The organism is Janthinobacterium sp. SUN073, assembly GCF_030397665.1.
In the GTDB taxonomy this organism is placed as follows: Bacteria; Pseudomonadota; Gammaproteobacteria; order Burkholderiales; family Burkholderiaceae_D; genus Janthinobacterium.
Map to the genome: position 1 here is coordinate 111,067 of NZ_JAPUBT010000001.1, position 57,671 is coordinate 168,737.

A 57,671-nucleotide genomic window follows, 5' to 3' on the forward strand; every position below is an offset into this window, starting at 1 on the left:
TGCCCGCGCCGTCACGCCCTTCCCTGCTCCGTCCCCTCAGGCAAAGCCACCCTTGGCGGCGCGCGCCAGCGAACGCTGCACGATCAGCTTGTGGAAAGGCCGGATCAGCAGGATGTAGGCGCGTCCCACCCAGTTGTGGCAATGCACGACGCTGGCCACGGTCACGTGGCCATGCCGCCCCGTGTCGCGCTGGCGCAGCACCGAGATGCGGAAATCGAGGTGGCTGTCATCCTCGCCCACGATGATTTCGTCGTCGCTGACGGCAAAGATGCGGAAGATGCCGATGCGTTTGCCTGGCTTGGCTTCCATCTGCTTTGCCGTCCGGATGCCGAAGCGCGCCACGATGGCGTCGCGCAGCACCATCAGCTTGCGCGCCCAGCCCGGCTGGCTGCCCAGCAGCTGGCGCGCCAGGCTTTCCATGTCCATCTGGCGCGCCTGTGCAGTCGGCAAGTCGACGGCATACGCATCGGCCAGGTTGCTGCCCGGGTACAAGGGGGCGATGCTGGCGCCGGGTGGCAAGGCCACGGCGCGGACGGCGATGTTCATCTCTTGCATGTGCTCTCCATGTGTTCAGTGATAACATGGCCATCATACACGACAATGTGAACAGCGATAACATAGAATGACAACAACGAGCACCTATCATCACGGCAACTTGCGCGACACCCTGGTCGCCACCGCCATCGCGCAACTGGCGCAGCAGCACGACGCCGCCCTGTCGCTGCGCGAACTGGCGCGCACGGTGGGCGTATCGATCGCCGCCGTGTACCGCCACTTCCCCAGCAAGGAAGCCTTGCTGGCCGAGGTGGCGGCGGCCGGCTTCGCCAGCCTGATCGCCAAATGGGAGGCAGAACTGCCGCCACCGGACAGCCTGCCCGCCGAGCAGCGTTTTCAGCTGCTGGGCCAGCAATACATCGAATTCGCCCTGGCCGCGCCTGCCCACTACCGGCTGATGTTCGAGCACCAGGACGTGCGCCAGTTCCCCGCCCTGCAGCAAGCGGCGCAAGCGTGCTTCCAATATGTGCTGCAGACGGCCGGCGCGGCCGTGCGCGAAGCGGGCCTCGATGCGCGCTGGGACAAGGCCGCCGCCAGCGCCGGCTGGTCGCTGGGCCACGGCTACGTGATGCTGCTGCTGAGCGGGCGCCTGGCCATGGCGGACAGCGGCGACGAGCTGTCGCCAGCGATGGTGCCGCGCTTTTTTCAGTTGCCGGTGGAGGCGCTGCGGCAGGCTGCCTTGCCAGGCGGGGCAATCGCAATCAAGTCAAATTGACTCAGTGATCGGCAGGCGCCAGCTTCAGGAACGAATGATTCATGCACAATCTATCGATAGACGCGCTCTCGGTGACCGCCAGGCAATGCCTTGCCGTCACGTGTCTGCAACGCTTCTGCCAGCGCTTTGACATTCACCATCGCGCGCTGTCCGCGTTCGCCGTGCACGTGTGGAAGGTGGCGCAGCTCGGGCCTGGGGATTTTTCTGCCTGGGAACGGGGCTTTGCTTCCCTGCCTGTGACGGGCATGGGCGACCCCTGGCCGGACGACCTGCGCCTGGCACTTCCCGGGCACCTGCTCGGCGTGCTGCAGGAACTTGTTCAGCATGTGCTGGAAACGAGCGCCTGTACCTGGCATGGCGACGACCTGCCGGCCAGCCGGCGGCAACTGGAAGCCGTCTTTGCCATCTGCGTCCTGCACGACGTGGCCGTGCCGCAGCTTGCGCACTATGTGCAGCACGATGCGGCGCTGCGTGGCGGCTGGGGGCCAGTACTTACGGACGAGGAAGTCCGCGCATGGCAAGCCTTGATATAGCGCTCACGCCAGAAGGCCCTGGCGCACTTGCTCGAGCAGGCGCTCCTCTTCATCCGTATCGGCATCGATTTGCGTGACCACGGTCCAGAATCGCGCGCACGTCTTGATCTGCTCGAAAGCACGGCTCGCTTCCAGCCGCACCATGGTTTTCCTGAGACTGTGCAGATAGCCCTCTTCGATGGCGCAGAGCAATTCGTCATTGGCAGCGTCGATCAGCTCGCTCAGCGCGCCTTCGATCCTTGCATACCCCTCCTCCCACAGCTGGCCGATTTCCGGCACATCGGCTTCCATGCACTCGTTCGACCAGTCCGGAGGATAGTCAGCGCGCTGCCGGTTATCGGGAGCGGTGTCAAAGCTCAGCGAAAGGGAGGGGAACGATACGGCGTTGAAGGCAAAGGCTGTAAATGCCTGATCCTTGAAAGCGGACGCGCCCAGCAGCACCAGCGAGGCGCTGGCCAGCCTGAACCAGGTTGCTTCAACGTCATAGGCCGTTTCAAATGCGTGCCAATCCGGCGGCAAATCGGGAGTCTGGGGCATGGGGGCCTGTCGAAAAAGAATAGCGGTAAATGGTAAAAGCAATTATACGTGGCACTGCCCGTGCGGCAGACGGCAGCACGTGTGCCGTGCTCGCATGGGCGCCTGGGGACGGTTTATCTCTGTGGCAGACTGAAGGACTTGCTGTACTTGCTCATGATCTGTTTGATCTCGCCGCTAGCCGAGAGCTTATCGAGCGCCTGTCTCAGTGCCCGAGTCGTTTCCGGCTTTGCGGTTTTCTTGGAAACAAACAAAATGAAATCGTTGCTACCCAGGACGAGCGGAACACCTATGTCTTCCGGTTTCACGCCGGCCATGTACGCGCCGTAAAACAGGCCCAGACTGGATCCCACTCCCGCGTCCAAACGTCGCTTTGCCAACATTTTTGCCATGGTGACATAGTCATTGACGGGATACTTCTGGATCGCATTGTCGGTGTCAAATTGCTCCACATACTTGCTGGTGCGTACCACGCCGACGGTCTTGCCGCGCAATTCGCTCAGCTTGCTGTAGTGCTTGCCCGATGGGCCCACGAGGATGACAGGCATGGACACGACGACGCCTGCCGGCACGGCGCCGCGCGTCATTTGATCGTTGCCGAAGCGTATGGTCATGTCGGCGCTCCCGTTTTCAATATCGGCGGCGGTTCTGGGATAAGGGACAAGGGAATTGGTATAGCGCAGCCCGGCAACTTCCGCGATGCGATTGCCGATTTCGTACATCATGCCGGTGGGCTGGCCGTCATGCCCCATGAATCCCCATGGTGGGCCGAGAATGGTGGCAATCTTGAGCGATTCGCCGAGCGCCTGGCCAGGCAGCGCCAGCAAGATAGCGAGAATGGCAAACAGCCTGACAACTTTCATTTTCATCACTTTTTTAGCTGCGTGAAGTCCATGGATCCCGCGCATAGTGTATGCCCGATTGGCCTGGATACCTTACATGCCGATCAATTTTCCTTCATCTTTGTGCTGCTGGAAAGTCCGCGCCTGGTGCGCCGCCCTATCCGATTTCAGGAAGGGACCTATCCATCAAATGCCACGTCACCTCGTCGTCAGGCAAATCGAGCAGCCAGTCGCGGCGTGGTCGCGGGAACGGCGCGCCCTGGGTCAGCCAGGCCTGGCGCCAGTACTGGTTGACGATGGCCTGCAGCGGATGGTCGGCCGCTACCCACGGTTGCCAGACGCCGCTGACCGGACAGGCTTGTCCGCAAGCACAGCTCAACCATGGCTCGGGCCGCGCCACCTCACGCAGCAAGCCGTGCACCGCGCGCGGTTCCACTGCCCCATGGTTGTGCCGTATCGTCAGGCACTGCTCCCACGTCACCGCGCCGTAACGGCTCTTGCCAGCGGTATCGAGCACGCTGAAATGGCGGAACTCTTCGCCTTTGCGAAACAGCCGGGCCGGCTCCGTCAAACCTTGCCCAGCGGCGGGTTGCCAGTATGCGGAAAATGGCGCAGTCGGCGCATCGCTGTGCAAGCCGGTGGGACGCAGCGCATAGTCGGCTGCCAGGAAATACGGTTTTTGTAACAGCGAGGCGGCGCTTGCCTGCGGGATGGCTGGCGGCGGGCGGACACCCATGGCGGCGTCGAGCAAGCTCTTTCGTTGACCATCCCAGGGCGGCAGATCGGCCGGTGGCAATGGCAAGATTTTATCGAGGTTGGGGAAGCGGCGATTGGGGTTGAAGCCGAGGGCACGACTAAGTACGCCGTAACGTTCCGCTCGCGCCTTATCAATATACGGAACCAGCATATTTGCAAGATCAAACGGATCGCCGAATTCAATCGTGAGTTTGTTTGCGCATTTCTCGCAGCCCAGCCTTACTCCGGTATGTAATACTTGCAAAGCACGTTCTTTGGTTTCAGTTGTTCTTTCCCCATCAGACGTGCCGTCAGGCGTTCTTAATACAACATATAAATAAGATAAATCATATGCGGACGGGCCATATCCCTGCCCCAGCGCGCACTCCATCATCTTGATTGCCACTGGAATATTACCCCACATTTCGGCACCAGGATAGTCTTTTCCTGCGGTTAGTTTTTCTCCTAAAAAACCCAGCGCTTGGGGGTTGCCCATTTGCGCCGCCTTTTGCCAGAAGGCATAAGCGCGAGTGATGTCGCCGTCAACGCCGGTGCTATTCGCATAATACGTCCCCATTCGGTCATAAGCCGCAGGTATGCCCAGCCGCATCGCCTTTTCCACCAGTTGCACCGCTTCTTCCTCTCCATGCAAGGGATCGCGCCCTTCCACATACAAGCTGGCCAGATTGAGCATCGCCTTCCAGTGCAACCGCTCTGCCGCTTGACGCGTCAGATCGGCGATTTTTTTATAATCGCGGTCTTCCACGAAAATTTCAGGATCTTCCAAGACGCGTGCTTCGAGAAACCAGTCCTCCGCTTGCGCATCGATGGGCGGCACCTTGCTCGCCTCAGTTTCACAGATAAAATCCGCGACATGCGGATTGAAAAGTGGCAGGCTTTGGTTCCGTGGCAGGACTTTGTCGTTTGGCATTTTGCATGCAAACAGGCAGCACAGGACGATAAGCGATGCGTATTGATTCCTATACATTGTGTGCTCCATCGCTGCCGCGCCGCCCTATCCGATATCAGGAAGAGATACATCCATCAAATGCCACGTCACCTCGTCGTCAGGCAAATCGAGCAGCCAGTCGCGGCGTGGTCGCGGGAACGGCGCGCCTTGGGTCAGCCAGGCCTGGCGCCAGTACTGGTTGACGATGGCCTGCAGCGGATGGTCGGCCGCTACCCACGGTTGCCAGACGCCGCTGACCGGACAGGCTTGCCCGCAAGCACAGCTCAACCATGGCTCGGGCCGCGCCACCTCGCGCAGCAAGCCGTGCACCGCGCGCGGTTCCACTGCCCCATGGTTATGCCGTATCGTCAGGCACTGTTCCCACGTCACGGGGCCATAACGGCTCTTGCCAGCGGCATCGAGCACGCTGAAATGGCGGAACTCTTCGCCTTTGCGCAACAGCCGGGCCGGTTCCGTCACACCATGCCCACCGGCGGGTTGCCAGTATGCGGAAAATGGCGCGGTCGGCGCGTCGCTGTGCACGCCGGTGGGATGCAGCGCATAGTCGGCGGCCAGGAAATATGGCTCTTTTGAAAGCGAGGCGGCGCTTGGCTTCGGGATGGCTGGCGGTGGGCGCACGCCCATGGCGGCATGCAGCAAGGTATCCCTGTCGCCATTCCAGGGCGGCAGATCGGCGGGGGGCAGTGGCAATACCTTGTCCAGATTAGGAAAGCGCGCATTGGGATTGAATCCCAGTTCACGATTAAGTACGCCGTAACGTTCCGCTCTCGCTTTATCAATGTAAGGAGCCAACATGGTTGCAAGATTAAATGGATCTCCGAACTCAATCTCCAGTTTGTTTGCGCACTTTTCGCAGCCGAATGCTACTCCCTCATGTAGAACTTTAAGAGCAAGTGCTTTAGTTTCTGGCGTACGCGGCCCGCTAACTCTCCCTGAGGCCATTCTCGGGGAGGCATACATGTAAGATAAATTATATGCAACTGGTCCGTACCCTTGTGAAAATGCACATTCCATCATTTTTATTGCAACAGGAATATTAGCCCAATACCCTGCACCTTCATTTGCAGGACCCACATTTAGTTTATCTGACAAAAAATCCATCGCTTGAGGATTACCCATCTGTGCTGCCTTTTGCCAGAAGGCATAGGCACGCGTGATGTCGCCGTTGACACCCGTGCCATTCGCATAATACGTTCCCATCCGGTCATACGCCGCCGGTATCCCGAGTCGCATCGCCTTTTCAACCAGTTGCACCGCTTCTTCCTCGCCATGCAAGGGATCGCGCCCTTCCACATACAAGCTGGCCAGATTGAGCATCGCCTTCCAGTGCAATCGCTCTGCCGCTTGACGCGTCAGATCAACGATTTTTTTGTAATCGCGGTCTTCCACGAAAATTTCAGGGTCTTCCATGGCGCGCGCTTCGAGAAACCAGTCCTCCGCTTGCGCATCGATGGGTGGCACCTTGCTCGCCTCGGTTTCACAGATAAAATCCGCGACATGCGGATTGAAAAGTGGCAGGCTTTGGTTGCGTGGCAAGACTTCTTTCGTGTCGTTCGACATTTTGCAGGCGCCTAAAGAGAAACTCAGGATAACTGCCGTGATAAAAAATGACAGGGGAAGGGGGAAATTTTTATACTTCTTCATGCTCAACCCAAACGTAACGTTGAACTACGGTTATCTTCCAAGGGAAGCAAAAATCCGGTCATTTTCTTGTGGTCCGCACTTGCAGAATCAGATTTTTTCCTGCCGCGATTTTCTCCCATCAATTCAACCCATTTCCCGAACGCCGACACAATCTCCGCCTTCGTCCCCCCCCCCTCCATCGACCAATCCCCCGCTATGCATGCGCCACACCCGCTTGCGCAAATCACTGGCCACGCGGCGGTCGATGGTGGCGATATTGATTTCGCTGTCGACGGCCATGCTGCGCTGGTTCAGGTTGGCGCTGCCCAAGGTCATGAACACGTCGTCGACCAGCATCAATTTGGAATGGATGTAGATTTCACGGTAGCGCCAGCGGTCATTGTCAAACGCGCTGACATTGAGCATGGCCACCGATACCTTCAGCCCGAATTCGCTCTCGAGCGTCATCACGCCGGGTTTATTGATGCCGTTGGCGTGCCGCACCACATCGGGCAATTTGACTTCAACCTCGTTGGTGATGCCGAATCCGCCTCTGACACGCCGGGTTTTCGGTCGCTTGTTGTAGTCGTCGATCATGGTGTTTTGGCCCGTCATGCCAGCGTGCTGCCCCAGCGCCGCCAGCGTGTCGTGGGTGCGCGGCACCATCTGCGCCCGTTCGGGCACCGGGATGACGATGAACACGTGCATGATCGGCATATCACGCATGGTCTTGCCCGCTTTCAGGCTTCCGGCCTTCCAGGCGGCGACCACCTTCTTGCGCTCGGCCAGCAAGTGCCGGGCCCATTCTTCATACTGGAAATACTGGTTTTCCACATACAGGTAGCCGGCCGCCAGGCTGGCCTGGGTCACCGCGCGAAAATAGGTTTCCTTGATCGTCTTGTCTTGTTCCTCGGGCTGGGTCAGGACGATCTGCACGGTGGAGTCGTCCGGTTCGGCCTTGCGCAACAGCCGCGCCGGTGGGCTGCCACATGGCAACTCCCAGCTAACACAGTCGGTGGAAGCCGAACGCGTGCGGTCGTCGATAGCGCGGTCCCATGCCTTCACGAAATTGTTGTACAGCGCGATGAGCGCACGGCCGCCGTCGATGCGGCAGGCGTAATCCTGGTACGGTTTCAGCGTGGCGAACCCGCCGTCCGCGGCCATTCCCTGCAAACACTCGCGCCGCTCGTTGACGCCGCCCTGTTCGCGGCGCGTATCGTCGAGCAGATGGGCCGTCGTGTCCCAATAATCGGTCACCGAGTTCAGTCCCATCACGTAACCGACGGCCTTCGCCCCCTCTTCGTGGTCGAAATCGATCAGGACCGGCTTCTGGTGGTGCGTGCCCAGGTATTGCATGCCAGGTTTTTCGATTTCCCCCATCGTCAAGCCGTGCGGCTGGCTTATTTCCGACGCGATACTCTTGCTGATCGCGGTGCTGTCGCCGTGCCGCAAGCGAATCTCCAGGCGCCCCAACAAGCCATGGAGCGCGGCCGCATACCAGCTGTGGCAATATTCTTCACGCGCCAGCATCGGGATATCCTCGGGCCGGACGATATCGCCCCTGAAAGCACTGCTTAAAACAAGTTTTTTCCTGACTGCCTCCTGCAACATCGCCAGGCTGGCTTTTGCGCTGATGTTCTCAAAGCGCTGTCCACCGGTTTTCCATGGCGAGGTGCCGTGCGAATAACCCGGCATAGTACGCGCTATCGGCGAACCGATCCGGTCATACCAGATCAGCAGGCGCACCCTGAGGTGACGCCGCGAGGTGGCGTCGATCAGCAAGTCGCCAAACGTGTCGCCACGCGGCCAGGTGGCGCTGTTGCCGCGCACCAGTTCCATGCCCGGGTCGAAGCCCCAGCAGCACAGGTCGATCGAATGTTTAGCCCTGGCGATCTCGGCGGCGATGTCGGCGAACCCCTCCTGTCCGCAAATGAACAGCGTCAGCTTGTTGTTGTGCGTGATCGGGTGGCTGGCCTTGCCCTTCAGGTTGCGGTTTTCCAGCAGCCACTGGAGCGCACTCGTCGCAGTGCGTCCGACTTCGTCGATATGGGTAGTTTCGATGCGACCGCTCGATTCCGGCATGGCGCTCTCCCGTCAGTGTCGTGAATCATTGAACCCCGCGGCCATCGGCGGTGTCGTCAAACGCGCGCAAACCGCGGTTCGACAGCTTGTGTTCGCCGTCCGGCGCCGCGTTCGGGTCGAAGCGTGCGCTCGCTTGCAATGAAAACTCTTCGCCATTGCCAAGGACGACACGGTAGCGCGGCGTGCCGTCCTGGTGCGCGATCAGGATGCGGCCGAATTCGTCGGTCAGGCCTTGCTCGACTTCGGTCTCCCCGTTGTACAGCGTGTACGGCACATTGGCGTACAGGCCGCCATCCGCATGGGCCTGTATCGTATGCTGCAATTGCCCCGCTACCGGCGCGATGGGCGGTTCCAGCTCCGGTTGCGGCCGGTTCTTGGGCGCCAGCGGTTCCAGGTTTCCATGAAACAGCGTCGGCGACGCGGTAAAAAACTGTACCTTGTCGCTAATTTCAAGCATGCAATCGGCGCCATGCAGGCGCACGCCTTTGCGGCCGCGAATATTCACCCAGTCAGCCTGGCTGATCAATTCCAGAACCTTGTTGGCGACGATATCGACCGCATCGGTTTGCGCCGCAATCTGCACCGGGCCAGCTGCGGCGATCAGTTTCATGCCCGCCTTGTGGACGAACAGGCGCAGCGCTGCGCCGATGCTGGCGAACAGGCCGCCGCCGGCCGCCAGCGACAGGTCGCGCCCGGTCGTCAGCGCCGTGTGCTCGGCGCTGGCGATGTGCGTCGATTGCGCGCTCGTCGTTTCGATACCGGCCGGACTGGCCAGCACCAGATGTGGCTTCGATAGTTCGGGAAATGCGTTTTCGCCACTGCCGGCACCGCCCTTGATCGCGGCATGCTGGGCATTGAGCACATCGGCGGCGGCACCCTGCTGGGCGGCGCTTTCTTGCGCGCCGTAATGCTGCGCCAGGGCGGCAAACGCCTTGTGCCGCTCAGCAGCCTCGGCCAACCGGCGCAAGGTTTCATCCATGCTCTTGATATGCGAGGCGGCGCCAGGGCGCGCTTCGGTGGTCAGCAACATGCCGCGACCGGCGCGCGCCACGCCCCAGGCGTCTGACGCCAGTTCCCAGCCTTCGCCACGCGCATCCTTGCGCCCGCTGGCGTCTTCGATGCGGCTGATGCAGCCGAGCGACAATTGGCTGTGCTGATGATCGCTTTTCAGTTGCGCCTGGATGTGCTGGTGCGTGTCGTCGAGTACCAACTGGTTGCCGCGCACGCCGTAGCCGCCGCCAGGCATCAGCTCGGCGCTGCGCCAGCCGCCCAGTACGCGTTGCCCCGGCAAATTCCACGGCGGCGCATGCTTGCCGTTGTACACCGCACCTACGATGACGGGACGGTCGATATTGCCGTCGAGAAACTGGATCAGCACTTCCTGGCCGATGCGCGGCAACGCGATCTGGCCGAACGCCTGGCCCGCCCATGGCGTCATGACCCGGATCCATGGCGAACTGCCCGCGTCGAACTTGCCCAGCCGGTCCCAGTGAAATTGCACCTTCACCCGGCCCAGCGCGTCGGTATGGATGGTTTCGCCTGCCGGCCCGGTGACGATCGCCGTCTGCACGCCGGGCAAGGCACAAGGCGTGCTGTTGAACTGCCGCCCCGGATACCAGCGGATGCTCTTGCGGATGCAGCTGAAACGGTTTTCATAATGCGACTTCGCGCCCATCCCTGCCTGGTAATTGTTGCTGGCGATATGATCGACCGACAGGATCAGGTATTCGCGCGAGCCGATGTCCGGGCGCGCCGCTTCACCTCTGGCCGGCATGGCTTGCTTGCCGCTGAAGTGTCCGCCCAGCGTGAAACTGCGCCCGGCCTGGGCGCAGCGGTGATTGCCGCCAGCTTCGAAGTATTGCGCCTGGCAGTTATGCCCCTCCAGGCGGCGTTGCGCCAGCGCTTCGCCGTCGCCCATGTCGGCATAGCCATAGCCGGTGTTTTGATACAGTTCATGGGCAAACACGTCGCCCTGCTGGTGCAGCGCATAGCCGCTGGCGCGGCTGGCATACGGCTGCTTGTAGTTGAAGCTGGCCAGCGTGAGCGAGCCTGAAGCGATCTTCCGTATTGCCTGCCAATCGCGTATGCCGTCGCCCTCCTGCGAGCCCGCGCCGCTGCGAAACATCATCTCGTCGGCTACGCTGGCATCGCCGTCGCCAGGATCGATGCTGTCGCTCAGCCAGGTATTGTCGCCCAAACAGAGCGTATGACCGTCGGCGCGATGTTCATACCAGTAATGAATACCTTGGTCTTCCCAGCGCCGGTGCAGATGATTGTAATCGGTTTCATTATGCTGGTTGGCGCAGCTTAATATCGCTTTTTCCTCATGCAGCCGGTTTTGCCAGTCGCGCTGCAAATAATGATCGAAGGTCGTTTCGCTGATATCGATGACCGTGCGTTCGTGGAACGAGACGTTGTCCATGCGCAGCCTGGAAAACGCCAGCCAGGGTTGCAGCACCATCTGGTAGAACGCGAAACCGCCATCGCTGCGTAACAAGCGAAATTCGCCGACGTAACCATTAAAATGGCGCAAGCTGCCGTCATCGCGCACCATCGAAATCGTGACCATGCGTCCCATCATCGCTCTCAGGGGAACGTGGAGATTGTCGGACAGCAGTTCGACGTCGAAGCGGAAGTCGCGTGACATTTCCTCGTGTGCCCGCAAACTGTTGACCAGCAGCGCAGTATCGGGTGGGCCATCGTCGCGCGGAAATTCCATGCGCAGCAAGCGGCTGTCCTGGGTTCTCCAGCTCGCTCCGAAAAGGCGCGCCAGATCGGCTGCCAGCTCGCCATCATTCATGTTGCCCCCTTCAAACTTGTTCCCCAGGCCCATGCTAACCATGGTGAACGCTGGCATATTGATGGAACTCAAACTAGTTGCCCATACGTAAAAAAGCCGCATCGGCCTTACGGCGGATGCGGCTTGTTTAGCGTCGAAAATTACTTCTTGGCAGCTTTCGGATACTTGATCGTCATTTCCTGGAGCAAATTATCCGCGTGGTCCACTTCCTTCATCACCCACAGCATGTAGCGGATGTCGAGATGGATGGCGCGCGTGATGGCCGTGTCGAAGTACCAGTCCTTGGTGATCGACTCATACGTCGAATCGAAGTTCAGGCCGATCAGTTCGCCACGCTTGTTCATCACGGCCGAGCCGGAATTGCCGCCCGTGGTGTCGGCGCTGGTCAGGAAGTTGACTGGCACCGTGCCCAGCACGGGGTCGTGGAACTGGCCGTAGCGTTTTTGCTTGACGGCGTCGATCAAGCCTTGCGGCGCTTCGAACGGGGCCTTGCCCGTGACTTTCTCGACGATGCCTTCCACGGTCGTGAACGGTCCCTTGGTGATGCCATCGCGCGGCGAGTACGGCGATACCGTGCCGTAGGTAACGCGCAGGGTCGAGTTGGCGTCAGGATACACCGGCTTGCCTTGCGACTTTTTCCAGGCGATCACCGCTTGCATGTATTGCGGAATCACGCGCTCCAGGTTGCCGTCGATTTCCTTGCGGCGCTCTTCCAGCGCCAGTTCCACTGGCTGCAGCTTGACGGCCAGCTGCATGAAGGCGTCGTCGGAGCGGGCCACGGCGGCCTGGTCCTTTTCCAGCCAGGCCAGGCGCTTGGCCGTGTCAGCCAGTTGCGTCTGCTGGTACAGGGCCGGCACGGCCGCTGGCGCCGGCAGCAGCGCGTCCAGGCCTTGCGGATGGCTCTTCGCCGCCAGTTGCGCGTAACGCTTCAGGCCCGCCGCAAAACGCGCCTGGTCGACCTGGTTGACATACGACTGTTCCAGGCGCGCCAACCGGGCCTTGATGAAGGCCAGGTCGCGCTGCTGGAAGCCCGATTCGCGCTCGGCGTCCGCTTTCTGGCGCTCCAGCGACAAACGGTAGACGGTGCGCGCGCTTTTCAGCAAGTCGCTGTTGGTGGCCACGGACCAGGCGAACTCTTCTTCACTGAGGGCCATGTCGCTGGCGATCGCCGCGTCCAGTTCGGCCAGCAGGGTAGCCGACACATTCGGCTGCTTGGCGTACCAGGCGCGGAATTCGGCATCCTGCACGTCCTTGATGGCGGCGATGTCCTTGCGCGCAAAACCGTCGAGCAAGCCCTGGGTTTTCTTCAGCACGTTGTTGATGCTTTTCACCACGCTGGCATAGCGCACGGCGGAGGCGGCGTCACCCTGCGTCGCATCGGCCATCACGGCCAGGTCCGCTTGCAGTTCGGATACTTTCAGGGGGAAAGCCGTATCGCGCGCGAAGCGGATTTCCGCCGGCAGCTTGTAGCGGCTGGTGCGGCCGGGGTAGCCCGCCAGCAAAATGCCATCGCCGGCTTTCAAGCCTTCGGCCGAGACCACCAGGAAGTCCTTCGATTTATACGGCACGTTGTCGGGCGACGGGTCGGCCGGACGGCCATCCTTGCCCACGTAGGCGCGCAGGAACGAGTAGTCGCCCGTGTGGCGCGGCCATTCGTAGTTGTCGATGTCGCCGCCGAAGTTGCCGATCTTGTCCGATGGCGCGTACACCAGGCGCACGTCGCGTATCATCATCTGGCGGATGCGATAGTACTCGAGGCCGCGGTGGAAGGCGGGCACGGAGCAGCGGTACATCTTGTCCGTTTCGCATTCGGCGATCAAGTCCTTGACGCGCTTTTCCACCGCTTCGTGGCGCGCGCGACCCGTCATGTCGGCCGTCAAGCCTTTCAGCACGCGCTCGCTGACGTTCTCGACCTTGTCGGTCACATACACGAGGCTGTTCGGACCGCCCGGCAGCTCGCCAGCGCGCGTCTTGGCCAGGAAGCCGTTGGTAATGTAATTGTGTTCCGGCGTGGAATTGCGCTGCACGGCGCCATACGCGCAATGGTGGTTCGTCACCACCAGGCCCGCGTCGGAGACGAAAGCGGCCGAGCAGCCGCCCAGCGAGACGATGGCGCTCATCGGATGCTTGCTCAGGTCGGCCAGTTTTTCCGCAGGTATTTCGATGCCGACCCGTTTCAGGTCGGCTTTCAGCTGTGGCAGCTGGTGTGGTTGCCACTGCCCTTCGTCGGCGTGTGCGCCGGCGAACGCGCCCAACAAGGCGACTGGTAAAACGATTGTTTTGAACAAGATATGCCCCTCCATAAATAGCAGGCGAAAGTATAGCCTGTCACAGGGGCCTGAGTCGGCAAAAATTAACGCATTGCAATTTCTGTATCAGGCGGCCGGCCGCCCCGCTCCCGGCAAGGGAATCTGCAGGGACAAACGGCAACCGGCGCCCGAGGCCGGCATGCCCACCTCGAAGTGGCCGCCCAGCGCCGTCACGCGCTCGGCAATGCCGATCAGGCCAAAGCACTGCTTCTTGCGCTGCTGTTGCGGCGTGATGCCGATGCCGTTGTCGCTGATGACCACATACACGGCGCAGGCATCCGAACTGAGCTCGATCTCGACCTGGCTGGCCTGGGCATGGCGCATGACGTTGCTGAGCGCTTCCTGCACGATGCGGAACAGCACGATCTCGACCTGGCTGCCGATGGCGGCAAACAGGGCCTCGTCGCGTATCAGCAGGCGGCAAGCGACGCCGCTGCGCTTGCGGAAGTCGCCCACCTGCCATTCGATGGCAGCCTGCAAGCCCAGGTCCAGCGCCATCGGACGCAGCTCGTTCATGATGCCACGCACGCTCTTGATGGTGGTGTCGACATTGCTGAGCACGGCACCAACGCGGCGGTGCAGGCGCGGATGGGAACCTTCCGTGCGCGCGCTGAGCATGGAAATATCGATGCGCAGCGCCAGCAGGTTTTGCCCCAGTTCATCGTGGATATCGCGCGAAATGCGCTTGCGCTCGTCTTCCTTGGCCGTTTCCAGGTGCAGCGCCAACTGGCGCAGCTGCGCATGCGACTGGCGCAACGCGCTATCCATCAACTTGCGCTCGGTAATGTCCGTGTGCGCCACCACCACGCGCAGCGGCCCTTCGCCGAGGAAACGGCTGATCCTGGCCTGCGACCAGCGGGGGCCTGAGCGCGTGGCAAATTCATACTCGAGCGCAAACGTGTCGGCCGTGCCCGCAATCACGGCGCGGATGCCGGCGGACAGCTCGCGTCCGGCGCTGCGCTGCCAGCGCGGGTCCGTCTCGCAGAATTCCAGGTACTGCAGCGGCCGTGGCGTGTGCCCGACGAAGGCCAGGCACGCCTGGTTGGCATGCACGACGCTGCCCGCCTGGTCCAGCACCAGCACCCGGTCCGTCAGCGAATCGATGGTGGCGTGAAAGAAGCGCTCGGCATCGCGCAAGGCTTCCTGTGCCCGCTCGCGCTGCTGCACTTCCAGCTGCAGATGCTGGTTGGCGCGCAGCAACTCGGCCGTACGGTCGATGACGCGCTGGTCCAGTTCGCGGTGCAGTTCGCGCAAGTCCGCTTCGGCCAGCTTGCGCTCCGTGATATCGGAAAACACGCCGACAAAGTGGCTGATGCTGCCATCCTGGCTGCGCATGGGTGTGATCGACAGCGACTCGACGAAGCGCTCGCCATTCTTGCGCCGGTTCACCAGTTCGCCATACCAGCTGCCATCCTGGTGCAGGCTACGCCACATGGCTGCATAAAAATGCGGCAAATGCGTGCCGCCGCCGAGGAAGGACGGATCGCGCCCGATGGCTTCCTCCGCCTGGTAACCGGTGATGGCGGTGAAGGCGGGATTGACGGAAATGATGCGGTTGGCGCTGTCCGTCACCAGCACGCCTTCGCGTATGCTGTTGAGGATGACGAAGGCGCGCCGCAAGGCCGATTCGCGCGCATGCTCGTCGCCCAGGTCCGTCACCAGCATGCGCGCCGTGGCGCTGGCCGCGTCGAAATTGGCCTCGATGCGCACCATGCCGCCCATGCCGCCCGCTTCGCCTTCGAACAGTTGCGCTTCGAGCACCTGGCGCGCGCCGCTGGTAAAGACGGCATCGAGGAAGCGGCGGAAGCCGCCCTGCGCCTGCGGCGCGACGAATTGCTCGAAACGCCGCCCCAGCAGCTGGTTCTTGTCGCGCTGCAACAAGCCGCAGGCCGCCACATTGACACGCGTGATGACGCCCTCGCGCGCCAGCGAAAAATAGCTGACGGGCGCCTGTTCATACAGCTGCGCATAACGGTCGCGGCTGCTTTCAAACTCATTCTTCAGTTGTTCCAGCTCGGCCAGGGCCGCACTCTGCATTTCCAGCTCGATCTGGCTGACCTGCAACTCATGCAGCTGGCGCATCACCTCTTCATTCGACTGCGGCGGCGCTACGGACTGGCGCTGCTGCGCCGCCAATTGCTCGGCCTGCTCTCGCAACTTGGCCGGCCCGCCCCCGGCGTCGAATGGTTCGCTCATGATGCGCTCTCTCCCGCTTTCCCGTCTGCCGCGGCGCCGGACTGGATTTGCCGCAACTGGGCTTCCAGCAGTTTCGATTCCGTAATGTTGATGAAGGTCACCACCACGCCATCGATCACATTTTCCACCGTACGGTACGGCATGATGCGCACGTTGTACCAGCGTCCCGTCTTGGTTTCCACTTGCCGCTCGCAAAACACCAGGCTGCGGATCACTTCCAGCGCATCGTCTTCCAGGCCCGGATAATCGAGGTCGTTGACGATGTCGCTGAGCGGGCGGCGCAAGTCCGTCTGGATCAGCTTGTAGATTTGCGTGGCCGGCGCCGTGAAGCGGCGGATGCGCAGCTCGCTGTCGAGGAAAATGGTGGCGATATCGGTACTATTGAGCAGGTTTTTCATGTCGCTGTTGACGAGCGACAAATCGTCGACCTTCGATTGCAGCTCCGCATTGACCGTGTACAGTTCTTCGTTCAACGACTGCATTTCTTCCTTCGACGTGGTCAGCTCTTCGTTCGCCGATTGCAGTTCCTCATTGGTCGACTGCAATTCCTCGTTGGCCGATTTGAGCTCTTCGCGCGAGGTCTGCATTTCGTCGCGCACGGCCTGGATTTCATTGCGCGCCTGGATCAGCTGCTGCTCCAGCTCCAGCATCTTGGGGCTCGCCGAGCGGCCCCGGCGCGGCGTCGCCGCCAGCGGCACGCTGGCAAACGTGACGAAGACCATGCCGCAGAGCGCTTCGGGCTGGCGCAAGGCTTCCGCCGTCAGGTCCACGCCCTGCGCCTGTCCGGCTTGATCCTTGAACACCAGGCCTGTCAGGCGTACCAGGCTGTCGCTTTGCAGCGCCTGCGTGATCAGGCCCGCCAGCTCGTAGCGCAAGCCCTCGCGCGCCATCGCGTGAATATTCCAGTTGGCCTTGCCTGCCGCCGGTTCCAGGAAGGCGCCCGTGCGGCCGTTGATGTACAGGATATCCCCCTCCTGGTTCAGCAGCACGGCCGCAGGCGAATATTTCTGGAGCAATAATTGCTCGACATGGGACTGGATTTTTCCGGGCATGCTGACGTCTCTCGTGTCGCTGGGGGGAGGAGGAGTGGCCGACGACACCTTCGTGGGAAAGTACGTCAGCAAGCGCTGGCGAGCCAGGTTGTCGAGGCGCCGGTACAGCCGGGTCGATGTGGTCAGCGGCGCGAACAGCTCGGAAAAATGTCCCGGCGTGTCGGCACTGCCCAACAGTAAAACGCCATCGCGGTTCAAGGCGTAATGAAACAGGGGAATCAAACGCTGTTGCAGCTTGGCATTGAGGTAAATCAACAGATTGCGGCAGCACAGGATATCGAGCTTGGTGAACGGTGGATCGGAAATGATGTTTTGCTGGGCAAAGATGATCATGTTGCGGATCTCTTTCCTGACCAGGTAGTCGTTCTTGTCCTGCAAGAAAAACCGTTCCAGGCGCTCGGTCGACACTTCGCTGCTGATCGTTGATGGAAAACGGCCCTGGCGCGCGCGGTCGATGGCGTCGGCCGACAGGTCGGTGGCAAAAATCTGCAGGCTGTATTTCGACGGCGGGTTGCTGCTGGCCACCACTTCATGGAACACCATGGCCAGCGAATAGGCTTCCTCGCCCGTGGAACAGGCCGGTATCCAGGCCTTGAAAGCGCGCCCGTCCGGGTGGGCCGCCAGCATTTGCGGCAAAACCACCATCTTCAGGTACTCCCACACCTTCGCGTCGCGGAAAAAATTCGTCACGCCGATCAGCAATTCCTTGAACAGCAGGTCGATTTCCGCAGGATTGTTACGCAGATAGGGAATGTACTCTTCCATCGACGTCATCTGGTACAAGCTCATGCGGCGCTCGATGCGGCGCAGCACCGTATTGATCTTGTAGTCTGAAAAACTGTTGCCCGTATGTTCGGACAGCAAGGCGACAATTTCCTGCAATGCATTGCGTCCGCTCGGCTCCTTGCCCGGCAACGCCAGAAAGCTGCTGCGAAACAGGTAACTGACGATCTTTTCCGGCATCTTGTCGGGAAAATCGACGAGGTCCACCGCGTCGGCGGAAATCGCGCTTTGCGGCATCATGTCGAACTTGGCCGTATCGGGATGCTGGGCCAGGGTCAGGCCACCGGCCTGCTTGATGGCCTGCAAGCCGCGCGTGCCATCGCTGCCCATGCCGGACAGAATCACGCCCACGGCCAGTTCGCCCAGCTCGGCCGCCAGGCTTTCGAAGAAAGCATTGATGGGCAGGCGGTGGCCACGCAGCTGCAGCGGCTCGCTGAGCACAAAGTGTCCCTTGGACAGGCCCAGGTCCGCATTGGACGGGATCACATAGATATGGTTCGGCTGCAGTGCGGCGCGCTGCGTGATTTCTGTGACGGGGATGCTGGTGGCGCGCTGCAGCAGTTCCGGCAACATGGCTTTTTGCGTGGGATCCAGGTGCTGGATCACCACATAGGCGATGCCGCTCTGTGGCGACACATGCGTCAGGAAAGCGATAATCGGGTCGAGACCACCGGCCGACGCGCCGATGGCCACCACGGGGAAATCGATGGCGGCCACCTCAGGCGCTGGAGCTTTGCTGTGTTTGCTGCGTGTCATCGTCGGCAAGAATGCAGCCACGGCACGTGCGCCAGGCTGGCGGATGAATAATCTTGCATTCTAGCACCCAAGGCGCACGGCAAAACGCGAATTTGGCGCAGGTTTTTCAGCCTGCGCCAGCCCGTCCCCCTACTGTGCCTGCGGCGTATGCCAGCCGCCGCCCAGCGACTGGATCAGGGCCACGGCCGTCGTCTGGCGGTCCGCCTGCGCCTGCACCAGCGAACGGCGCGCCGACAGGGCCGTCACTTGCGCCGTCACCACGTCCGTGTAGCCGACCTGGCCCGCGTTGTAACGGTTCAGCATCTGCTGCTCCACCTGGTCGGCGGCGGACGACGCCTGCTGGCGCAAGGCCAGCTGCTCGGCCAGCGCGCGCGTGGCCGACAACTGGTCTTCCACGGCGCCAAAGGCACTCAATACCGTCTGGCGGTAGCGCGCCACGGCCGCCGCATGCCCCGCCCTGGCCGCGTCCACGCTGGCCGTGGTGGCGCCCGCGTTGAACAGGGTTTGCGCGGCCGACACGCCCAGCGACCACAGGCTCGACGAAGCATTGAACAGGTCACCGACACGGCTGGCGCCGGAACCGTAGGAACCCGTCAGGTTCAGGCTCGGATAGTAGGCGGAGCGGGCGATGCCGATCTGCTCGTTGGCCACGGCCACCCTGCGCTCGGCGGCCGCGATGTCGGGACGGCGCTGCAGCAGGGTCGACGGCACGCCCAGCGGCACCTCGGGCACGGTCAGGGTCCACGGCGCCACGGCCAGGCTGAAGTCGGACGGCGCCTTCCCCAACAGGATGGCAATCGCGTGTTCCAGCTGCGCGCGGGCACGCGTCTGGCTGGACAGATCGATCTGCGCATTGGCCAGCTGCGTCTGCGCCTGCAGCAGGTCGGACCTGGCGGCGATGCCGGAGTTGAAGCGGTTGCCGGTGATCTCGAGCACGCGCTTGTAGCCATCGATGGTGGCGTTCAGCAGCGCGATCTGCGCATCGCTCTGGCGCAGCGAAAAATAATTGATGGCCAGCTCGCCCTGCGCCGACAGGCGCGCCGCTGCCAGGTCCGCCGCGCTGGCTGCGGCACTGGCGTCGGCGCCCGATACGCCCGCGCGCAGGCGGCCCCAAATGTCCGGCTCCCACGAGGCGCCGATGGCGGCCTTGAAGTTGTTGTTCGTCTGCTGCTCGCCCCCGCCGCCGGAGCGGGCGCCGCTGCCCGTCAGGTTCACGGTCGGGAACAGCGAGGCGCGCTGTTCGCGCACCAGCGCGCGCGCCTGCTCGTACGCGGCGATGGCAGCGGCCACATTCTGGTTCGATATGTCGATGCTGTCGGCCAGCTGGTTCAGCTGCGCATCGCCGAACAGGGTCCACCACGGACCCCGTTCCAGGGTGTCGGCCGGCGCGGCAGGCTGCCAGCCGGCCGCCTCCTTGAACGTTTGCGGCGCGGCGGCCGCCGGCGTTTCATACGCGGGACTGACGGCGCAGCCGGCCAGCAGAACAGCAGCCGCCAGCGCCAGCAAGTGGCGTGCGGGGACGGTCGATACGATAGGTTTTACTTGCTTCATGATTGTGTGCTCGGGTTATCTGGCCCAGGAATGCGGCTCAATTGCTGCTCGTCGGCGCCGCGCGTGCGCAGCTTGTCGAGCAGGATGTAGACCACCGGGGTGGTCAGCAATGTGAGTAACTGGCTGGCAATCAGGCCGCCGATGATGGCGACCCCCAAGGGCTGGCGTAGCTCCGACCCCTCGCCGAAACCGATCGCCAGCGGCAAGGCGCCAAGCGCCGCCGCCAGGGTGGTCATCAGAATGGGGCGGAAACGCAGCAAACATGCCTCGCGCACCGCTTCCACCGCTGTCAAGCCGCGCGAACGCTCGGCCTCCAGCGCGAAGTCGATGATCAATATAGCATTTTTCTTGACGATACCGATCAACAGGAACACGCCGATCAGGGCGATGATGGAAAACTCCATGCGGAACAGCAGCAAGGCCAGCACGGCGCCCACGCCGGCCGACGGCAAAGTCGACAGCACGGTAATCGGGTGGATCAGGCTTTCGTACAGGATGCCCAGCACGATGTAGATCACCACGATGGCCGCCAGGATCAGCAGCGGCTGCTCCTTGTTGCTGTCCTGCGCACTCTTGGCCGAACCCTGGAAGCTGCCGCGCACATTCACCGGCATGCCGATTTCCGACTCCGCCTGGGCCACGGCCGCCTGCCCGTCGCTGAGCGGATAGCCGTCGGCCAGGTTGAACGACACGGTGGTGGCCAGCTCCCCGCCCTGGTGGTTGATGGACGTGGCCGTGGAGCTTTCCGCAAAGCTGCTGAACGAGGACAGCGGCACCATGTGCGCCAGGGTCGTGGACAGGGCCGAGCCGCTGGACGGATCGCGCGCCGCCGTCGTGTTCGACGTCGTCGCGGTGACGGCTGAAGTGACTACGCTGGTGGTCGTGCTGACACCGGCCGCGTTGGAGGCCGGCACATACACCGAGCGCAGTGCTTCCGGGCTTTGCGCATAGCGCGGCGCCACTTCCATGATCACGTGGTACTGATTCAGCTCATCGTAGATGGTCGCCACCTGGCGCTGGCCGAAGCTGTTGTACAGCGCATTGTCGATGTCGCGCACCTGTACGCCCAGCTGCGTGGCGCGGTCCTTGTCGATGGAGACAAAGGTTTCCACGCCGTTTTCCGCCTGGTCCGTGTCGACGTCGATCAGGGCCGGCTGCAGCTTCATCTGGTCGGCCAGTTTCGCCGCCCATTTTTTCAGGTCCGCCTGGTTGTCGCTGATCAGGGTGTACTGGTACGTCGAATTGCTGGAACGCCCGCCCATGCGCAAATCCTGCACGGGATTGAGGAACAGCGAAATGCCCGTCACCTTGGCCAGCTGCGGGCGCAAACGGGCGATCACGGCCTGGCCCTTGTCGGTGCGCTGCGAGGCCGGTTTCAGATCGATGAACATGAAGCCGCCCCCTGCCCGTCCGCCGCCAGTGAACCCCACGACGGTGGCGACGGCGGGATCGTCCTTGATGATGTCGACCAGCTGGCGCAATTTACTCTGCATGGCCTGGAACGAGATGCTCTGATCGGCGCGCATGCCGCCATTGATCTGGCCCGTGTCCTGCTGTGGGAAAAAGCCCTTGGGCGCGGCCGCGAACAGATACACGTTCAGGCCGACGACGAACACGAGGATCGTCATCACGAGAGCGGCGCTGGACAGGGCCCAGTCCAGGCAGTGTTCATACACTGTCAGCATGCGCTCGAAACCGCGTTCGAACCAGCGCGCGACCAGGCCGGGCGGCTTGTGCTGCTGGCCGCTTTTCAGCAGCCAGGCGCACATCATCGGCGTGGTGGTCAAAGAAATGACCAGCGAAATCATCACGGCAGCCGACAAGGTGACGGCAAATTCGCGGAACAGCCGCCCCACCTGCCCGCCCATGAACAGCAGCGGAATGAAGACGGCCACCAGCGACAGGCTGATCGACAGTACCGTAAAACCCACTTCGCGCGCGCCCAGCAGGGCCGCCTTGAAACGGTCCATGCCGGCCTCGATGTGGCGCTGCGTGTTTTCCAGCACCACGATGGCGTCGTCGACGACAAAGCCGGTGGCCACCGTCAGCGCCATCAGCGACAGGTTGTTCAGGGAAAAGCCCAGCATGTACATCACGCCAAAGGTGCCCAGCAAGGAAACGATGGTGGCGACAGCCGGGATGATGGTGGCGCGCACGCTGCGCAAAAAGGCGCTGACCACCAGCACGACGAGCACGATGGACAGGATCAGCGTGAATTCGATCTCGTGCAGGGACGAGCGGATGGAGTTGGTGCTATCGGACGCCACCTGCAGCTTGATGTCGCCGGGCAGCTGCGCCTGCAGCTGCGGCAGCAGCGCGCGCACGCCATCGACCGTGGCGATGACGTTGGCGCCCGGCTGGCGCGTGATCAGCACGATGACGGCCGGGTCGCCATTGAACAGGCCCAGGGTATTATTGTTCTCCACGCCGTCGACCACGTCGGCCACGTCGTCGAGGCGGATGGCGGCGCCGTCGCGCCAGGCCACGACCAGGCTGCGGTAGTCGTTTGCTGAGCGCCCGCCCGAAGCCGTCGCCGCGCCCGAATAGATTTGCAGGCTGCGCGCGTCGCCGGAGATCGCCCCCTTGGGACGGTTGGCGTTGCTGGCCTGGATGGCTGCGCGCACGTCTTCCATCGACACGGCATAGTGATTGAGCTGATAGGGCAGCAATTCCACGCGCACGGCCGGCAGCGAGCCGCCGCCCAGTTCCACGTCGCCCACGCCTTTGACCTGTGCCACCTTCTGCTGCACCAGGTTCGACACGGCATCGTAGATCTGGCCCGGCGTGCGCGTTTTCGAGGTCAGCGCCAGGATGATCACGGGCGCGTCGGATGGATTGGCCTTGCGGTAGGTGGGGTTGCTGCGCAAGGTGGCCGGCAAGTCCACGCGCGCGGCGGCAATGGCCGCCTGCACTTCGCGCGCGGCCGAATCGATCTTGCGGTTCAGGTCGAACTGCAGGTTGATGCGCGCCGAACCCGTGCCCGACGACGACGTCATCTCGTTCACGCCCGAGATCACGCCCAGGCGCCGCTCCAGCGGCGTGGCCACCGAGGTGGCCATGGTCGCGGGGCTGGCGCCGGGCAAGCTGGCGCTGACGGAAATGGTCGGATAGTCGACCTGCGGCAGCGGCGAGACGGGCAGCACGAAGAAGGCGCCGATGCCCGCCAGCGCGATGCCGATGGTCAGCAGCACGGTGGCGATGGGGCGCTTGACGAACGGTTCGGACAGGTTCACGCGGCGCTCCCCGCGTTATTGGCCGGTTTGTCCAGGCTCACGCCCCGCGACTTTGGCGCGAAACGCTGGCCCAGGCGGTCGAAGCCCAGGTAGATGACGGGCGTGGTAAACAGGGTCAGCACCTGGCTGACGATCAGGCCGCCGAAGATGGCCAGGCCCAGCGGACGGCGCAACTCGGCGCCCTCGCCCCAGCCCAGCATCAGCGGCACGGCCGCGAACAGGGCCGCCAGGGTGGTCATCAGGATCGGGCGGAAACGCAGCAGCGCCGCCTGGTGGATGGCTTCCTGCGGACTCTTTCCTTCATCGCGTTCGGCCTCGATGGCAAAGTCGATCATCATGATGGCGTTCTTCTTGACGATGCCGATCAAGAGGATGATGCCGATGATGCCGATCACGCCCAGGTCCTGCCCGGAGATCATCAGCGCCAGCAAGGCGCCCACGCCGGCCGACGGCAAGGTCGACAGAATCGTCAGCGGGTGGATGTAGCTTTCGTACAGCACGCCCAGCACGATATACACGCAGACGACGGCGGCCAGGATCAGCCACAGCTGGTTCGACAGCGAATTTTCATACGCGCCTGCCGCGCCGAGGAACGTCAATGTCACCGATGGCGGCAAGGCGATGTCTTTCGCCGCCTGGCGGATGGCGTCGACGGCGCTGCCCAGCGCCACGCCTTGCGTCGTATCGAAACCCAGCGTCGTGGCGGGGTATTGCGCCACGTGCGTGATTTGCAGCGGCGCCTGTTTTTCACTGACGCTGGCAAACGCGGACAGCGGCGTCGACTTGCCGGAACCCGTGCGCACCTGCAGTTCCGCCAGATCGGCCGGCGTGGTGACGATGCCAGGCTGCGCTTCGAGGATCACACGGTACTGGTTGGTTTCCGTGAAAATGGTCGAGATGATGCGCTGGCCGAAGGCGTTATATAAGGCGTCGTCGACGGTGGCCGTGGTCACCGACATGCGCGCGGCACTGTCGCGGTCGATGGCCACCGTGACGGCGGCGCCCGTGGCGCCCGCGTCCGTGACGACGTTGCGCAACTGCGATTGCTCGCGCATGCGCGCCGCCAGCTTGCCGGCCCACTCGGTGACGGTGGCCGTATCGGCCCCTTCCAGCGAGACGCGGTACTGCGTCGGGCCCGACTCCGCATCGATGGTCAGATCCTGCGTCGGCTGCAGATACAGCGTCACGCCAGCCACCTTGGCCACGCGGTTGCGCAGGCGTTCCATGATCTCATCCTGGCTGCCGCTGCGCGGACGCTTGAGATTGATCAGCATGCTACCCGTATGCAGCATGGTGTTGTTGGCCGCATCCACGCCCACGAGGGAACTCAAGGTATCGACAGCGGGGTCTTCCAGCAACGCGCTGGCGGCGGCCTGCTGCAAGGTGGCCATGCGTTCGTACGAGACGGCTTGCGAGGTTTCGATGCGCGCCTGCAGCTGGCCCGTGTCCTGCGTGGGGAACAGGCCTTTCGGGATGGTGATGTACAGGATGACGGTCAGCAGCAAGGTGGCCAGGGCTACCAGCAAGGTCAGTCCCTGGCGTTTCAAGACCCACACCAGCGCATGGTCGTATTGCACGATCACCTTGTCGAGGAAGGCCTGGATGCGCTGGCCCGTGGCGCTGACTTTTTCATCGGCGTGGCTCTTCAGCCAGCGCGCCGACATCATCGGCACCAGGGTCAGCGAGACGACGGCGGAAATCAAAATCGTGATGGCCAGGGTCATGGCAAATTCGCGGAACAAGCGGCCCACCACGTCGCCCATGAACAGCAGGGGAATCAGCACGGCGATCAGCGAGACCGTCAGCGAGATGATGGTAAAGCCGATCTGCGACGCGCCCTTCAGGGCGGCCGCCATCGGCGTTTCGCCCTCTTCGATGTAGCGGGCGATATTTTCGATCATGACGATGGCGTCATCGACGACAAAACCCGTGGCGATCGTCAAGGCCATCAAGGAGAGGTTGTTCAGGCTGTAGCCGAGCAAATACATGACGCCGCAGGCGCCGATCAGGGAAATGGGCACGGACAGGCTGGCGATCACGGTGGCGCGCATGCTGTGCAGGAAGGCGAAGATCACCAGCACCACCAGCAGCACGGACAATAACAGTTCCATTTCCACGTGTTCGACGGAAGCGCGGATGCCCGTGGTGCGGTCGCTCAGCACATCGAGCTTCATGGCCGCCGGCAGGCTGGCCTGCAAGTCCGGCAGCAGGGCCTTGATGGCGTCGACCGTCTTGATGACGTTGGCGCCGGGCTGGCGCTGCACGTTCAGGATGATGGCCGGCCGCTTGCCTGACCAGGCGCCCAGGCGCGTGTTTTCCGCGCTGTCGACGACATTCGCCACGTCAAGCAGGCGCACGGGCGCGCCGTTCTTATAGGTGATGATCAGGCGCTTGTAGTCTTCCGCCGTCACCAATTGATCGTTGGCGTTGATGGTAAACGAACGCGTGGGACCATCGAAACTGCCCTTCGCGCTGTTGACGTTGGCCGCCGCGATGGCGGTACGCAGGCTGTCGAGGCCCAGACCGTACGAGGCCAGCAATTTGGTGTCGCCCTGGATGCGCACGGCGGGACGCTGGCCGCCCGACAGCGAAACCAGGCCCACGCCATTGACCTGGCTGATCTTCAGCGCCAGGCGCGTGTTGACGATGTTTTGTACCTGCGTCAGCGGCATCGTGTCCGAGGTAATCGCCAGTGTCAGCACGGGCGCGTCGGCCGGGTTGATCTTCGCGTACACGGGCGGCGCCGGCAAGTCGGTGGGCAGCAGCGAGCCGCCCGCGTTGATGGCGGCCTGCACTTCCTGCTCGGCCACGTCCAGCGTCTGGCCCAGGGTAAATTGCAGGGTGATGAGGGAGACGCCGGCCGCGCTGGTGGAACTCATGCGCTGCAGGCCCGACATCTGCCCGAACTGGCGTTCCAGCGGCGCCGTGACGGTCTGCCCCATGACTTCGGGACTGGCGCCCGGGTACAGGGTCTGCACCTGGATGGTGGGGAAGTCCACCTGCGGCAAGGCGGCCAGCGGCAAGAACTTGAAGCCGACCAGCCCCGCCAGCACGATGGCCAGCATCAGCAGCGCCGTGGCGACGGGGCGCTTGATGAAGGGAGTCGATGGACTCATTGCGCTGCGCCCTTCGCTGGCGCGCTAGCTGGCACTGCGGCTGGCGCGGATGCGGAAGCCTCTGCCGATGCGCTGGCCGCGCCTTCAGCCTGCTGGCGGCGGTGGCGGCGTTCGCCGTTCGCACCCGTTGCGCCGCCCGCGCCTGCACCGCGCGCGCCGGCAGGCTTGTCGCCCGCCAGCGTGACTTTCGCGCCTTCCTTCAGGCGGTCGGCGCCTTCCGTGATGACTTGTTCGCCCGCTTCCAGGCCGGCGCGAATTTCCACCATGTCGGTGGTGGCCTGACCGCGCGTGACCATGCGCACGGTGACGGTTTTATCGGCTTTCAGCACATACACGAAGTCGCCGTTGTTACTGTGGCGCAGGGCCGTGACGGGCACCAGTACGGCGCCCGTGATATTGCCCAGTTCCAGGCGCACGTTGACGAACTGGCTGGGGAACAGGGCCATCTTGTCGTTCGCGTAGCGGGCCTTGGCGCGCACGGTACCCGTCTGCACGTCGACCTGGTTGTCCAGCGCGCTCAAGCCGCCCTTGTCCAGCGTGTGCGTGCGCGTGCGATCCAGCGCCAGCGCTGCCAGGGCCGAGCCGGCATTCAAGCGCTCCTGGATGGTCTGCACTTTATCCTGAGGCACGGAAAACTGCACGTCGATGGGCGACAGCTGCGTCACCACCACCACGCCGCCCGCGTCGCTGGTGCTCACCAGATTGCCGATATCGACCACTTTCAAGCCTGCGCGGCCGCTGATCGGCGACACCACTTTTGTATAACCCAGGTTCAGCCTGGCCGTGCCTTCGGCGGCGCGGTCCGTCATGACGGTGCCTTCCAGCTGTTTCACCAATGCGGCCTGCGTATCGACATCCTGGCGCGCGATGGAATCCTGGCCCAGCAGGGTTTGATAGCGCTTCAGGGTCAGGCGCGCGTTTTCCAGCTGCGCTTCATCGCGCTGGCGCTGGCCCGTGGCCTGCATCAGCGCCATCTCGAACTGCGCCGGGTCGATCTGCGCGACCACCTGGCCCGCCTTGACCATGCCGCCTTCCTTGAATTTCAGCTCCTTCAAAATGCCCGACACTTGCGGGCGCACCGTCACGGTGGACGCGGCCGTCACCGTGCCCAGCGCATCGAGCACCACGGGCAAGTCGGACTTCACGGCCGTGGCCACGCCCACGGTGGTCGATGGACCGCCACGGCGCCCGCCCGGGCCACCTGGCCCGCCAGGGCCGCCCATGCCGGGGCCGCCCTGGGCGCTGGCGCCCGAGTGGGTCAGGTACCAGGCACCGCCCCCCAGCGCAGCCATCACGGCCAGCGCGATGACCGTGCCGACGATTTTCGAACGGCGGCTGCGCCGCGCGGTGTTGGGTGTTGTCTGCGAATCCATCGCTTATCCTTGTATAGGCCGCTGGCACGGCGAGTCTGTGGCGCCGGCCGAGGTGGAACACACTCAGGCCGGACGACCGTTTTTCGGGGTTGTTTCGGTACACAGCCGGGGGAGTCAAGAGCTGAAAATCAGCTGAAAAAAAATCGCTCCCTAGCGTGAAACGACTCTAGCATAGTCATGTATCTGTTTCATTTCTACTTGAAACAATTACACACAGCCAGGCTGGCATGGGAGGGGCAGGAGGACCGGCTGGCGTGCCTGCGCTGTGAGGGAACGGTGGAAAAATCAGGCTTGCGGGGCGGTGCGCCCCGACGCCAGCGGTGCGCGGGCGACTCGCATGCGGATACAAACTCGCTACAAATCTCCCGCCATCGGCCTTGACCTGGCGCCACGCGGGCCGTTTACGCTTACAAGGTCATGCCGAGGATGACATCCTGATAGTCGGTGCGGCCCACGCGGAAGGTGCGCCGGCCCACCTGCGCAAAGCCGCAGCGCGCATAAAACGCCAGCGCATCGTGGTTGTCCGCATACACGCCCAGCAGCACCCTTCCCGCCCCGCTGGCGCGCGCCTGGCTCACCGCCGCCTGCATCAGGTGCTGGCCCACGCGCTGGCCCTGGAAGCGGTGCAACAGGTAGATGCGCTTGATTTCCAGGTCATTCGGGCGCGGGTCGGCCACCGGCAGGCCGGCGGGGCTGAGCACCAGGTAGCCGACGGGCGCGCCGCCGGGCGTGGCTTCGGCCAGCCACAGCCGCATGGCCGGCAGCGCCAGCCAGTCGCGGTACAGCTGCACGTCGTGCTGGCGCTGGCAATGGGCGATGACGTCGGCGCCATCGAGGATGCCGGCGAACGCTTCAAGAAAAGTGGCTTGCCCCACCAGCGCCAGCGCCTGTTCATCGCCCTTGACGCAGGGGCGGATGGTGATGGCCGTGTCAGTGTGTGTATTCATGTCGCTTGCCATAGTCTGCTCTGCATAGAAAACAAGCCGGGCGAAGCCGGCTTGGGTAGGTTGTTGATGTGGGGCTTACTTGCCGCCGAGTGGTACCTCGCACAGGCAGTGCGTGAGGGCCATGAACGGTTTGTGTTCGCGCGTGATGCCCGACAGCCAGGAGAGGTCCTGCGCCATGCCCAGCGCCGCGTCGGCCGGCAAGCCCGTCGTGGCCAGGCCCAGCTTCACGTGCTCGCCCAGACCCAGCGAGGCCATGGCCTTGGAACCGAACATGCCGATCAAACGGTCCACGTTCGACGTTTCCTGCTCCAGGTAAGTCACGCGATAGTCGCTGCCCAGCTTGGCGCGCTTGGCGGCCGAGGCCAGCGCATCGCCATAGCTGCCGATGCGGTCGACCAGGTTGCGCTCTTTCGCCTGCAAGCCTGTCCAGACGCGGCCCTGCGCCACTTCATTGATCTTTTCCGGCGTCGTCTTGCGCGCCTTGGCGGCCAGGTTCAGGAAGTCGCCATACACGTGGTTGATCGAACCCTGGATCACTTGGGCGAAGCGGGGGTCGAGCGGACGCAATGGGTTGCCCGCGTCGGCCAGCCAGGTGGTGGGCGAGCCGGCTGTGTGGATGCCCAGCTTTTCCACCACCTTGTCGGCCGTCGGCAGAATCGCGAACACGCCGATGGAACCGGTGATGGTGGCCGCGTCGGCGATCACTTCATCGGACGAGGTGCTGATCCAGTAACCGCCCGAAGCGGCCACGTTGCCCATCGAGACGACCACCGGCTTGCCGGCGGCGCGCGTCAGTTCCAGTTCGCGGCGGATCAATTCCGAGCCGAAGGCGCTGCCGCCCGGCGAATCGACGCGCAGCACGATGGCCTTGATCGATTTGTCTTCGCGTGCCTGGCGGATCAGACGCGAGGTGGACAGGCCGCCGATGGCGCCCGGTGGCGCGATGCCGTCGCCGATTTCACCGGAGGCGATGACCACGCCGACGGCGTCGCCCATGTGCACGGGTCGCAGGCGTGCCAGGTAGTCCGTGTAATTGATCTGGCGGAAGTTCGTGCCTTCCGTATTTTTGGCGCCGCGCGCCATCATGAACTGGCGCAGTTCATCGCGCGTTTTCAGGCCGTCGACCAGCTTGCCATTGAGCGACAGCTTGCCCAGGTCGCCGCCTGCGGCCGTCATCATGGCGGGCAGGTTGTCGATCGTTTGCATGATGGCGCCGGCCGGCAGCTTGCGCGCCTTTTCCACGTCCGTCGTGTAGGTGCTCCACAGGCCGTTGTTCAGGTAGCGGTCCGCTTCGGCCGCCGCTTCGGACGGGCCGTTGGCGATGAAAGGCTCGGCCGCGCTCTTGTACGTGCCCACTTTCAGCAGGTTGACCGTCACGCCCACCTTGTCGAGCGCGTCGCGGTAGTAATTGCGGTAGCGGCCAAAGCCTTCCAGCATGACGCCGCCCATAGGGTGCAGGAATACCTCGTCGGCCTTGGCCGCCACCAGGTACTGGCGCTGGTTGTAGCTGGAACCCCAGGCCGTGACTTTCTTGCCGGTGGCGCGGAAACGTTCCACGCCGGCCGCCACTTCGCGCAGCGATGCCAGGCCGCCGCCCTGCAGCTCGTCGAGCAGGATCACCATGGAGCCAATGTTCTTGTCCTTGGACGCCGTGTCGAGCACCGCCAGCACGTCGCGCAACTGCACGTTTTTCTTGACTTCGCCACTGACATTGGCCAGCACCGCCTCGCGCACGCCGCCCGGGGCTTCCTCGACCAGCGGGCCTTGCAAGTCCAGCACCAGGGTGGTCTTTTCCGCCAGGGGCTTGGCGCCGCCGCCAAAGATGGCGATCAGGATGGCGATGACGATCAGCAGGAAAATCAGGTTGATGACCGCGCGGCGGGTGGCGTCCAGCGCGCGCCAGAATGCGCCAAAGCCGCGGCGCAGCGGCGGGAAGGGGTTGAGTGACATTGATGCTCCGTGGGGTTATGTACCGAAAGGAAGCCAATATAACTGAAAACGGGCTGAATCGTCTTATTTTGACAACTGTACCTCGTCTTTGGCATGCACTGGCACAGGCGTCGAAATGAGGAACAGGCCGGCCAGCACCAGGGCGCCATTCAGGATCAGCAATTCCAGGCCGATGCGGTAATGCTCGAACAGCCGCGCCTGCTCTGCTTCGATCAGCGCGCACAGCAGCGGCCCCGCCACGGCCACCAAAGGCACCCAGCGGTCGCGCACGCCGCGCCGGCTCAGCAGGCCGAAGGCGAACAAGCCCAGCAGCGGACCATAGGTATAGCTGGCCAGCTTCAGGATCACGCCTATCATGCTGGGGTCGTCCAGCCACTTGAAGGCCATGATCAGGATCAAAAACAGTGCGGCAAACCCCAGGTGGACACGGCGGCGCCAGCGCATCTGCGCCACCGGGGTCAACTCCGGCCTGCGCTGCACGCCGAGGATATCGATGCAGAAAGTGGACGTGAGGGCAGTGAGCGCCCCATCCACGCTGGGAAACAGGGCGGAAATGAGGGCGATGAAGAAAATCAGCTGCACCACGGCGGGGAAGTGACCCAGCACCACGGCGGGGAACAGTTTATCCCCCGTGGCCGTCACGCCGGCCAGCGGCGCATACAGGTGCAATAGTCCGCCCAAAAACAGGAACAGCAGCAGCACGCCGGTGAGCACCACGGTCAGGCTGAGCATGTTCTTTTGCGAATCGCGCAAGGTGCGCACGGAAATGTTCTTTTGCATCATTTCCTGGTCCATGCCCGTCATGGCAATCGTGATGAACATGCCGGCGAGAATGTGCTTCCACACATACGCGGGGCTGTCCGGGTCGACGGTGAAGATGCGCGTGAGGCCCTGCGCGCGCATGCGCTCCAGGCTGTCGATGAGGGACAGGTCCATTGCGCGCAGTAAAAACACGCTGCAAATCACCAGTCCGGCCAGCATGCACGCCGTTTGCAGGGTATCGGTCCAGACGATGGTTTTCACGCCGCCCTCGTACGTGTAGAGCAGGATCAGCAGCAGCACGACGCACGAGGTCAGCCAGAACGGCACGCCCAGGCTGTCGAGTATGGTGGCTTGCAGGATATTGACCACCAGATACAGCCGCGCCGTGGCGCCCAGCAGGCGCGAGACGATGAAAAACGCCGCCCCGCTCTGGTAGGCACGCCGTCCCAGGCGCCATTCCAGGTAGCGGTAAATCGATGTGAGCTGCAGCCGGTAGTACAGCGGCAGCAAGATGAAGGTGATGGCCAGGTAGCCGAGCACATAGCCGAGCATCAGCTGGACGTAGCCGAAACCGTTGCCGCCCACGGCGCCGGGCACGCTGATGAAGGTCACGCCCGTCAAGGTCGTGCCCACCATGCCGAAAGCCACCAGCATCCAGTTGCTGTCCTTGTTGCCGATGAAAAAACTGTCATTGGTGGCATGGCGCGAGGTGCGCCACGCCACGCCCAGCAGGATCAGGAAATACGCGAGGACGACGGCAAACAGGATGAGGGGCGACATGGGAGATACGCTGGCGGCAAAGAGGAACAGGGGCAGAAATATACAGCAAAGCCCCTGTTGACGCCGGTGTCAGCAGCCGGACGGTTTCACGCGCTCCACTTCCAGGCCGAACCACGGACGCAAGCGCGTGCCGACGACGTTGCCGACGAAGGCGCAGACCAGCCACAGCCAGCCGTGCAGGCTGCCCGAGACGATGCCGCTGAAATACGCGCCAATATTGCAGCCATACGCCAGACGCGCGCCGTAACCGAGCAGCAAGCCGCCGACGACGGCGGCGATGATCGAGCGGCGCGGGATGCGCCACACGGGCGCATAGCGGCCGGCCAGCGCCGCCGCCAGCATGGCGCCCAAGACGATGCCGATATCCATCACGGAGGTCTTGTCTTGCGTCAACGGCGCGGCCAGGGCGGCGGCGTTCGCCTTGGTCGACCAGTAGGCCCAGCTGGCCGTGTCGATGCCGATCACGGACGCGGCCTTGGCGCCCCACAGGGCGAACGCCGACGTCACGCCCCACGGCTTGCCCGACAGCGCCAGGGTGATGAAATTGAGCACGACGAGGGCGACGGCGCCCGCCACCAGCGGCCAGGGGCCGTGCAGCCAGGGCGACGACTGCGCCGGGCGCAACGGCGTGGCGACGAGCTTGCCATGGCGGCGCTTTTCAACGAAGACCGTGATGCCGGCGATCAGCGCGAAGACGATCCAGTTCAGCGCCAGCGCGGGTACCAGGCCCAGGCTTGTGACGAGGGAAATGGGTTTCAATTGCGGCAGCGCCGTCCAGAACGGCATGTGCGCCGTGCCGATCACGGAGCCGACGATGAAGGCGGCCAGCGTGATGAGCATGCGCGTGCTGCCGCCACCCACCGTGTACAGGGTGCCGGAGGCGCAGCCGCCGCCCAGCTGCATGCCGATGCCGAAGATGAAGGCGCCAAAGATGACCGAGGTGCCGGCGGGAGACACCAGGCCCGCGACGGGCGTGCCGAACAGGGTCCCGGCGGACAATGCCGGGAAGAACAGCGCCACGCCGACGGCCAGCATCAGCATTTGCGCGCGCAAGCCGTCGCCGCGGCCATCGGCGATGAAGACGCGCCAGGCGGACGTAAAGCCGAAGGCCGCGTGATACAGCGTAATGCCGAGCAAGGCGCCCACCACGTACAGCGCGGACTGGGTGGCGCCGACGGTCAGCGCCAGATACCACGCACCCAGCACGATGAGCACAAGCGCAACGCCCAGCGGTTTTGGATTGATAGCGGTGCGCAGGCGTAGCGCTGAAGTTGCAGTATCGGACATGGTAGGGGACGCCAATGGAAGGGAAGCGCCATTTTCCCCCGTTTTGCTGTTTTCTGCCAGAAAGTTACTTGGCATTCAAGCCCAGGCCATGCAGTCATGTCCCCAGCCGCGCACGCAGGGCAAGGAAGGCCTGTGCCTCCCTGCCCTGCGTGCCCGCAGCCGGATCAGCGCACGCGCATCATTTCGACAGTTTGACCTGCGCCAGTTCCGCCGTCAGATAGCCGACAGCGCCACTGGCCTTGCTGTTGTAGTTGGTGTTGATGAGGATGTTGATCTGATCCTTCAGCGCCGATGGCAGGCCGGGGAAGCGGTTCCACTCGTCACCCGGATGCTGGAAGTTGCTCATCACATAGGTCCAGCCATTGATCTCATCGACCGCATGCAGGCCCGTCGATTCCGCGCCGGCCGGGCAGGACAGCAAACGTTCCAGCTTCCTGGTATCGACGTTATACGCCCACAGGAAGTTGTTCAGGTGGTTGCCGCTGTCCTCGCCGATGAACAGGGTGCGCAGTTTTTCCGAGAACTTCAGGTTGTCTGGACTGGCGATCTTGGCCGGATTGGCCGTATTGCCCAGGCCATCGGCCGCGATGTCCTCGCCTGCGATCAGCAGGGTCGATTCGCTCGGCACCCATTCGCTGTCGATCGCCGCGCCCGTGTCATCCTTCTGTCCGCCCGCAAGCTTGTGCGACACAACGCCGCCCGCCACCAGTTTCTTGAACTTGACGTTGTTGCCAGCCACATAGCCCGCACCGCCTTCGACCATCGAGTCCTGGATGTTGGCATACGCCGAGTAGGCAATCTTATCCTTGGCGTTGACCGTCGTGCCTTCGTTCTTGGTAAAGGCCATGCTGCCACCCTTGAGGGCGGCGTAACGGTGGGTTTCCAGGAAAGCGGCGGCCTTTTCCTGGCCGGCCTTGACTCTGACCCAGGCGGTTTTCTTGTTCAGGACGATCTTCGTGTAGCTGGCGTCGGACGGATCGGCCAGGGTCGAATCCATGATGTCGGTAGCCTTGATGCCGCCGTCGACCAGCGCCTTGATTTCGGCGTGCGTCGCATGGCCCAGCTTGACCCATTGCAGCTTGCCGGTGGTGGTCTCGGTCAGCTGGGTGGTGTATTTGGCGACGTACAGGGTGCCGCCTGCCGCCAGGTCGGCGACCTTGTCGGCCACGAACATGAACAGCCCGCCATTCGTATAGTCGTCGCCACCCAGGATGGTGCGCTGGTCCGGCATCACCTGCACCAGTTCGCGCGAATAGCGGCCCAGGCAGTAGTGCTTCTTGATGCTGCCCGTGCCGTCCGGGTTCACCGACACTTCCGGCAAGTGGCCGTAGTCATACGCATTGGCGGTAGCCGCATCGCCAAAGACGTTCTTGCTGAATTCCTTGAGCACGGCCAGCGACTGGCCACCCAGGCCCTGGTCGAAGGCATCGGGCTCATATTCTTCGCTCGACAGATGGGTGTTCCACGGCGACAGGCTGGCGCCGCAGGTAATCCACAGGCCCTTGACGGACGAGGTATCGACATTGTGGTATTTCACCAGCGACAACTTGCCGGTGCTCTGGTCCTGGTCCAGGGTCAGCACGGCGATCGGCGACGGCAGCGTGCCATAGGTGGACGCGCCGGCCTGGTTGAACGAGTTGTATTCAAACTGCACCACGGCAAACACAGGCTTGCCCTTGACGCCGGTCACGCTGGCGTTGGCAAGCGTCAGCATCGAACTGCCATCTGGCGAGTCCGAGAAGAACTGGCGCTCCTTGCCCGGCACGGAACTGTCGATGATAGGCTGGTTCTTGATGTCGAAATAAGCGCCCGCAATCACGGTGCCGCCCTTGCCATCCGGCACCCGGTCGCCCGTCAGGAAGAAAGGCTGGTACGCCAGGTTATAGCTGTTGCTGCTGCCATCGCTGAAATTGACCTTGAGCTTGGAGCCGACGGTGGTCGTGGCCAGCGCGGCCGGCGCGCTCGCCAATGGCGCCGCCATACCGGTGAATTCCGCCGTGGTAAACGTCGCGGTGGGCGTGACTGGCGGGGTCACCGGCGGCAAGTCCTTATCCGAACTGCCGCCACAACCGGACAGAAAGGCGCTGACACCGGTCAAGCCGGCCAAAGGCAGCATGGGGGCACCGGCAAACAGTTGCAACAGGCGGCGACGTGAGGACTCAGGGGCGTAATTCGACATTTTTTGTTTCTTCCGTTATAAATAAATATCGTGGGACAGACCAGCTTGATTACGAGGCCGGAGCATAAACGACAAATATTTCAGCTTGATTACAGGCAAGCTGTTCCGGGAAGCAAGGGCAAGCGGACGCCCGGGGTGTTACTGACCCGTCGCATGCATCGATTTCTCGCCAGCAACCCGCACGGGGATCGGGTTCAATCGATCCAGGCGGCCGCTCAGGGCCGTCAAGCCGCATGCACCGAGCACGACCAGGGCACCGATCCAGCCCGTGTGCACCAGGCCCAGGTGTTCGACGATCAGGCCGCCGCCCCAAGCGCCGCCGGCGATGCCCAGGTTGAAGGCGGCGATATTCAAGCCCGAGGCCACGTCCACGGCGCGGGGCGTGAAGTGTTCCGCTTGCTGCACCACGTACACTTGCAGGCCAGCCACGTTCCCGAAGGCGACGGCGCCCCACAGCAGCACGGTGATGACGACCAGCACGGGATGCGGCGCCGTGAAGGTCAACAGCAGCAAAACGGCTGCCAGCAGCAGGAAGATCAGTTTCAGGGCACGCACCGGGCCCTGCTTGTCGGCCAGCTTGCCGCCCCAGATATTGCCGAAGGCCACGGACACGCCATACACGAGCATCACCGCACCCACGGCGCCGGCGCTGAAACCCGACACTTGCTGCAGGATCGGCGCCAGGTAGGTAAAGGCGATGAAGGAGCCGCCATAGCCGACGGCCGTCATGGCGTACACCAGCAGCAGGCGCGGCTGGGCCAGCACCTGCACTTGCTGCAGCAAGGAAGCGGGCTTGCTGTGGGCGATCGTCGATGGCACGTACAGCAGGCTGCCGACAAAGGCGACCAGTCCCAGCGCCGAGACGGCGAGGAAAGTTTCGCGCCAGCCGAAATGCTGGCCGATGAAGGTACCCAGCGGCACGCCCGTCACCAGGGCCACGGTCAAGCCCGTAAACATGATGGCAATCGCGCTGGCCGCCTTGTCCTTAGTCACCAGCGAGGTGGCGATGGTCGAGCCGATGGAAAAGAACACGCCATGCGCCAGCCCCGTCAGAATGCGGGCGATGACGAGGGTTTCGTAGCCGGGCGATTTCCAGGCCAGCAAATTGCCCAGGGTGAACAAGATCATCAGCGACAATAACAAGGTCTTGCGCGGGATCTTGCCCGTCAAGGCAGTCAGCACGGGCGCGCCGACGGCGACGCCCAGCGCATACAGGCTGACCAGCAAGCCGGCCGACGGCAGGTTGACGCCCAGGTCGGCGGCGATGGTGGGCAACAGCCCGACAATGACAAACTCGGTGGTTCCGATGGCAAAGGCGCTGAGGGTCAGCGCGAGCAAGGCAATGGGCATGACAAACTCCGATAAATGATGGTGGCATGCAGTATCGGGGTTTTCTTTGTTTCTAAAAATACCTCATCAGGCAGAAGATAGTTGCGCACAGATCAACAATGTAATGATCTGCTACACTGGCCGCATCAACACGGGGTCACCACCATGAATTCAGAAAAACTGGCGCTGCTGGTCACGCGCGAAATGCCCTATGGGAAATATCAGGGACGCTTGCTGGCCGACTTGCCGGGGCACTACCTGGGCTGGTTCGCGCGCGAGGGTTTCCCCTCGGGCGAACTGGGCAGTTTAATTGCGCTGATGTACGAGCTCGACCATAACGATTTGCGCGGCTTGCTCGACCCCTTGCGCACGCGCAAGTCGCCGTGGCGGCCGGGCGAGTAAGGAAAGTAAGGCAGGTCTTAAAACTGGCGCACCTTCTTCGCCAGCATGGCGCTGAACTCGCCATTTCCCACCAGCGTTTGCAGCTCACTGGCCCCGCCGATGAGCACGCCATTGACAAAAATCATGGGGAACGTCGGCCAGCCCGTCCACATTTTCAGCGCATTGCGGCGATGCCACTGGTTCAAATAACTGCCGTACTGCAGGTACTGGTAGGGCGTGCCCAGCACGTCGAGGATCTTGCGCGCCTTGCGCGGAAACGGATTGAGCGCCATGCCAACCACCACCACCTGATGCGCGGCGATGGCCGCCCGCACTTCGCGCACGATGTCCTGGTGCTTGCTGCCGATCAAAGGGCGGGCGGCGGGATGGATCTGGGCTTCGTCGAGGATGGCGCGGGTCATGAAAGTCCTGGGGTGAGTGGCACGTGGCGTGCGGGTCACGCATTGTGCCATGCGCACAGGCTGGCGTGGGCGACACTGCGCTTCCCGTCTCTTCGCGCCTGTCCCGACCTTAAATGATCGTTGCCGTCGAATACGGTGATTGAATATGCCAGCCCAGGCTCGCATACAGTTTCAAGCCATCCTCGGTTGCCACCAGCACCCGGCGCGCGCTGCCCGATCTCTGCCTGGCCGCCAGCGCGGCGATCAGTGCTCGCCCCAATCCCCGGCGTCGATGCGCGGCTTCGGTGACGATACGGTCAAACACAAAGACGCCGGCATGTTCCACGGCATGGCCGCTGGCGGCAACGGTCCCGTCGCCGGTGACAATACGCGCCGTCGTGATAGCCTGCGACGTTGCCACGTCAAGCCGGTACCCGACCGGCACAGCTGGCGCCTGCAGACTGCCTTCATGGATCATGAAAAAGCCGCCAGGGAGCAGTTGCCATCGAGGCGGTAAAAGCTTGAGCAATTGCTCCCCAGAACCACGCATCTTGATAAAGATATGCGGACGGTGAATCGACGCCGCCACCGCGCTGATGCCTGGAACAGGCCCTGGAAAAACGTAGCGCCGGATTTCCCCGGGCAAGCCCGTCTCGACGCGCCACCCGCCTTGATCGGGCACGGGCAGCGCCAAGCCACGTATTATGGAACGGGCGGCCAGCCAGGCAGCAAGAAGGCCGGGCTCAGGCAGATGCGCATTTTCTTGCTCCCCCATCATTCGGCTCCCACATTCGTCCCCGCTGATTATGCCAGAGCGCAGGCGGCGGCTACCCGCTGGATCGGATTCAGAACAGCTCGTCGAGCAGCAAGTGAAACTGCAGCTTGCCTTGATCGATATCAAGGAGCCCATATTGCTCAACAAACCTTTGCTGTAGCGCGGCGTCCAACTCACCGAGAGCACGCCATGCGATGGCCAGGTCTTGGTAGCGGTCGGCTATGCCCGCCCGTCCCACGTCGATGCAAGCGACGACGGTGCCTTCGTGCATCACGATATTTTCCAGCGAGAAGTCGCCATGCGTGACGACGAGGTCGGGCACGCGGGGCAGATTGCCCTGCAGCGCCGTCCACACCTGTTCCGCCGTCCAGTCCTGGCGCCCGGCATCGAAATCGTCGGCATCGACCAGGCCAGCATCGATGCGCTGGCGCGCCTGGAGCAGCCGAACGGCTTGGCCGGCGTCGTACGGACAGTCGCTCACGGGAAGCGCATGCAGGCGGCGCAGGAAGGCCGCCAGCGCGTCGACCATGACGGGACCCAGTGCGGGGTTCGCTTCCAGCACGGCGGACGCCGTTGTGCCTGGCATGGCCGTCATCAGCAGCCATGCCTGCTCCGGGTCTGCCACGCAGGCGAACTGGACCACGGCCGGCACGGCCAGGTAGGGCGCCAGCCAGCGCAGCCGCGCCAGTTCATCGGCAAGGTCGGCGGCGGCGCTACCCCTGCCGTGCTTCAGGTACAGGTCCGGCGCACCGTCCCTGCCCCGCAGCCGGTAGACGGCAGCGTCCGACTCACCGACGCTGTCGCGCGTCCATTGATAAGCCGCCACGGCGGCCCGCAGGCTGGCGGGCATGGCTGCCGTCACAGTCGATTGCAGCGTGTCGGAGGTGCTCATCGCGCTATCCCAGCGGCACGTGCAAGCCCATCTTGAGGCAAGTCAGGGCCACCGAGGTGCGGTAGCGCCGGATATTGTCGTCGCCGCCGAACAGCCGCTCCGTCAGCGCCTCATATTCGGCCATGCTGCTGGCGGTAATGACCAGCAGGTAGTCGGCCTCGCCCGTGATGCCGTAGCACTGCTGGATGGCCGGTTCGGCCATGATGCGCGCGCGCATGCCGGCCGTGCGCAGCGGGTGCTCGTCGTGCAGATGCACTTCCACCGTGAGTATCAAGGGGCGGCCCAGGCGACTGGCGTCGAGCACGGCCACTTCCTGACGGATCACCCCGCTTTCGCGCAGACGGCGGATGCGCCGCTGCACGGCCGGCGCGGACAAATGCACGGCCCGGGCGATTTCGCGCTGCGAAGTCGTGTTGTCGCGCTGCAAGATATCGAGGATCGCCAGGTCGAAGGCATCGAGGGCAAGGGAAGGCGTGAGCGAAAGTTGCGTCATGAAGGTCAAAATGCAGTGCAAATATCGGAGCAGACACAATAAACTTTCACCATTCCGATATCAAGCCTTTTATCACCATGCCATTACGCCGCTATTCCTCGCTGATTCCCCTGCTCGCCATCCTTGGCTCCGTCACCTGCCTGGGACTGGGCACCTCGTGGGCCAAGCACAGCCTGTTCCCGCTGGTCGGCGCGCAAGGCACGACGGCCGTGCGCGTGGGCTTTTCCGCCCTGCTGCTGTTGCTGTTCTGGCGCCCGTGGCGCTGGCAGCTGAGCCGCGCCGACCTGCGCACGGTGGCCCTGTACGGCGGCGCGCTGGGCTTGACCAACCTGTGCTTCTACATGGCCTTGCGCACGATTCCGTTCGGCATCGCCGTGGCCATCGAATTTTCCGGCCCGCTGGCCGTGGCGCTGCTGGCCTCGCGCCGCCCGCTCGACTTCGTCTGGGTGGCCCTGGCCGTGGCGGGACTGGCGCTGTTGCTGCCGCTGGGCCACGACGTCAGCAACCTCGACCCCACAGGCGTGCTATTCGCCCTGGGCGCGGCCGTCTGCTGGGCTTCGTACATCGTCTTCGGCAAGCGCGCCAGCCATTTGCATGCGGGCCATTCCGTCTCGCTGGGCCTGGCCATGGCCGCGCTGGTGGTCGTGCCCGTGGGCATGATGCACAGCGGCGCCGCCCTGCTCTCGCCCGTCGTGCTGGGCGTAGGCTTAGGGGTAGCGCTCATTTCCAGCGCGATACCGATCTCGCTGGAAATGGTGGCCCTGAAGCGGCTGACGCCGCAAGCGTTCGGCATCATGAGCAGCATGGAACCGGCCGTGGCCGCCATGCTGGCGTACATCCTGCTCGACGAGCGCCTGGGTGCCGGGCAGTGGCTGGCCATCGCCATGATCATGGCCGCGTCAATGGGCAGTTCCTACATGGCGCAGCGCCAGAGACGCGGTGCGCCGGCGCTCAGGCCCGAATATAAATCGTGAAGCGCGCGCCGCCCAGCGGCGAGTCGTCGATGGTGATGGCGCCGCCGTGCAGCGCGACAGCCCGGGCGGCGATGGCCAGTCCCAGGCCATGGCCGGCGGCCGCATGGTCCTGCTCGCGGGCCAGGCGGTAGAACGGGGCGAACACCTGTTCGCGCTGGTCGGCAGGAATGCCGGGGCCGTCATCCTCGATGACGATGCGCAACGCCTCGCCGTCACGCGCGGCCGACAGCGCGATGCGCGCGACGGCATACTTGGCGGCATTCCCGAGCAGGTTGCCGATGGCGCGCGCCAGCAGGCGGGGATCGCCGCGCAGTTCGCCCAGGTCGTCGGCGATGCCGGCGTCCACTTGCCGCGGCAAATGCGCCGCCATGCAGGCGCGCAGCAGCGGCGCCAGGGTGAACGGCTGGCCCGGCAAGGCTTGCGCATGATCAAGCTGCATCAGGCCCAGCAGTTCGTTGACCAGCGTCTTCAATTCTTCGACATCCACGTCCATGGCGTCGATGCGGCGCCGCATGGCAGGGTCATCACCCGCATGCCGTTCGGCCAGCAGCGCCAAGCCGAATTCCAGCCGTGCGATCGGCGTGCGCAGCTCGTGCGACACCGACAGCAGCAAATGCCGGCGTGCCTCCAGCAGGGAGCCGATGCGCTCAGCCATCTCGTTGATGCGGCCCGCCAGCGGCGCGATGCTCGATGCGGGGCCGACCTGCGCCCGCGCCGCCAGGTCGCCCCGTCCGAAATCGTCGGCCATGCGCGACAGCGCCGCCAGGCTGCGGCCGTGTGCGCGCGTCCACCACCCGAGCGGCAGCAGCAGGCACAGGGCGATGACGGCGAAACGGATCGTTTCCATGCGCAGCGCCTGGCCGACGTCGATGGGCAGGTTCTGCGCGTGGATCACGTCGTCCTCGCTGTCGGCATAGCGCGCGCCCGTGCCGTCCACGCGGCGGTAAAAGCCCTTGCCGCCCACGTCCATCACCACGGCGCCTTGCAACAGCTGCGCGCGCCGGGCGGCCGGCAGCGCCGCCAGCACGGTGGACAAGGGCTGCAGCTCCAGCGTGACGTCCGACACTTCGCGCACCTTGTTCAGGCGCGGCAGCCATTCATCGGCGGGCGCCTGGTCGATGTACTGCTCCAGCAGGAAGATCTGGCCGGCGGCCTGGTCGCGCGCGATATGCTCGAGCGGATCGCCGAACAGGAGGCTGAAGGTGAAGTAAATGACGCAGCTGGCCAGCGCGATGGCCAGCACCACCAGCAGCGCGAAACGCCAGAATAGACGGCTCATTCCCAGGCGGAGGGCGTGAGCAGATAGCCTTCGCCCCACACCGTCTTGATGCGCTCGGCGCCGCCGTCGTCGAACTTGCGGCGCAGGCGCGAGATGCAGTTGTCGATGCTGCGGTCGAGGCCATCGAATTCGATGCCGCGCATCTTGACGAGGATATCGTTGCGCGACATGACCTTGCCTGCAGCGTCGGCCAGGATCGCGAACAGCTTGAATTCCGCACTGTTCATGGCGATTTCCTGCCCGCGCCAGTGCACGGCGCGGTTCTCGCGCGACACGCGCATCTGGCCGATGACGATGTCGCTGCCGGCCGCCGCGCTGCCGCGCCGCTGCAGTGCGCGCAGGCGGGCCAGCAGCACGCGCGGCTGGACCGGCTTGTTCACGTAATCGTCGGCGCCCTGCTCCAGGCCCGAGACTTCGTCGAAGGAGTCTTCGCGCGCGGTGAGTATCAGGATCGGCACGGCGCTGAGCTGGCGCAACTGGCGGCACACCACCAGGCCATCGACGCCGGGCAAGGTCAGGTCGAGTATGACCAGGTCAGGCTGGAGATCGCGGAAGCGCGCCAGGGCCTGGTCGCCACGCGTGACGACCTCGACCGCATAGTCATATTGCTCCAGATATTCCTTGACCAGCGCGGCCAGCCGCGCATCGTCTTCCACCAGCATGACACCTTGCATCGCCCCTCCGCGCCGCCATTTTTGTGGCGTATTGTAGTGGAGCGCGGCGCGAAAGTGGCACATTCGACAATCAAGTACACATTTGTACACTTTTCATACAAATGCGGCCTACAAATTGCGGACAATTCAAGGACAAACTCAGGCGGATTCCGGGACGATGTTTGCCTAACATTCATGGCTCCTACCTCAACCAGAATCCGAACATGAAAAAATTTGTATGCAGCACCCTGCTCGCCGTCGCCGCCACTTCGATGGTCCATGCCGAAGGCCTGTATGTGGGTGCCAACGTCAGCCCGGCTACCGACGGCAAGATCCTGCGTGCCGTTGGCGGCACGACGAGCCAGCGCGATGCCAGCGGCAAGGCGGTACCCTTCGGCGTCTTCGCCGGCTACGAGCTGACGCCGGCCTGGGCCCTGGAAGGCGGCTACCGCGCCAGCGGCGGCGCAACCAGTTTCGACCTCGATCCCGGCTACCAGCTCAAGGTACGCGCCAGCGCCGCCTACCTGGCGGCGCGCGGCACGTGGCGCCTGGACGAGAACTGGTCGCTGTTCGGCAAGGCCGGCGTGGCGCGCAGCCGCGTCGAATTCACCATTGACGGCAAGAATGCGCCGCCCGGTGAATCGGCGAACAATACCGGCCTGTACGCAAGCGTGGGAGTGGCCTACCAGATCAACAAGGACGTGGCGCTGCAGCTCGAATGGGAGCACGCCCCGACAGTCAAATACGAAGGATTCGATAGCAGGATGAACCGCCTGGCGCTCGGTGTCCGCTTCGGCTTTTAAAAGGAATACATGAACAAGTTCGCTCCCCGTTTTTTTTCCCGTTTTTCTCCCCTGCTGCTGTTGCTGGCCGCCTGTGCTCCGGCACTGGCCGAGGAAGCCAGCAGCACCAGCGCGCTGATGATGCCCGACGGGAGCAGGGATATGTACGTGGGAGCGGCTGTCACGGGCAGCTCCGCGACGGATGATGGCGCGCCGCGTGCCGCCGTCCTGCGGCCGCTGCTGCAAGTCCAGTGGAGCAACGGCGTGTTCGTCTCTGCCAGCGGCGTGGCAGGCATACATCTGTCGGCCACGCCGGGCGTGGAGTACGGCCCGCTGCTCGCCTCCAGCAACGCGCGCGGTCCGGAAGATGACTGGCGCCTGCGCGGCACGCGGCGCATCAAGGGCTCGCTCGACGTGGGCGGTTTCTATGGCTATTACCTGGGCGGCGCGGCGCGCGTCACGTCGAACTTGCTGTACGACACGAGCGCACGCGGCTGGCGCGGCCAGGTCGGCCTGCAAAAGACCTTGCCCTCGCTGGCGGCCCATCATACGGTGATCTTATCGGCCGGCGTGTCGCTGGCCAGCGGCGCCGTGATGGACGAGCAGTACGCCGTCAGCTTCGCCGCCGGCGGCGCGCGCGACTACCGCCCGGCCGGCGGCGTCACCTCCATCCATGCTGGCATCAACTGGAACTGGGCCCTGAGCAGCAAGTGGCTGCTCAACAGCACCGTGACGGGCACGCGGCTGGGTAGCGGGCCGGCCCACAGCCCCTTCATCGAACGGCGCAACGTCATCACCTGGTCCAGCGGACTCGGTTACCGGTTTTAAGCGCCATGCTCAAAGCCCTGCTTCTCGGCCTGGCACTGCTGCCCGCGTTCGCCTGCGCACAGGAAGGCAGCGACTGGACCGCGTATCGCGACGCCTACCGCCACATGATCTGGTTCGAGAAGTACGGCAAGCCCAAGCAATTCCTGCAAAACCATCTGCGCCTGCGTCCGCGCGACGCCAGCGTATCCATGGGCGACTTGCGCCTGACCTTGCACGGCAAGGGCGCGCAGCTGGCGCTGCCGCTCGATGCGCTGGGCCGCGCCGTTTTCCCGTTCTCCAAGGCCGCGTATGACGACAATGCGGAGCTGACCTGGAACCGCAAGCCGGGGCAGATCACCACAAGCGCCTGGGTCTCCATCGTCACGCGGCCCGATGGCGTGTATGCTGCGGCCGACTTGCGCGCCGCCTGCGAACAGCTGCTCGCCTACCTGCGCTCCACGGGCGGGGCGAACGGCAAGCGCTGCGCCGGCGTGCAGTTTGCGTATCCGAGGACGGAGGCGGCGCAACTGCGCTACCAGGGCGGCGAAGGCGCGGCGCTCCCGCTGGCGGCGCAGGAGGGCCCCGCGTTTCCCGGCGACGCCGTGGCCGGTTTCCGCATCTTCGCCTACCGTTTCAGTGCGCACCCGGACGGAGGCCAGGTCCTCACCAGCGGCACGCCGCTGTCGATTGCCGCCCTGCTGGAATAAGGCGGACCGCGTTCAGTGCGCGGCCGCGCCCGCCACGTGGGCAGCCAGGTTGCGGCGCGCCAGCCACGCCAGCGGCAGCAGGGCCAGCAAGGCGGCGGCCACGCCCGCCCACGGTGACGACGCCATCAGGTGGCGCGAGACCATCAGCGCGCCCAGCATGGAGCCGAACGAGATGCCCAGGTTAAAGGCCGAGATGTTCAGGCCCGAGGCGAAATCGACGGCGTGCGGCGTGTAGCGCTCGGCCGTGGCCAGCATGCCCGCCTGCAGGGCGGGCGACAGGCCGAAGGCGAACACGCCCCAGACGAACAGCATCACCGTCATCATCCATGGCGAGCTGATGCTCAGGGCCACACCCGCTTGCGTGACGGCCAGCAACAGCAGCATCAATCGCAAGGCTTTTTGCCAGCCCAGGTGGCTGGTCAGGTAGCCGCCCGCCAGGTTGCCGGCAAAGGTGGCGATGCCGAACACGATCAGCAGCGCGCTGGCCATGGTGGCGGAAAAGCCCGTCACATCCGTCAGGATGGGCGTAATAAAAGTGAAGGCGGCAAAGCTGCTGCCAAAGCCAAACGTGGTGACAGCCATCATCGTCAGGATGGGGCCGCTGCCCAGGGCCGCCAGCTGCGTCATGGCCTTGCCGCCCTTGCCCTGCTGCAAGCCGGCCGGCAGCCAGTGCGCCATGGCGCCCAGACCCACGGCGGCCAGCACGACGACGGCAAAAAACGGCAAGCGCCAGCCCATCAAATTGCCGAGGAAACTGCCGAGCGGCACGCCGATCACCATGGCCAGGGTCAGGCCCGCAAACATCACGGAAATCGCCCTGCCCGCCTGCGCCTTGCTGACCAGGCTGGCGGCGACGGTGGCGCCGATGGCAAAGAAGGTGCCGTGTGCCACGGCCGTGATGACCCGCCCCACCAGCAACCATTCAAACGTATGGGAAAAGGCGGCCAGCAAGTTACCGGCGAGGAAAACGCTCATCAGGCCCAGCAAGGCCGCCTTGCGCGGCAAGCGCGACATCAGCAGGACCAGCAGCGGCGTGCCGATGGCCAGCGCCAGCGCATACAGGCTGACCAGGGAGCCGGCCGATTCGATGGAAATATGCAAATCCTTGGCGATGGTGGGCAGGATGCCGACGACGATGAATTCGGTGACGCCGATGGCAAAGGCGCCGACGGCCAGCGCCAGCACGCCGGGCGGCATGCTGCTGGCTGGAGGGGGAACAGGGCTTGCGGTGGTCATGATGGCTCCAACAAATAGTTCAAGCCGGCCAGTGTATCGATGCAAACGCTTTTGATATAGACTCTAATAATGGAAACACCTGTGAAATGGATTCAACAATGGCCAGGCAAGACATCAACCGCGCATTCGAGATGGGCGTCTTCGTGGCCGTGGTGGAAACGGGCGCCTTTTCCGCCGCCGCGCGTCGCCTGGCCTTGACGCCATCGGCCGTCAGCAAGCTCGTCAGCCGACTGGAAACGCGGCTCGGCGCGCGCCTGCTCCAGCGCAGCACGCGCCAGTTGCACACCACGCCCGAGGGCGACGCCTTTTTTATCCAGTGCAAGCGCATCCTCGACGATATCGATGGCGCCGAGCGCGAAGCTGCGCAGGGCGCGGCGCCGCGCGGACGCTTGCGCATCAACTGCTTCGTGCCGTTCGGCGTGCGTCATCTGCTGCCCATCCTGCCCGAGTTCGCCCAGCGCTATCCCGACATCGTGCTTGACGTCGTCGTCAGCGACGCCATCGTCGACTTGCTGGAAGACCGCACCGACATCGCCATCCGCACAGGCAAGCTGAAGGAATCGAACCTGGTGGCGCGCAAACTGGGCGAAGATGCGATGGTCGTGGTGGCGTCGCCGGCGTACGTGGCGCGCCACGGCCTGCCGCGCACGCCGCAGGAATTATCCGAACACAATTTGTTGGCCTTCAACTTCCGCTGCCAGAACGAAACCTGGCCCTTCCTTGATGGCGCGGGCGGAACGTTGCAGGTGGCGCCGCAGGGCAATACCTGCGTCAGCGATGGCGAAAGCATGCGCCAACTGGTGCTGGCGGGTATGGGACTGGGACGCTTTTCGCGCCAGCATGTACAGCGCGATATTGCGCAAGGTCAATTGCTAGAGGTGCTGCAGGACTACAATCCGGGCGATCGTGAACTCGTGCACGCCGTCTTCGTGGGACCGGGCCAGCAAGTGCCAGCCCGGGTGCGCGTGATGCTCGACTATCTGCTGGAAAAGGTCAAGCTGGGCGACGATTAAACGGCCGCCGTTTCCAGGCGCAGCTGCCGCCCCTCGCCCAGCATCACTTCGAATTCCGCCGCCGGCACGGCCGGACTGAACAGATAGCCTTGCAGCTGGTCGCAACCGAGTTCGCGCAGGAAGCGCATCTGCTCGGCCGTTTCCACCCCTTCGGCGACGATTTCCTGGCGCAGCTGCTGCGCCATGGTGACGATGGCACGGGCGATGGCGCAATCGTTTTCCTCGAAGGGCAAGCCGATGACAAACGAACGGTCGATTTTCAGGGTGCTGATGGGAAACTTCTTCAGGTAGGCCAGGCTGGAATAGCCGGTACCGAAGTCGTCCAGCGCCAGCGCCAGGCCCATGGCCACCAGCTGGTTCATGATGTCGATCACCTTGTCGGCGCCGCGCATCAACAGGCTTTCCGTGATTTCCAGCATGATCTGGTCGGGCCGCACCTGGTAGCGTTCCAGCACGGCCGCTATGCGCGCCGGCAACTGTTCATCGAACTGGCGCGCCGACAGGTTGACGGCGATGGCCGGCATGTGCAAACCACGGTCTTCCCAGTTGCGGATCTGGCGGCAAGCCTCGTCCAGCACCCAGGTGCCCAGTTCCAGAATCAAACTGGTTTCCTCGGCAACGGGGATGAAGAGGCCGGGCGAGACCATGCCGCGCATCGGATGCTTCCAGCGCAGCAAGGCTTCCGCGCCCACGATGCGCCCGCTGGCCAGGCTCACTTTCGGCTGGTAATGCAACTCCAGCTCCTTGTCGCCCAAGGCCAGACGCATTTCGCTTTCCAGGCGCAAATGTTCCTTGGCCCGCCGGTTCATGTCTTCGCGGAAAAACAGGAAGGTCGATTCGATGGTCTGCCCCGCCTTGGCCACGGCCACGTCGGCAAAGCGGAACAGGGCCGGCGCTTCCAGGCCGTCTTCCGGATACACGGTGATGCCGATGCTGGCGCCCACGTGCAGCGCGTGCGCATCGATATTGATCGGCGCCTCCAACAGGTTGAGCAGTTTTTGCGCCACATTCGCCGCGTGTTCGCGCTTTTCGATATGCAGCAGGGCCACGACGAACTTGCTGTTGTCGACCCGCGCCAGGATATCCGCGTCGCGCAAGGCGCCACGGAACAGCTGGCCGATGGCGATCACCAGCTGGTCGCCCACTTCGTGGCCCAGGGTGTCGCTGATGGAACCGATGCGGCTGATGTCGATGACCATCAGCGCGCCATGCGTGCCTTGCCGTTTCGCTTCAGCCAGGCCCTGGCCCACCAGCTGGTTCAGCAGGCAGCGGTTGGGCAAGCCCGTCAGGCTGTCGTAATTGGCCATGCGCTGCATGCGCGCCTCGGCATCCTTGTGCACCGAGATATCGGAAAACAGGGAAAACACATGGCTGATCTCGCCATACTCGTCGCGCACGACGCTGATGGTGACGTCTTGCGGGAACAGTTCGCCATTCTTGCGCTTGCCGATGATTTCGCCGCGCCAGGAGCCGTGTCCGCGCATGGCGGCGCGCACCTTGGCGCGGAAATCGGGGTCGTGCACACCCGAGCGCAACAAATCCGGCGTGCGGCCGATGGCTTCGGCCGGCGAATAGCCGGTGATGCGGGAAAACGAACTGTTGATGGAGACGATGCGCTCTTCCGCGTCCGTGATCAGCACGGCTTGCTCGCTGTCTTCGATGATGCGTGCGTGCAACCTCACCTTGTCCACGTCGGACAGCGGTTCGCTCATGGCCGACAGGCGCACGGCCATGCCGCACGCCTTGCCCGCCTGGTCGTGGATCACGTGGCGATGCATGCGCAGCCACGTTACCATGCCCGACTTCTTGCGCCGGCGCACATCGGTGGCCACCTCGCCCTGCTTGAAATGCAGTTCCAGCACGCTCGCTTCCGCGTCGTCTTCCGGATACAAAAACAGGATGTGCTGGCCCAGCGCTTCCAGTTCGGAATAGCCGAACATCTGTTCGGCGCCATGGTTCCAGCCGATCAAAAAGCCATCGGGATCGATTTCCAGCAAGGCGTCGGGGGGCGCCACGCGTACCACGGGCCGGCTGGCGCCGCGCAGCCGCTCCAGCTCTTCCTGCAGCCGCGCCAGGGTGGCGGCCTGCTGTGGCCCCGCCTGTTCACGGGCGTCCTGGGCCAGGCGCAGGCACAGCGCGACCTTCGCCTCAAGCATGGCAACCCCGCTCGCGTGCCAGGTCAGGGGAACATATCAGGGGCGCTGCGGTGTGTGTAATCATCAAAATCCCACTATGGGGCATGCAAGTCGGAGCAGAAAGACGGTCGAAATACTATGAATATGGTAACTTAAAAATGTTGGCATATGTCAACATTTTAAGACCTACGCCGAATGGCCAGGCAGATGCTGCGCCAGGCGGGCAAACACATCCGGTTCGCGCATGCGCGCCATCCACCAGCGCAGCGCGGCGCCATCCTCGCCCACTCTCCACGCCAGGTAAAACGTTTCCGACGGTTTTGGCTCTTCCACGGCCTTTTCCACCAGCTGGCCGCGCGCGATGGCGGCGCGCGCGCACGGTCCCGGCAGGAAGCCAAAGCCCAGTCCCAGCACCTGGTAGTCGAACTTGACCTGCATGCTCGGCACGCTCAAGGCGTCTTGTCCCAGCAGCAGCCCCACGGTGCGCGGCGCCATCTGGCGCGCCGAGTCGGCCACCACCACGGCCCGGTACTGCTGCAAATGGCCGCGCGACAAGGGTTCCGCCACCTGCGCCAGCGGATGCGTGGGTGCCACGGCAAAGACGAAGTCGAGCATGCCGATCGGCTGCGCGATATAGCCGCCGCCAGCCGGCCCGTCGCCGGGCGCGCCCACCAGCAAGTCGACCCGGCGGTCCAGCAACGCTTCCCAGGTGCCCGACAGGGTGTCCTGCGACAGGCGCAAGCGCGTCTGTTGCGCAACTGCATAGAAGGCGCGCACGTCGTCGGCCAGGGCCAGGGCGGAAAACATGGAATCGATGCCGATGGACAACTCTGTTTCCCAGCCGGACGCCACCCTGCGCACGCGGTGCTCGAGGTCCTGCGCCGCCTTCAGCAGATAGCGGCCCTCTTTCAGCAATTCCTGGCCAGCCGCCGTCAGCATGATTTTCGGCCCATTGCGCCGGAACACTTGCACGCCCAGGTCCTCTTCCAGCTTGGCCACCGTATAGGAAATGGTGGACGGCACTTTATGCAACTCCTTGCCGGCCGACGAGAACGATCCGCGGCGGTCGATGGCGTCGACGATTTGCAAGGCTTCCAGGCTCAGTCTTAACATTCGATTTTTTCGATCATAGCTCGCAAGATTTTCCGTTTTTCTTTCGCCGAACAGGGGCCTATACTTTGTTCATCGTACAGCGAAGGGCAGAGAACACGGCGCAGCGCCAGGCAACAGCCCTTCGAAATTATCGCACATTCATTCATAGAAACGGAGTCCACCATGTTACAGATTCGTCATAGCGAAGAACGCGGCGCCGCCAACCACGGCTGGCTCAATTCCCACCACAGCTTTTCCTTCGGCAGCTACCACGATCCGCTGCACATGGGTTTTGGCCCCTTGCTGGTGATCAATGAAGACCGCGTGACGCCAGGCCAGGGCTTCGGCACGCACGGCCATCGCGACATGGAAATCATTTCGTATGTGCTCGACGGCGCGCTGGAACACAAGGACAGCATGGGTACCGGTTCCGTGCTGCACTACGGCGATGTGCAGCGCATGAGCGCCGGCAGCGGCGTGCGCCATAGCGAGTTCAATCATTCCGCCACGGATGGCTTGCACTTCCTGCAGATCTGGATCCAGCCGAACGTGACGGGCATTCCGCCCAGCTATGAAGAGAAACATTTTACGCCGGAAAGCAAACGGGGCAAGCTGCGTTTGATCGCCTCCTCCGACGGGCGCCAGGGCTCCGTGCTGATCCACCAGGATGCGGCCATCTACGCCAGCATCCTGCAGGAAGGCGAGCAAGCCGAACATGCGCTGGACGAAGGCCGCATTGCGTATGTGCACCTGATCCGCGGCAGCCTGGTGGTCAACGGCACGCCCTTGAAAGCGGGCGATGCGCTGAAATTGACCCAGGAGGCCGCAGTGACGTTGACGCAGGCCGAGGATGCCGAAGTGCTGGTCTTCGATCTGCCTCGATAAGGGGCGCCGGCCCTAGCCTTACATGGCATGCGGCTGCTGGTGAAACGGGGCTTCGGCAAGGCCAGCCGTCTTGTAAAAGGCGGATCCGGCCGCAATTAGAGGGATAGTACCAGGCATTCCAGCCTTCAAATCTCAGCCAGGGGAAATGGTTTCCCCTGCTTTTTGGTATGATGACAGGGCGCGCCGGCACCGCAGTGGTGCGGCGCGCCTTTCTTTTGACAATTACCTATATGAGCACAACCATGCAAAGCGGCGCAGACCTCCTGGCGACAGGCGAATTGGATTACACGACTTCCTGCGCACTGCCGACGCCGTGGGCCCAGTTCACCCTGCACGCCTTTGTCGAACACGCCACGGGCAAGGAACATCTGGCCATGGTGCTGGGCGATGTCGGCAACGGCGAACCGGTACTGGCGCGCGTGCATTCCGAGTGCCTGACGGGCGACGTGCTGTTTTCCCAGCGCTGCGATTGCGGCGCCCAGCTCGAAGGCGCCTTGAAACGCATCGCCGAGGAAGGTCGCGGCATTTTGCTGTATCTGCGCCAGGAAGGACGCGGCATTGGCCTGATCAACAAGATCCGCGCCTATCGCCTGCAAGAAGCAGGCGCCGACACGGTGCAGGCGAATGAACAGCTGGGCTTCAAGGCCGATGCGCGCAACTACACCTTGTGCAAACCCATGTTTGCGCAATTCGGCATCAACAGCCTGCGTTTGATGACAAACAACCCGCGCAAGATCGCCGCCATGGAAGCGCTGGACATCACGGTGGCCGAACGGGTGCCGCTACTGGTCAACCGCAACGCCTTCAACCAGCATTATCTGAACACCAAGCAAAGCAAGCTCGGTCACATGATGACGCCGGAAACGGCGCCGGCGCTGGAAGACGGCGCCCTGTAATTGCCCGGGCTGGCGCGGAATGGCGCGTCACTTGGGCGCCGGGCCGGCCTCGCTCCTGCTCACGCACAAAGGATGCATGAAATTATCTAACTTCGCCTGCTTGCTGGCCAGCCTGTGCGCTGTCACAGGCGCCCACGCGGCTCCCACCGCCTCGACGCCCCCCGCCAAGCCGCCACCGGCCACCGCCGCGCCCGCCGCCACCGAACATGCAACCTTGCCGCCGCCCTCATCCGCTGCGCAAAAGCTGTACACGGCCGCGCGCGCCGACATCCTGCAAGTGCGCGTGCTGCTGAAAAACGGCCGCACGCAATCGTCGGTGGGCTCGGGCTTTTTGATCGGCACGGGCGACCTGGTGGTGAGCAACTATCACGTCGTGTCGCAATTCGCGCTCGACCCCGATACCTATGTGGGCGAATGGGTCGACACGAGTGGACAGCGGGGCAATGTGGAATTGCTGGCCGTCGACGTGCTGCACGACTTGGCCGTGCTGCGCGTGAACCGCCATGGCACGGGCTTTTTCAAGATGCCGGAACCGCTGGCGCCCCTGACTCAGGGCCAGTACCTGTATTCGATGGGCAATCCGCTGGACTTGGGCTTCGCCATTTCGGAAGGCTCGTACAACGGCGTCGTCACGCGCAGCTTCTACGACCAGCTGATGTTTACGGGCCCGATCAATGCCGGCATGAGCGGCGGCCCCAGCGTGACGGCCAGCGGTGACGTGGCCGGCGTGAACGTCTCGAAACGCCTCGATGGCGAACTCGTGAGTTTTCTCGTGCCGGCCCGCTATGCCCAGCAATTGCTGGCCAAGGTGGCCCAGCAAGGCAAGGCGCCGAAAGACTTCAAGCCGCTGGTGACGGCGCAGCTGCTGGCGCACCAGGAAGTGATGCTGGCGCGCCTGCTCGACACGCCATTGAGCCTGAAAGCCATGGGCCCGTATCGCGTGCCGGTGCGCGAGTCCGACCAGATGCGCTGCTGGGGCCGCTCCAACGTGAAGTCCGACAAGCCCTACATGCTCGACAACACCAGCTGCGCCATGGAATCGGCCATCTTCATTTCCGGCGCCCTGCAGACGGGGCAAGTGTCGATGCGCCACGAATTCCTGCGCAGCAGCGAACTGGGCGCGCTGCGCTTTTCCGAACTGGCCAGCGCCTCGTTCAAGAATGAAAGTTTCGGCAGCTACAAGAGCGTGCACTTGACTGGCCCCCATTGCACCGAACAGTTCGTCAAAAACAAGACCCTGCCCCTGCGCGCCGTCCTGTGCGTGCGCGCCTACCGCAAGTTTACAGGCCTGTACGACTTTGCCCTGCTGGCCGCCAGCACCGATGAGCCACTCATGAGCCTGCAAAGCCGCATCGACGCGCGCGGCGTGTCCTACGCCAACGGCATGCGCGTCACGCGCACCTTCCTCGAAGCGCTGTCGCGGGAAAGCAGCCGCAAGCCATGAAGCCGCCCTATTACATCGAAATCCTCGCCGAGAATGGCGAAGTACAGCAGCGCCAGCGCATCGACTCCCTGCCGATCCGCATCGGGCGCGGCTACGACAACGACTTCATCCTCGACGATGCGCATACGGCCGCCCGCCACGCCATCGTCGAGGACGACGGCGCAGGCGGCCTGCTGCTGCGCGACCTGGGCAGCCAGAATGGCGTGATCCACCGCGGCCAACGGCAACTGCAAGTGGCCCTGAGCGGCAACAGCATCGTGCGCCTGGGCCACACGCGCCTGCGCGTGCGCGCCAGCGACCAGCCTGTTGCGCCCGAATTGAGCGATACCACCAGGCACGACTGGGAAGGCTTGCGCCCCGCCGTCGCCGGTCTGGCCATGATCGGCGCCTCGGCCGCCTTCAGCAACTGGCTCAGTGATGCGGACGCCTTCGAGCCGATTTCCTACCTGATGATCATCGCCTACGCGCTGGCCGGCGGCCTCGTGTGGGCGTCGATCTGGGCCGTGGCGAACCGCCTGTTCGGCCATGTGGCGCGCTTCGGCCGCCACCTGTTCATCATCGGCTGCGGCTTGCTGGCCATGGAAGTGTGGGAACTGGGCAGCAATGTGGCGGCGTATGCGCTGTCGCTGGAAGTGCTGACGCGCTACGGGCGGCATATGTTCATCGTCATCGTCTGCGCCATGATCTACTACCATTTGTGCACGATCAAACCCCAGCATCCGCGCCGCTTCGGCCTCGTTGCCGTCGTGCTGGCCATCCTTGGCTCGACCCTGATTTTGCTGAGCAACCTGCAGATCAGCGGCCGCCTGGCCGACGAGGCCTACATGTCGGTGATCTACCCGCCGGCTCTGCGCCTGAGCCCGGATCACACGACGGAGGCTTTCTTCCGCGATGCGGCCGGCCTGCAGCGCGCCGTCGACGCCGAGCGAGGCAAGGCGGCCAGGGGCGAGGCGGACGACGACGGCGACGAGTAAGCGACGCAGACCGCGCATGCAAAAAGCCCGCCGCGTCCTTGCAGACGGGCGGGCTTTTTATCGCGCGCCCTCAGGCGCGGATGTCGGCGATCAAACTTAGAACTTGGCTTCCTGCTTGCGGCGCGCCGTAAAGCCCAGCAGGCCCAGGCCGATCAGCAGCATGGCGTAGGTAGTCGGTTCTGGCACGGCCGAGACCAGGCCATCGGTGCTGGAAAAGCTGGTGAAATTGCTGTTGCCCGCCTTGAACTGCGCTTGCTGGCCGCCATCGCAGCAGTTTTCCAGGCCATAGATGCTCAGAGTATGGTTGCCGGCCGCCAGCAAGCTCGAACCGCTGAGGAACTGGCTGCCATTGTTGTAGTTGCCTGCCCACCACATGTCGTTGCTCTTGAAGTCCAGCGCCACGCCGTCGAGGAACAGGGCGCCGCCCTTGCCGAAATCGACGCCGGTACGGAAGCTCCAGGCACCCGCATCGGCTGCGCTGACGCCAAAATTGACCACCGACTTGAAGGCGATGTTCGAACCATTGCCGAACAGGCCGCTATTCGTGACATTGTTGTAGCTGGCAATCGTCGTCGTGCCATAACCGGCGCCCGGCGTAGCCACGGCGGTATTCACCACGGACTGGTAAGCGGCGGCGGAAGCTTGCGCGCTGGCGTTCGAGAAACCGGTGGACACGGTGATGGTGCTGGCGTTCGCGTGGGCAAACACACCGACAGCGATCAGGGACAGGGCGATTTTAGGCAAGTTCTTCATGATGGTATCCAATAAGTAAATATTCAGTGAGTGCCGCAGGCGGGCGCTGGCGCCGAACGCACGCTGCATTGAGGCGTTCCGGCATAGCGCTAGGCATTGCAAGTAGAGCGGTCGGGAGCGTAACTTCCGCGTAACAGCGCGGACTTGCGGCGTGCCATGGCGGCACTGCAAGCGTCCTGGAAAGGGGGCGGGTTCCCGGGACAAAGCCAGACGGTTGACGGGTCAGGTAAGACGTTGTAGCTATTCTATCTTAAATTCCACACAAGCAAAGTATTTTTCTTTTAACCACTAAAGATATTTTTCTGACAATCACTTTCCTGTCGGCTGAAAAGTGCCATGTGCCAAGCTGATGCCGGGGCTGCGCGCCCAAGCGGGCGGCGCGTGGCATGTCGCGGCGGCACCACAGACGGGGCCGCCACTGTCGCGTGGCGCGCATTTCTTTTCACATGCCGCTGCACCACGGGGCGAAGCAGCATGGCAAAATGCATACATGCAGCTATCTGTCCGATGAGGGGGAAAGAGGAAATGGTCGACCTGGAAGAACTACGCTATCTGGCACTGTCGTTTCCCGACACCACCGAGGAAGAACACCAAGACCGTCCAGCCTTCCGCGTGGGCGGGAAGATCTTTGCCACCCTGCCCGACGACGAGCACATCAACGTGCTGCTCGATGCGGAAGCGGCGCATATCGCCACCGTCATCACGCCGTCCGGCTGTCAAAAGCTGTGGTGGGGCGAACGCCTGGCCGGCATCACGGTGCGCCTGGCGGATGCCGAGCTGGACATGCTGGCCGCCGCCCTGACGGCCGCCTGGCGGCGCAAGGCGCCCAGCGACCTGGCCAAGACCATCGCCCCGACCGGGTAGTTACATCGGCCAATTGCGCAGCAGCAAGCCCACCATCTGCTGCAGTTGCTCGCGCGATACACCCGCCGCCGCCTGGATGGCCATGCCCTGCGACAAAGTCACGACAAAGCGCGCCTGCTGCTCGGGACAGGAATCGGGCGGTAAATCGCCCTCCTCCCTGGCGCGCCGCAAGCGGTCGCGCAATTTGATTTCACCGCGCAGCCGGCGCGCAAACAATTCATCGCGGATCGGCAAGGCATCGTCGCTGCAGGCGAGCGCGGCATTGACGCCCATGCAGCCGTGCGGGCCGTCCGGCATGGTTTGCGCATCGACATACTGCGTCAACAGGGCTTCCACCACCTGGCGTGCCGTTGGCTGTTCCAGCGCCGCATCGAAAAACTGCATGCGCGTGTCGCTGTAGCGTTCGAGCGCCTTGTGGAACAGCTGTTCCTTGTTGCCGAAGACAGCATACAGGCTGGGCCGGTTCATGCCCATGGCTTTCGTCAGTTCCGGCAGGGAACTGCCTTCATAGCCCTTTTCCCAGAACACTTTCATGGCGCAATCGAGCGCTTCGTCCGCGTCGAAAGTGCGTGGCCGGCCCGTTTTCGCCTTGACCGCTGGCTCTTTTTTATTTTGTTTCATACCGTTTGGTAAAAAATTATTGACAACACTGTCTGCCTGCCCTGATTATATACCGACCGGTTAAAAACCTCTCGGCTTTTCAGGAACCTCACATGCAAACACTTTCCAACGCTACTGACAACGATACCACCGTGGCGCCGTGGCTGGCTGTTCTGTCCGTCGGCATCGGCGCCTTCGCCCTCGTCACGTCCGAATTCCTGCCCGTCGGCCTGCTGCCCGCCATGGCGGCCGAACTGGCCATCAGCAAGGGCCAGGCGGGACTGATGATCACCACGCCCGGCATCGTTGCCGCGTTTGCCGCCATCTTCGTCACCGTCGGCTCGGGCCGCCTGGACCGCCGCATCGTGCTGCTGGCCCTCACCGCCCTGCTGGTCGTTTCGAACCTGCTGGTGGCGCTGGCCCCCTCGTATGCCTGGATACTGCTGGGCCGCGCCATGCTGGGCGTGGGCGTGGGCGGCTTCTGGGCCATCGGCAGCGCCATCGGCCCGCGCCTGGTGGCGCCGCAACATGCGTCGCGCGCCATGTCCATCATCTTCGCCGGCGTCTCGCTGGGTACGGTGGCGGGCGTGCCGGCCGGTGCGCTGGTGGGCGAGCTGGTCGGCTGGCGGGTCGCTTTCGGCGC

Annotated in this window: 45 protein-coding genes (1 of these 45 running past the window's edge); 14 read left to right on the plus strand and 31 right to left on the minus strand. The window is 63.5% G+C overall.

What is annotated here, in order from left to right; translation table 11 throughout:
- Positions 1–36 precede the first annotated feature (36 nt).
- Positions 37–555: a DUF2867 domain-containing protein gene (locus O0882_RS00590; RefSeq protein WP_289944454.1), complete on the minus strand. Its 519-nt coding sequence runs from the start codon at positions 553–555 to the stop codon at positions 37–39.
- Positions 556–622: 67 nt separating this feature from the next.
- On the opposite strand from O0882_RS00590, the gene O0882_RS00595 reads away from it, so the two are divergent.
- A complete protein-coding gene (locus O0882_RS00595) occupies positions 623–1,270 on the plus strand; it encodes a TetR/AcrR family transcriptional regulator (protein ID WP_289944456.1) in 648 nt (215 codons plus the stop codon).
- Between the two features lie 41 nt (positions 1,271–1,311).
- Positions 1,312–1,803 carry a hypothetical protein gene (locus tag O0882_RS00600; protein ID WP_289944459.1) on the plus strand — a complete coding sequence of 164 codons (492 nt, stop codon included), beginning with the start codon at positions 1,312–1,314 and terminating at the stop codon, positions 1,801–1,803.
- 3 nt (positions 1,804–1,806) lie between these two features.
- Here O0882_RS00600 and O0882_RS00605 read toward each other — a convergent pair whose 3' ends face one another.
- From O0882_RS00605 to O0882_RS00695, 19 genes are all read right to left on the minus strand, one after another.
- Positions 1,807–2,340: a hypothetical protein gene (locus tag O0882_RS00605; protein WP_289944461.1), complete on the minus strand. Its 534-nt coding sequence runs from the start codon at positions 2,338–2,340 to the stop codon at positions 1,807–1,809.
- 113 nt (positions 2,341–2,453) lie between these two features.
- On the minus strand, positions 2,454–3,206 hold the full coding sequence (locus tag O0882_RS00610) for a transporter substrate-binding domain-containing protein (RefSeq protein ID WP_289944462.1): 753 nt from the start codon (positions 3,204–3,206) through the stop codon (positions 2,454–2,456).
- 130 nt (positions 3,207–3,336) lie between these two features.
- Complete coding sequence (locus O0882_RS00615) at positions 3,337–4,902, minus strand: tetratricopeptide repeat protein (protein WP_289944464.1); 1,566 nt, start codon at positions 4,900–4,902, stop codon at positions 3,337–3,339.
- A gap of 27 nt (positions 4,903–4,929) precedes the next feature.
- Positions 4,930–6,528 carry a tetratricopeptide repeat protein gene (locus O0882_RS00620; RefSeq protein WP_289944467.1) on the minus strand — a complete coding sequence of 533 codons (1,599 nt, stop codon included), beginning with the start codon at positions 6,526–6,528 and terminating at the stop codon, positions 4,930–4,932.
- 123 nt (positions 6,529–6,651) lie between these two features.
- A complete protein-coding gene (locus O0882_RS00625) occupies positions 6,652–8,589 on the minus strand; it encodes a phospholipase D-like domain-containing protein (protein ID WP_289944468.1) in 1,938 nt (645 codons plus the stop codon).
- 25 nt (positions 8,590–8,614) lie between these two features.
- Positions 8,615–11,389, minus strand: coding sequence for a type VI secretion system Vgr family protein (gene tssI / locus O0882_RS00630; RefSeq protein ID WP_289944470.1), 2,775 nt, complete (start codon positions 11,387–11,389; stop codon positions 8,615–8,617).
- A 140-nt stretch (positions 11,390–11,529) separates the two neighbouring features.
- Positions 11,530–13,677, minus strand: coding sequence for a S46 family peptidase (locus tag O0882_RS00635; protein ID WP_354670235.1), 2,148 nt, complete (start codon positions 13,675–13,677; stop codon positions 11,530–11,532).
- 87 nt (positions 13,678–13,764) lie between these two features.
- Positions 13,765–15,894 carry a PAS domain S-box protein gene (locus tag O0882_RS00640; protein ID WP_289944474.1) on the minus strand — a complete coding sequence of 710 codons (2,130 nt, stop codon included), beginning with the start codon at positions 15,892–15,894 and terminating at the stop codon, positions 13,765–13,767.
- Positions 15,891–18,485, minus strand: coding sequence for a chemotaxis protein CheB (locus O0882_RS00645; RefSeq protein ID WP_289944476.1), 2,595 nt, complete (start codon positions 18,483–18,485; stop codon positions 15,891–15,893). The genes O0882_RS00640 and O0882_RS00645 overlap by 4 nt, the downstream gene beginning before the upstream one ends.
- Before the next feature lie 129 nt (positions 18,486–18,614).
- A complete protein-coding gene (locus O0882_RS00650; protein ID WP_289944479.1) occupies positions 18,615–20,036 on the minus strand; it encodes an efflux transporter outer membrane subunit in 1,422 nt (473 codons plus the stop codon).
- Positions 20,033–23,269 (minus strand): efflux RND transporter permease subunit, encoded by a 3,237-nt coding sequence (locus tag O0882_RS00655; RefSeq protein ID WP_289944481.1) that lies wholly within the window; start codon positions 23,267–23,269, stop codon positions 20,033–20,035. The genes O0882_RS00650 and O0882_RS00655 overlap by 4 nt, the downstream gene beginning before the upstream one ends.
- The gene (locus O0882_RS00660) at positions 23,266–26,385 is read right to left on the minus strand and encodes an efflux RND transporter permease subunit (protein WP_289944484.1); all 3,120 of its coding nucleotides are present in this window, start codon (positions 26,383–26,385) and stop codon (positions 23,266–23,268) included. Before O0882_RS00660 ends, O0882_RS00655 begins: the two co-directional genes overlap by 4 nt.
- Complete coding sequence (locus O0882_RS00665) at positions 26,382–27,758, minus strand: efflux RND transporter periplasmic adaptor subunit (RefSeq protein WP_289944485.1); 1,377 nt, start codon at positions 27,756–27,758, stop codon at positions 26,382–26,384. The genes O0882_RS00660 and O0882_RS00665 overlap by 4 nt, the downstream gene beginning before the upstream one ends.
- Before the next feature lie 407 nt (positions 27,759–28,165).
- Positions 28,166–28,705 (minus strand): GNAT family N-acetyltransferase, encoded by a 540-nt coding sequence (locus O0882_RS00670; protein ID WP_289944487.1) that lies wholly within the window; start codon positions 28,703–28,705, stop codon positions 28,166–28,168.
- 75 nt (positions 28,706–28,780) lie between these two features.
- The gene (gene sppA, locus O0882_RS00675) at positions 28,781–30,655 is read right to left on the minus strand and encodes a signal peptide peptidase SppA (protein ID WP_289944489.1); all 1,875 of its coding nucleotides are present in this window, start codon (positions 30,653–30,655) and stop codon (positions 28,781–28,783) included.
- Positions 30,656–30,718: 63 nt separating this feature from the next.
- Positions 30,719–32,197, minus strand: a complete 1,479-nt coding sequence (locus tag O0882_RS00680) for a sodium:solute symporter (RefSeq protein ID WP_289944490.1) — start codon at positions 32,195–32,197, stop codon at positions 30,719–30,721.
- 69 nt (positions 32,198–32,266) lie between these two features.
- A complete protein-coding gene (locus O0882_RS00685) occupies positions 32,267–33,484 on the minus strand; it encodes a YeeE/YedE family protein (RefSeq protein ID WP_289944492.1) in 1,218 nt (405 codons plus the stop codon).
- A 178-nt stretch (positions 33,485–33,662) separates the two neighbouring features.
- Complete coding sequence (locus tag O0882_RS00690; protein ID WP_289944494.1) at positions 33,663–35,663, minus strand: alkaline phosphatase PhoX; 2,001 nt, start codon at positions 35,661–35,663, stop codon at positions 33,663–33,665.
- Between the two features lie 138 nt (positions 35,664–35,801).
- On the minus strand, positions 35,802–37,013 hold the full coding sequence (locus O0882_RS00695) for an MFS transporter (protein WP_289944495.1): 1,212 nt from the start codon (positions 37,011–37,013) through the stop codon (positions 35,802–35,804).
- A 144-nt stretch (positions 37,014–37,157) separates the two neighbouring features.
- Here O0882_RS00695 and O0882_RS00700 point away from each other — a divergent pair, with 144 nt between their 5' ends.
- Complete coding sequence (locus tag O0882_RS00700; RefSeq protein WP_071076391.1) at positions 37,158–37,394, plus strand: DUF3820 family protein; 237 nt, start codon at positions 37,158–37,160, stop codon at positions 37,392–37,394.
- A 17-nt stretch (positions 37,395–37,411) separates the two neighbouring features.
- Here the strand turns inward: O0882_RS00700 and O0882_RS00705 are convergent, their stop codons facing one another.
- The 4 genes from O0882_RS00705 to O0882_RS00720 all read right to left on the minus strand — a co-directional run bounded on the left by O0882_RS00705 (position 37,412) and on the right by O0882_RS00720 (position 39,934).
- Positions 37,412–37,795: a glutaredoxin gene (locus tag O0882_RS00705; RefSeq protein WP_289944500.1), complete on the minus strand. Its 384-nt coding sequence runs from the start codon at positions 37,793–37,795 to the stop codon at positions 37,412–37,414.
- A 109-nt stretch (positions 37,796–37,904) separates the two neighbouring features.
- Positions 37,905–38,552 (minus strand): GNAT family N-acetyltransferase, encoded by a 648-nt coding sequence (locus O0882_RS00710; protein ID WP_289944501.1) that lies wholly within the window; start codon positions 38,550–38,552, stop codon positions 37,905–37,907.
- A 67-nt stretch (positions 38,553–38,619) separates the two neighbouring features.
- Positions 38,620–39,441 (minus strand): APH(3') family aminoglycoside O-phosphotransferase, encoded by an 822-nt coding sequence (locus tag O0882_RS00715; protein WP_289944503.1) that lies wholly within the window; start codon positions 39,439–39,441, stop codon positions 38,620–38,622.
- Between the two features lie 4 nt (positions 39,442–39,445).
- Entirely contained in the window at positions 39,446–39,934 is a 489-nt protein-coding gene (locus O0882_RS00720; protein ID WP_289944505.1) for an Lrp/AsnC family transcriptional regulator, read from the minus strand.
- Between the two features lie 77 nt (positions 39,935–40,011).
- On the opposite strand from O0882_RS00720, the gene O0882_RS00725 reads away from it, so the two are divergent.
- Positions 40,012–40,908, plus strand: a complete 897-nt coding sequence (locus O0882_RS00725) for a DMT family transporter (RefSeq protein ID WP_289944507.1) — start codon at positions 40,012–40,014, stop codon at positions 40,906–40,908.
- Here the strand turns inward: O0882_RS00725 and O0882_RS00730 are convergent.
- Complete coding sequence (locus O0882_RS00730) at positions 40,886–42,187, minus strand: ATP-binding protein (protein ID WP_289944509.1); 1,302 nt, start codon at positions 42,185–42,187, stop codon at positions 40,886–40,888. The two genes, O0882_RS00725 and O0882_RS00730, sit on opposite strands and share 23 nt — an antisense overlap.
- Positions 42,184–42,861, minus strand: coding sequence for a response regulator transcription factor (locus O0882_RS00735; protein WP_289944511.1), 678 nt, complete (start codon positions 42,859–42,861; stop codon positions 42,184–42,186). The genes O0882_RS00730 and O0882_RS00735 overlap by 4 nt, the downstream gene beginning before the upstream one ends.
- A gap of 203 nt (positions 42,862–43,064) precedes the next feature.
- On the opposite strand from O0882_RS00735, the gene O0882_RS00740 reads away from it, so the two are divergent.
- From O0882_RS00740 to O0882_RS00750, 3 genes are read left to right on the plus strand one after another with little or no spacing between them, the layout of a single operon-like run.
- On the plus strand, positions 43,065–43,643 hold the full coding sequence (locus O0882_RS00740; RefSeq protein ID WP_289944512.1) for a porin family protein: 579 nt from the start codon (positions 43,065–43,067) through the stop codon (positions 43,641–43,643).
- A gap of 9 nt (positions 43,644–43,652) precedes the next feature.
- Positions 43,653–44,450: a MipA/OmpV family protein gene (locus O0882_RS00745; RefSeq protein WP_289944514.1), complete on the plus strand. Its 798-nt coding sequence runs from the start codon at positions 43,653–43,655 to the stop codon at positions 44,448–44,450.
- A gap of 5 nt (positions 44,451–44,455) precedes the next feature.
- Positions 44,456–45,136, plus strand: a complete 681-nt coding sequence (locus O0882_RS00750; protein ID WP_289944516.1) for a hypothetical protein — start codon at positions 44,456–44,458, stop codon at positions 45,134–45,136.
- Between the two features lie 12 nt (positions 45,137–45,148).
- On the opposite strand, the gene O0882_RS00755 is transcribed toward O0882_RS00750, so the two are convergent.
- On the minus strand, positions 45,149–46,372 hold the full coding sequence (locus tag O0882_RS00755; RefSeq protein ID WP_289944518.1) for an MFS transporter: 1,224 nt from the start codon (positions 46,370–46,372) through the stop codon (positions 45,149–45,151).
- Positions 46,373–46,458: 86 nt separating this feature from the next.
- Between O0882_RS00755 and O0882_RS00760 the strand changes: the two genes are divergently transcribed.
- Positions 46,459–47,385 carry a LysR family transcriptional regulator gene (locus O0882_RS00760; RefSeq protein ID WP_289944520.1) on the plus strand — a complete coding sequence of 309 codons (927 nt, stop codon included), beginning with the start codon at positions 46,459–46,461 and terminating at the stop codon, positions 47,383–47,385.
- Here the strand turns inward: O0882_RS00760 and O0882_RS00765 are convergent.
- The gene (locus O0882_RS00765; protein ID WP_289944521.1) at positions 47,382–49,541 is read right to left on the minus strand and encodes an EAL domain-containing protein; all 2,160 of its coding nucleotides are present in this window, start codon (positions 49,539–49,541) and stop codon (positions 47,382–47,384) included. The two genes, O0882_RS00760 and O0882_RS00765, sit on opposite strands and share 4 nt — an antisense overlap.
- Before the next feature lie 165 nt (positions 49,542–49,706).
- Positions 49,707–50,633, minus strand: a complete 927-nt coding sequence (locus O0882_RS00770; protein ID WP_289944524.1) for a LysR family transcriptional regulator — start codon at positions 50,631–50,633, stop codon at positions 49,707–49,709.
- 162 nt (positions 50,634–50,795) lie between these two features.
- On the opposite strand from O0882_RS00770, the gene O0882_RS00775 reads away from it, so the two are divergent.
- The 4 genes from O0882_RS00775 to O0882_RS00790 all read left to right on the plus strand — a co-directional run bounded on the left by O0882_RS00775 (position 50,796) and on the right by O0882_RS00790 (position 54,811).
- Positions 50,796–51,497, plus strand: coding sequence for a pirin family protein (locus O0882_RS00775; RefSeq protein ID WP_289944527.1), 702 nt, complete (start codon positions 50,796–50,798; stop codon positions 51,495–51,497).
- A 242-nt stretch (positions 51,498–51,739) separates the two neighbouring features.
- Positions 51,740–52,393, plus strand: a complete 654-nt coding sequence (gene ribA / locus O0882_RS00780) for a GTP cyclohydrolase II (RefSeq protein ID WP_289944529.1) — start codon at positions 51,740–51,742, stop codon at positions 52,391–52,393.
- A 76-nt stretch (positions 52,394–52,469) separates the two neighbouring features.
- On the plus strand, positions 52,470–53,837 hold the full coding sequence (locus tag O0882_RS00785; RefSeq protein ID WP_289944530.1) for a serine protease: 1,368 nt from the start codon (positions 52,470–52,472) through the stop codon (positions 53,835–53,837).
- The gene (locus O0882_RS00790) at positions 53,834–54,811 is read left to right on the plus strand and encodes an FHA domain-containing protein (RefSeq protein WP_289944532.1); all 978 of its coding nucleotides are present in this window, start codon (positions 53,834–53,836) and stop codon (positions 54,809–54,811) included. The genes O0882_RS00785 and O0882_RS00790 overlap by 4 nt, the downstream gene beginning before the upstream one ends.
- A 96-nt stretch (positions 54,812–54,907) precedes the next feature.
- Here O0882_RS00790 and O0882_RS00795 read toward each other — a convergent pair whose 3' ends face one another.
- Positions 54,908–55,564: a CCXG family PEP-CTERM protein gene (locus O0882_RS00795; protein ID WP_289944534.1), complete on the minus strand. Its 657-nt coding sequence runs from the start codon at positions 55,562–55,564 to the stop codon at positions 54,908–54,910.
- A 525-nt stretch (positions 55,565–56,089) separates the two neighbouring features.
- On the opposite strand from O0882_RS00795, the gene O0882_RS00800 reads away from it, so the two are divergent.
- Positions 56,090–56,428, plus strand: coding sequence for an MmcQ/YjbR family DNA-binding protein (locus O0882_RS00800; RefSeq protein WP_289944537.1), 339 nt, complete (start codon positions 56,090–56,092; stop codon positions 56,426–56,428).
- Here the strand turns inward: O0882_RS00800 and O0882_RS00805 are convergent, their stop codons facing one another.
- Complete coding sequence (locus tag O0882_RS00805) at positions 56,429–57,049, minus strand: TetR/AcrR family transcriptional regulator (protein WP_289944539.1); 621 nt, start codon at positions 57,047–57,049, stop codon at positions 56,429–56,431.
- A 92-nt stretch (positions 57,050–57,141) separates the two neighbouring features.
- Here O0882_RS00805 and O0882_RS00810 point away from each other — a divergent pair, with 92 nt between their 5' ends.
- A protein-coding gene (locus O0882_RS00810; protein ID WP_289944540.1) for an MFS transporter crosses the window boundary here: on the plus strand, positions 57,142–57,671 show its start. Its footprint extends 688 nt past the window's final position; the window shows 530 of its 1,218 coding nt (coding positions 1–530); the start codon lies at positions 57,142–57,144; its stop codon lies beyond the right edge, outside the window.

Bases quoted from the DNA above. Each gene is read 5' to 3' on its own strand.
- O0882_RS00745 (WP_289944514.1), top strand. From the start codon at position 43,653: ATGAACAAGTTCGCTCCCCGTTTTTTTTCCCGTTTTTCTCCCCTGCTG.
- O0882_RS00650 (WP_289944479.1), bottom strand. From the start codon at position 20,036: ATGAAGCAAGTAAAACCTATCGTATCGACCGTCCCCGCACGCCACTTG.
- O0882_RS00800 (WP_289944537.1), top strand. From the start codon at position 56,090: ATGGTCGACCTGGAAGAACTACGCTATCTGGCACTGTCGTTTCCCGAC.
- O0882_RS00625 (WP_289944468.1), bottom strand. From the start codon at position 8,589: ATGCCGGAATCGAGCGGTCGCATCGAAACTACCCATATCGACGAAGTC.
- O0882_RS00720 (WP_289944505.1), bottom strand. From the start codon at position 39,934: ATGACGCAACTTTCGCTCACGCCTTCCCTTGCCCTCGATGCCTTCGAC.
- O0882_RS00705 (WP_289944500.1), bottom strand. From the start codon at position 37,795: ATGACCCGCGCCATCCTCGACGAAGCCCAGATCCATCCCGCCGCCCGC.
- O0882_RS00600 (WP_289944459.1), top strand. From the start codon at position 1,312: ATGCACAATCTATCGATAGACGCGCTCTCGGTGACCGCCAGGCAATGC.
- O0882_RS00770 (WP_289944524.1), bottom strand. From the start codon at position 50,633: ATGTTAAGACTGAGCCTGGAAGCCTTGCAAATCGTCGACGCCATCGAC.
- O0882_RS00620 (WP_289944467.1), bottom strand. From the start codon at position 6,528: ATGAAGAAGTATAAAAATTTCCCCCTTCCCCTGTCATTTTTTATCACG.
- sppA (WP_289944489.1), bottom strand. From the start codon at position 30,655: ATGTCACTCAACCCCTTCCCGCCGCTGCGCCGCGGCTTTGGCGCATTC.
- O0882_RS00695 (WP_289944495.1), bottom strand. From the start codon at position 37,013: ATGCCCATTGCCTTGCTCGCGCTGACCCTCAGCGCCTTTGCCATCGGA.
- O0882_RS00805 (WP_289944539.1), bottom strand. From the start codon at position 57,049: ATGAAACAAAATAAAAAAGAGCCAGCGGTCAAGGCGAAAACGGGCCGG.
- O0882_RS00730 (WP_289944509.1), bottom strand. From the start codon at position 42,187: ATGAGCCGTCTATTCTGGCGTTTCGCGCTGCTGGTGGTGCTGGCCATC.
- O0882_RS00775 (WP_289944527.1), top strand. From the start codon at position 50,796: ATGTTACAGATTCGTCATAGCGAAGAACGCGGCGCCGCCAACCACGGC.
- O0882_RS00785 (WP_289944530.1), top strand. From the start codon at position 52,470: ATGAAATTATCTAACTTCGCCTGCTTGCTGGCCAGCCTGTGCGCTGTC.
- O0882_RS00660 (WP_289944484.1), bottom strand. From the start codon at position 26,385: ATGAGTCCATCGACTCCCTTCATCAAGCGCCCCGTCGCCACGGCGCTG.
- O0882_RS00610 (WP_289944462.1), bottom strand. From the start codon at position 3,206: ATGAAAATGAAAGTTGTCAGGCTGTTTGCCATTCTCGCTATCTTGCTG.
- O0882_RS00640 (WP_289944474.1), bottom strand. From the start codon at position 15,894: ATGAGCGAACCATTCGACGCCGGGGGCGGGCCGGCCAAGTTGCGAGAG.
- O0882_RS00760 (WP_289944520.1), top strand. From the start codon at position 46,459: ATGGATTCAACAATGGCCAGGCAAGACATCAACCGCGCATTCGAGATG.
- O0882_RS00740 (WP_289944512.1), top strand. From the start codon at position 43,065: ATGAAAAAATTTGTATGCAGCACCCTGCTCGCCGTCGCCGCCACTTCG.
- O0882_RS00755 (WP_289944518.1), bottom strand. From the start codon at position 46,372: ATGACCACCGCAAGCCCTGTTCCCCCTCCAGCCAGCAGCATGCCGCCC.
- O0882_RS00590 (WP_289944454.1), bottom strand. From the start codon at position 555: ATGCAAGAGATGAACATCGCCGTCCGCGCCGTGGCCTTGCCACCCGGC.
- O0882_RS00735 (WP_289944511.1), bottom strand. From the start codon at position 42,861: ATGCAAGGTGTCATGCTGGTGGAAGACGATGCGCGGCTGGCCGCGCTG.
- O0882_RS00670 (WP_289944487.1), bottom strand. From the start codon at position 28,705: ATGAATACACACACTGACACGGCCATCACCATCCGCCCCTGCGTCAAG.
- O0882_RS00765 (WP_289944521.1), bottom strand. From the start codon at position 49,541: ATGCTTGAGGCGAAGGTCGCGCTGTGCCTGCGCCTGGCCCAGGACGCC.
- O0882_RS00615 (WP_289944464.1), bottom strand. From the start codon at position 4,902: ATGTATAGGAATCAATACGCATCGCTTATCGTCCTGTGCTGCCTGTTT.
- O0882_RS00715 (WP_289944503.1), bottom strand. From the start codon at position 39,441: ATGAGCACCTCCGACACGCTGCAATCGACTGTGACGGCAGCCATGCCC.
- tssI (WP_289944470.1), bottom strand. From the start codon at position 11,389: ATGAATGATGGCGAGCTGGCAGCCGATCTGGCGCGCCTTTTCGGAGCG.
- O0882_RS00725 (WP_289944507.1), top strand. From the start codon at position 40,012: ATGCCATTACGCCGCTATTCCTCGCTGATTCCCCTGCTCGCCATCCTT.
- O0882_RS00795 (WP_289944534.1), bottom strand. From the start codon at position 55,564: ATGAAGAACTTGCCTAAAATCGCCCTGTCCCTGATCGCTGTCGGTGTG.
- O0882_RS00690 (WP_289944494.1), bottom strand. From the start codon at position 35,663: ATGTCGAATTACGCCCCTGAGTCCTCACGTCGCCGCCTGTTGCAACTG.
- O0882_RS00645 (WP_289944476.1), bottom strand. From the start codon at position 18,485: ATGACACGCAGCAAACACAGCAAAGCTCCAGCGCCTGAGGTGGCCGCC.
- ribA (WP_289944529.1), top strand. From the start codon at position 51,740: ATGCAAAGCGGCGCAGACCTCCTGGCGACAGGCGAATTGGATTACACG.
- O0882_RS00700 (WP_071076391.1), top strand. From the start codon at position 37,158: ATGAATTCAGAAAAACTGGCGCTGCTGGTCACGCGCGAAATGCCCTAT.
- O0882_RS00605 (WP_289944461.1), bottom strand. From the start codon at position 2,340: ATGCCCCAGACTCCCGATTTGCCGCCGGATTGGCACGCATTTGAAACG.
- O0882_RS00680 (WP_289944490.1), bottom strand. From the start codon at position 32,197: ATGTCGCCCCTCATCCTGTTTGCCGTCGTCCTCGCGTATTTCCTGATC.
- O0882_RS00665 (WP_289944485.1), bottom strand. From the start codon at position 27,758: ATGGATTCGCAGACAACACCCAACACCGCGCGGCGCAGCCGCCGTTCG.
- O0882_RS00790 (WP_289944532.1), top strand. From the start codon at position 53,834: ATGAAGCCGCCCTATTACATCGAAATCCTCGCCGAGAATGGCGAAGTA.
- O0882_RS00595 (WP_289944456.1), top strand. From the start codon at position 623: ATGACAACAACGAGCACCTATCATCACGGCAACTTGCGCGACACCCTG.
- O0882_RS00750 (WP_289944516.1), top strand. From the start codon at position 44,456: ATGCTCAAAGCCCTGCTTCTCGGCCTGGCACTGCTGCCCGCGTTCGCC.
- O0882_RS00710 (WP_289944501.1), bottom strand. From the start codon at position 38,552: ATGATGGGGGAGCAAGAAAATGCGCATCTGCCTGAGCCCGGCCTTCTT.
- O0882_RS00685 (WP_289944492.1), bottom strand. From the start codon at position 33,484: ATGTCCGATACTGCAACTTCAGCGCTACGCCTGCGCACCGCTATCAAT.